Origin of the sequence: Flavobacterium procerum, from assembly GCF_042431625.1 — a bacterium.
Lineage (GTDB): Bacteria > Bacteroidota > Bacteroidia > Flavobacteriales > Flavobacteriaceae > Flavobacterium > Flavobacterium procerum.
On the sequence record NZ_JBHLYW010000007.1, the window covers coordinates 57,672 to 115,342 of the forward strand.

The following is a 57,671-nucleotide window of genomic DNA, read 5'->3' on the forward strand; positions in this document are numbered from 1 at the left end:
AAGAGGTAAAAGGTTCAACTTTTAGTGTTTTTAAGTCTACAAGTGCAAATTTTGTTGGAGCGTTGTACCAGTCTGCAGGTTTAGCTGGTGGCGTAAACGTATTGTCTAAATATTGAGCAAGAGCTTTATCTCCGTGAACATAAGCTACCACATTTACAGAATGAGCATTTAAAGCTGTTTTTAAATCTACAAAAAAGTTAGGATCGAATGTTCCGTCAGGATTTACTTTTAATAATCCGCTTGTGGTTGGATTGCCAGTTACTGTGCTGTAATCTAACGCGATAGCACTCTCACGAGACGGTCTGTAATACAATGAGCCATCAGTTCCTTTTGCAAACGTATGATACCCCATTGACATACGAGAATCTTTAACATAAGTAACTGCTTTTGATGCCAAATCAAAAACGGCTATCTCTGCATATTGTAGAAACCTATTATAATCAGTAGGAGTTGCAGCAATTGGTAAGATGATTTTTTTTGCAGAAGTAACATAACTCATATAAGTTGCTGTTTTAATACCGGTATCATTACTAAATGGCAAGGGAGTAACTGCAGGAATATATTCGATTTTTGTTTGCTTCAAAAAGATATATTATTTTCAATATCTTAAATTTTGCAATAAAATTATTAATTATATATTTGTTTTCAATCGATATTAAATCTCGAGAATTCTTCGTCGTAGTGATTGAATACTTGTATAGTGTGTCCCGAGCATATAAATATAAGATTCTATTGTAAACATTGAGAAAAGACATTTTTTTTGAATACTTTATGTAATTATGGAAATACAAAATACTGGTGCAAAACATATTTCAGCTTATAGAGAGCAAATGGGACTAGAATATGAAAAATTACATCCTGAAATACAAAAGAGATTTGACTTTTCAACAACAAACAATATTGCATTTATTGGAAAAGGGACAATGGAAAATATTTGGAATGGAAACAAATTGGCTGTATTTATTCTGAAACTCTTGTCAAAAACGAATATTCTATTTCCAAGAGCGGGGCAAAATATTGAATACGAAATTCACAATTACCCGTATCTGGATAAATTCAACAGAGAAGTACATTCTATGAACCGAGTGTTTTATTTCCCTGACGAAGAACAACGTTTTGATGGAACTGCAACTTATAGCCAAACAAAGAAACATATTGTAGAATATTTAGGACTTGACCACAGAATGGTTTTTGAAATGGGACTGACGGCAGAAAATGGAGCAATTAGGTTTACGTCCGGGAAACAGTTTGCTTTTGTTTGTGGTCTTAAGCTTCCTGTACCAAAATTAATAAGAGGGGATATTGAACTTTTAGAATGGTTTGACGATTCAGAACAGAAATTTTATTTGGACTTGAGCGTAAGAAGTAAACTGTTTGGACCTCTTTTTGGATTTACTGGCTGGTTTAATGCTGAATATATCGATTTCAGTGGACAGAAAATCCCAAATAAATTTAAACCAACTAGAGAGGAAAAAAGAGAATAATCAGTGCTAAAGGTTCTATCACATCTGCAAATGGTTCGGTGTATCTGTTAGTAACAATTACCTTTAGACCTTCAAAATGTATTGCATGAATAGCAAAGGTCATTTTTATCCCAAAGCTATTATTCTTCAGGCCGTTTATTTCAAACGGAGACTAACATTGAGTTACAGGAATGTTGAGAAAAAATCAGATGCTTTAGCCGGAACAAGTATGTTCAAATCAATTTATAAATTGGCTCCATAATTTTCGGTTTACTGATTTCTTTCGAATTTATATGGTAGATGAGGCAGAATCCATTGATTTAGAGTCTGAAATGATTAATTAATGAAAGAAATAGAATCACTTTTTTGAAAATTTAATTAGTGCATATTTAATTAGTTTTGGGATAGTGAAATAGGTTTTAGAATTAAGGTTTTCAAGTGATGAATTTGAAGAAATAATTTTATTTATTGATTGCAAGGTTTCTACTGTAAATCTCTAATCGCTTAATACTATAACATTTTTTTGATGGTTGTAATCATTTGAATTTCAAGATTTAAATCTATTTGATGCAGTGTTTTAATTGACCGCTATTATGATAAACTAGGTTGATTAAACCAGCAAACAGTGTCAATCCCAAAGGCTTAACACTGTTTGCTTCAATGATAAGAATCTGAATATTACAAATGGAAGTTATTTCATCAAACTGATGTTGGTCAAGCCACCATCAGAAAGAATTTCAGTGCCTACAATAAATGTAGAATCATCTGATGCCAGAAATACCGCTGCGTTACCAATATCAGATGGAAGACCTTGTCGTCCAACAGGCGTAATATCAATCCACATTTGTTTAACTTGTTCCAGGTGTTCCTGCGGGACTAACTTTCCAAAAACCGGAGTGTCAATAGAACCAGGAGAAAGTGCATTAACACGAATTTTTCTTGGCAGTAAATCAAGAGATAAACCTTTTGCCAGAGAAATTAGAGCCGCCTTTGCAGCCGAATAAATCGCCATTCCGGGTGCGGCACGATGTGCAGCACTAGATCCAATTAATATAATAGAGGCGCCGTCGTTTAAATACGGAAGTGATTTTTGCACCGTAAAATAGGCACTTTTTAAATTGAGGTCCATATATCTGTCGTAACTTTCTTCAGTTACATCGCTTATAGTTCCCATCGGAACTCCATCTACAATTCCACCGGCATTGACGGCCAGTACATCGATTTTTCCAAACTTCTCAAAAGTTTTTTTAAATACATTTTCGAGATCATTACTATTATTGACATCTCCCGGAATGGCAATAAAATTTCCGCCTAATTGAGTAATGGCGTTATCTAATGTTTCTTTATTTCTTCCTGTAATTGTACCTATGGCACCATGATTTCTAAATGCCTCTGCAATTCCAAAACCAATACCGCTGTTTCCTCCTGTAACAACTGTTACTTTATTTTCTAACTTATTCATCTTTTATGTTATAATGTGTTTAAAAATTATAAACCATAAATACCGCCCGAAACCGATATTTTTTCACCGTTAATCCATGCTCCATCTTCAGATGCCAGAAATACAGCTGTTTTTGCAATATCCTCAGGCTGTCCTGTTCGCCCAAGCGGTGTGCTGGCAACTAGTTTTGTTTCGGCATCACTGCCAATAAAACCTGCACTTCTGGAACCTTCCGTTTCAACTACTCCGGGTAAAATAGAATTGATGCGAATGTTTCTGCCACTAAATTCTTTTGATAAAGAAATGGTTATGGCATCTAAAGCCGCTTTCGTTGCAGAATAAACTGATCCGGTTGGCAACGGTGTTTTTGATACTTCAGAGCTGATGTTGATGATATTTCCGCCTGTATTTCCAAATAATTTTAATGCAGCCTGAATAGTCAGTAGAGAACCCAATACATTGATGTTAAATTGCTTGTGAAAAGATTCTTCAGATAATTCCTCGATTGAAGCATATTGGTAGATTCCCGCATTATTTACTAAAATATCTAAAGTGCCAAAAGCATTTTTTGTTTCCTCAAATAGAGCAATAACATCTGATGCTTTTGATACGTCTGCCTTTACCAAAATAGCTGTCCCCCCATTATCCGTTATAGATTTAACCACTCTTTCTGCGCCAGCTTTGTCTGATGCATAATTTACTACGACTTTAGCACCTTCTGCGGCAAAATATTGTGCAATAGAAGCTCCAATTCCTTTAGAAGCTCCTGTCACTACTGCCGTTTTGTTTTTTAATTTGTCCATGTTTTTGTTGTAAAATGTTAACCTGGCAAATGTATGGCGCTTTAATTAATTTTAGTAACTTTGTAACTAAAAGTAACCGTAACGTTGGATTAACGAAGTAACCTTGAAGTAACAAAGTAAACTATGAATTGTAATATGCTTGAAAAAGAACAGCACAAGAAAGAAATGATGGCTGTTCAGGATTCTATGGATGTGTTAAACGGAAAATGGAAAATATCGGTGATATCTTCTATCTGTTTTTATAATAAAAGGAGGTTTTCAGATATTTTAAATGATGTAGCCGGTATTTCCAATAAAATGCTTAGCAAGGAGCTAAAAGAGCTTGAAGTAAATAAACTAGTTAAAAGAACAGTAATTGATACATACCCTGTTACAATTGAGTATGAACTGACAGCACATGGCAAGACACTTCAAACAATAATTCAGAACTTGACCGAGTGGGGAATTGAGCATAGAAAAAAAATAATAGAAGAGTAGCTGATATTTATATATAAAAAAGGTTCTGTCGTATCTGTTTTAATGACTATTGTCTTTAGAGTTTCAAAATATATTAGATGAATACCAAAGTTGTCTCAAGATTATTATTCTTCAGGCGGTTTATTTCAAATTGAGATTTACATTGAGTTGCAGAGATGTTAGGGGATAATGAAAATGCGTGGAATAGCAATTGATCATGCCGCTATCCACTGCTAAGTGTATAAATTTGCACCTTTGATTGAGTATAAATCAAAAAGAGAAAGAAAAGCATAGGGGCCAGCTGGCGAATGGATGAAACCTATGTAAAAGGAAGAGGCATCTGGTGTTGCTTATATCGAGCTGTCGAATAATTCAATTTATTAGATTAGTAAATGTAGAATTATAACCTCATTTAAACAAGATGTAAACGTGCTTAACTCCTTTGATATCGGGACTTAAGGTGAAATTTTGTGGCACATTTTCGAAATTTCCGAGTGTGCCACGAATGTGCCACAAAGATTTTGTTCGATTTTATAAATATTGAAAAGCGGTAGAAAAGAAAAAACCCTGAAAATCGTTTGATTTGCAGGGTTTGCCGTGAATTTTAGCCTTTTTTGTAAACTTTGAAAAGTCTCTTTTTAAGCTCTCAGCGGAGGAAGAGGGATTCGAACCCCCGGACCTGTTACAGTCAACAGTTTTCAAGACTGCCGCATTCGACCGCTCTGCCATTCCTCCAGTATGTAGCAATAATTTTCTCATTGCGGGTGCAAAGATAAAATGTTTTTTCAATTCAAGAAATTTTTTTGATAGTTTTATAAAGGAAATAATTTTTTATTTACGTCTATTGCTTAGTGTGTCTTGTTAACTGATTGTATTACAATGTTTTGAATTTGAGTATTTGCTCCTGAAAAATGACATAATTTACTATTGCACTTATGTTTTGCAAAATCAAGGGAATAGAAATGCCGATATTTATTTTTTTGGGGTGTCATTTTGTATGACTAGTTAAATTGCGTCTGCACTGCAGACGCAATTCAAAAAGTTTTTAAATCTGGCGATTAATCCATAAAAACGTTATCTATGCATTCATGTTAAAAACCTTGTTAGCGAATCTTTCCTGAGGAGTAATTGTATGTTAAGCCAATAGTAGCGAGGTATCAAAAAAAAACTCTATTTAATCGATTTTTTGTACTGAAGTAGTCTGAGTCTCGTCGCTAAAGATTTGTCACTTATACTTACAACCTAAGAAAAATTTCTTTACTCAAAATTTCAAGCTCGAGAATCAGGGTCGTTAATTAAGCAGGATACGATTTTTCAGGATATTATCTGTTGATGCCTTCAAGCCTCATTATCTTCGGTCATGTCTATGGTTTTTGGATGCAGACTTACCAATTGTAAAACAATTGTAGTGATCACTACAAATAGTAGTATTACAAAAACGTTTCTCATTCCTCCATTATCTGCGGCCTTTCCCAAAAACTCTGTTATAATAGCTCCAGCCGAAATGCCAGCAAAATTCATAATTCCATATCCGGTGGCCCTGTAGCGGGGCGCAACAAATTGACAAAGAATAGGCATGTTGTTCGTGTCATAAATTCCAAATCCAAGTCCAAAAAGAATAGCGCCAAAAATAATAGATGTTAGGCCACAGCAGTAGCCAAATAAAAACAATGCCGGAATGGTAAGAAACAATCCGATGGCGCTGGTGTAAATTCTTCCTTTAAGATTTTTCATTACCCACTTGTCTGAAATGGCGCCTCCAATCAAAACACCAAAAAAAGAAGACATCGAAATGGTTACCGTTGCAATTGGTCCTGCGAGAGACATGTCTAAATGCAGAGTTTCAGTAAATAAAGTAGGTAGCCAGTTTTTTGCTGCCCAGCCCGGTAAACTTGGCGCTGCGAAATAAAAGAGTAGAATCCAAAAGGAGATATTACCGAATAATATTCCTAATCCTTTGAACATTTGCTTGAATTCAGGGATGAAAGATGATTTTTTTGTGGAATCAAAAATATAAGATTTTTTTTCCTGTAAAAAAAATATCAGTACTAAACTGTAAAGTACGCCGAGTAAACCTACGGAGTGAAAGCTGAAATGCCAGGAAAAATGCTTAGAAATAGTGGCTCCAAATCCGCCCAGTGCCTGTCCTAAATAAATTCCTGTGGTATGAATTGCAATAGCAAAAGAGCGTGTTTTTTCCTGATGGTAATCTGTAATTAATGATAATGCAGCCGGAATATAAAAAGCTTCACTAAAACCCATAACGCCGCGCAAAATGTAAATCTGATTGAAAGTTGTGGTATAGCCCATTGCCATAGTCACCCCTGACCAGATAAAAAGACTTCCTATGATGATTCTTTTTCGGTTAAACCGATCTGCTATAATTCCGGAAACAGGGCTCATAAGTGCATATATCCAAAGGAAAATGGCCATTAAGAGGCCGAAATTTTCGGCTTTAGCCAATTCAGGAATGTCATCCATCATCGCTGACTTCATAGTAGAGAGCATTTGTCGGTCTAAATAATTCAATAAAGCAACAAACCACAACAAGCCAACAATAATCCATGGATAGGATTTTTTTTCATTCAATTTTGCAATCATTCTTCGTTTTCAAAATAATGGCCGAATATACGAATTCAAACGCTATAGAAAAGAATTGTTTTTGCATCTGATCTTTTTTTCTCTTCAGATTATTTAATCTTTTTTGCCTAATACCCAACTTTTGAGCCTGATTCCATTTTTGTCTTTTCAAGTGATTTTTTGATAATATTTCAAAAATGAAAAAGCCTTTAAACACTAATGTTTAAAGGCTTTTGACTTTTAAAGTTTCTTCTGAAGCTTCTACTGGCGGAGAAAGAGGGATTCGAACCCCCGGACCTGTTACAGTCAACAGTTTTCAAGACTGCCGCATTCGACCGCTCTGCCATTTCTCCAGTATGTTGCTATCATTGCTGATTGCGGGTGCAAATATAAGACGGTTTTTCGGTTCTAAAAACTTTTTTTAGACTTTTTTTCGAAGTTTTTTAAAATAATTTTCAAGTGTCTAATAATCAGTATTTCCGAAAATGAGCTTTTTTGAAAAATTACTCTAAATCGTCTAAAATAGGTGTTGGTTTTTTGTTTTCATCAACTGCGACAAATGAAAAAGTGCCTGAAACTACTGTTTCACGAAGTTCTGAATACATTTGTTCCATAAAAATGTCAACATGTATTTTGCAACTTGTTCTTCCAACGCTGTCAACTTTTGCAACTAATTCAATCAAAGTTCCGGCTGGAATTGCTTTTTTAAAATCAATTTGACCTGTAGAGATTGTGACTACTTTTTTGCGGCTGAAGCGGGTTGCGCAAATAAATGCTACTTCATCCATCAAATGAAGTGCAGTACCGCCAAATAAAGTATCGTAATGATTGGTTGTACTCGGGAAAACGGCCTTAAAAATACGTGTCTCAGACTTAAGAATTCTTTCTTCTATTGTTCCCATATTAATAATTTACGTATTCTGTTATTTCAAGTCCATAACCAATCATTCCTACGCGTTTAGTCTGTTCAGTATTCGAAACAAGTCTAATTTTAGAAATATCAATATCGTGCAGAATTTGCGCTCCAATTCCGTAATCTTTGCTGTCAATAATAACTTTTGGCGCTTTTAAGGTTCCTTGTGCTTGCAATGTTTTAAGTTCAGAAATTCGGTTTAAAAGATTTACAGCTGTCATGTCTTGATTGATGAAGATAACCGCGCCTTTTCCGTTTTCGTTAATCACCTTAAACATATCATCTAACTGCTGTTCAGCATTATTGGTTAATGTGCCCAATAAATCGTTGTTAACCTGAGAAGAGTGAATTCTTGTCAAAATTGGTTCACCAAGATTCCATGTTCCTTTAGTTAAAGCAATATGAATTTGTTTGTTGGTAGTTTGTTCATAAGCTCTTAATCTGAAAGTTCCGAAACGAGTCTCAATATCAAAATCTTCTTTTTTGACGATAAGACTATCGTGTTGCATTCTGTATGCAACCAAATCTTCAATTGAAACTAATTTTAAGTCAAATTTTTTGGCTACTTCAATCAGTTGTGGCAAACGAGACATTGTTCCATCCTCATTTAGAATTTCGCAAATTACTCCGGCAGGTTTAAATCCGGCTAGTCTTGCAAAATCGATTGCAGCCTCAGTATGTCCAGTTCTTCTTAAAACACCTCCCTGTTTTGCAATTAAAGGAAAAATATGACCAGGACGAGCCAAATCGTGTGGTTTTGTATTTGGGTCAACTAATGATTCAACAGTTTTAGATCTGTCGGCGGCAGAAATACCTGTAGTAACACCATGGCCTTTTAAGTCAACAGAAACAGTAAAAGCGGTTTCCATATGATCTGTATTGTTGGTAACCATTGCTTTAAGGTCCAATTCTTTACAGCGACTTTCTGTAAGTGGTGTGCAAATTAGTCCTCGGCCATGTGTGGCCATAAAGTTGATCATTTCCGGTGTTACTTTTTCGGCTGCGGCCAAAAAATCACCTTCATTTTCACGGTCTTCATCATCGACTACAATGATTACTTTACCTTGACGAATATCTTCAATAGCTTCTTCAATGGTATTGAGTTGTATTTTTGTGGACATATTTATTGCTTTTTTTGAGCCGGCAAAAACCGCTCAGAAATTTTTTGAAATAGTTGTGAAATTGGAGTGGTAATCACATCAAAATTGATTAATCCATTATCGTTTGTTGCGCGATAGGTTAATAAAACAGCTAATGGAGACAAGATGAATGACGACATCCATGAACCCATAAACGGACTCATTCCGCCTTCCTGCGAAAGCCTTTTTCCAAATGTGTTGATGAAATGAAATGTAATAAAGATTAAAACAGCAAATACAATCGGAAGTCCGAGGCCTCCTTTTCTGATGATTGCTCCAAGTGGTGCTCCAATAAAGAACATTAAAAAGCAAGCAAAAGCAATTACGAATTTTTCGTACAATGCCGTCAAATGTTTATTGATTTCACGTTGCTTGTCCTTCAAGTCTTTTTGAGTCGTTTCAATGGAGTAGATGCTGCTTGTTACATTACTGGCCGCCATTCTCAAAATATCTGCTTTATCTTTATTGTTATAAAGCGAAAGAAGGTTGTTCGGCAATTGTTTTTTCTTGAGATCTTTTTTTACCGCAGGCACTGAAGTTTTGCGAATTCCTACACGTTGGTTGATGTTTTCAGAGAATGAGACAATTTCGTTGTCCAGATTTTTGTTTAAAGAATCTAATGTGTAACGTAACTCGTTTACATTCAGCATTCCGTTTGTGTTGTTGATGCTTTCTTTGCTATCGTCAACTTTGTTCAGCTCAGACAAATCAATATTGATGATGTGTTTTTTGAAAGCTCCTTTTATGAAAGGCAACTTAGCGCGATCTTCGTATTTTTTCGGAGTAACATCCTGATAATAGTAACCATCATTTAAAACCAATTGGAGAATACTGGATTTTTCGCTGCTGATTAGTTCACCGGTTTTGGCTTTTATCACGGTTTTGTTTTCACCTACATTATTGGCTTTTTCGTGAATGGTAACTCCAGCTAAATGATTTCCGTTTTCACCCGATTTTTTGTTGACCTTAATGTTGTAAGTGCCGACATCATTAAACTGACCTTCAGCAATAGCCATTGCGGGTTTGGCTTGAGCGATGTTTTTTCTAAAGTTGACAAACTTATATTCTGCATACGGAATTACATTATTGGCAAACCAAAACGCGACAATACTTAGTACGCAAATAAATATAATCAGTACGCGCATGGCTCTCTGGAGCGAAATACCAGATGATTTCATGGCAGCAAATTCGTAGTTCTCAGCTAGATTACCAAAAGTCATAATTGATGCTAATAATACCGATAACGGCAAAACTAGCGGAATGATTCTCGGCATCGAGAAAAGAAGGAATTTTACAACCAGTATCAAATCGAGATCTTTACCGGCAAGTTCCGAAATAAAGAGCCATACGGTCTGTAATATGAATATAAAAAATAGGATTACAAATACCGTGGTAAATGTAAATAGGAATGTTTTTAGTAAGTATTTGTCTAAAATTTTCAACCTGTAATTAATCTAATTTATTAATGTAGTATTTCGGGTATTTACTCGCTACAAATGTAAATTGATTTTTTGATAAAGGCTGATTGGTTTTAAAAGAATTAACGGTTAAAGTCGTTTTTGTTCCGTTTTTTCCGGTTTCAATCAAATTGTAAATGTGTTTCGTCTGAACGTCAATACCTAAAAGAATTTCTTTTCTTTGGTCTTTTCCGCTTGTAGGAACTAGTTTTATGTATTGAATTTTTCTTCCTTTCACATTCTGTACAATATCCATAGTGTATTTGTATCCTGAGTTAAAGAAAGTCAGCATTTTTGAAGGAGTGATGGCATTATCATCCTTTTCATTTATTTTAGTGATAGTCACTTCTTCGTCTTCAGGAACAATTGTATAGGTTTTCTGACCATCAAAAATTTTAGTAACGCCCATAAAGTTCAATACGTACTGATTGCCTTTCATGGTAACATTTCCTTTGCTGTCCTGATTGATGTTTTCTTTTGAATTGTTGAGCGAATATTTAAAATCGATAACAATGTTATCGTAGCTTTTTATTTTTGAAGTCACTTCGTTCAATAAATCTTTTGCTTTTTTATCCTGTGCTTGAATAGAAGTGAAGCTCAAAAGCATTATAACAGCTATTTGAAGACACTTTTTAGTCATGCTTGTGATAGAATTGTTGTTGATTTCTTGAAATTTTGCTTTCATGATTGAATTAATTTTGTTCATTATTAAAAAATTGATCAAGAGCACTTAAATCTAGGATGTTTACGCTACGTGCTTTACTGCCTTCAAACGGCCCAACTATTCCTGCTGCTTCCAGCTGATCAATCAAACGGCCAGCTCTGTTATAGCCTAATTTTAATTTTCGTTGCAATAAAGATGCAGAACCCTGTTGTGCATTGACAATAATCTCTGCAGCTTCTCTAAATAAAGTATCTCTCTCAGAAATATCTATATCAAGATTAATGCCACTTTCTTCTCCGACAAACTCTGGAAGTAAATATGCTGTGGCGTAAGCTTTTTGTGCACCAATAAAATCTGTGATTTTTTCGACTTCTGGTGTGTCAATGAAAGCACATTGAACGCGGATTACATCATTCCCATTTGTGTATAATAAATCTCCTCGACCAATTAATTGATCGGCACCTTGTGTGTCCAAAATGGTTCTTGAGTCGATTTTTGACGTTACTCTAAAAGCTATTCTGGCAGGGAAATTCGCTTTGATCAAACCTGTAATAACGTTTACAGAAGGTCTTTGTGTTGCAATAATCAAGTGAATACCAATGGCACGGGCCAATTGAGCCAAACGCGCAATCGGAACTTCGACTTCTTTTCCGGCAGTCATAATCAAGTCGGCGAACTCATCGACAACCAAAACGATATATGGCAAAAAGCGGTGTCCAGCTTCTGGATTTAATTTTCTCGATTTAAATTTATCATTGTATTCTTTGATGTTACGAACCATCGCATCTTTTAATAAAGAATAACGATTGTCCATTTCAGTACAAAGTGAATTTAAAGTATTGACTACTTTGGCATTATCTGTAATGATAGCATCTTCTGTGTCTGGAAGTTTGGCTAAATAATGTCTTTCGATTTTGTTGAAAAGCGTAAGCTCTACCTTTTTTGGGTCAACCAAAACAAATTTTACTTCTGCAGGATGTTTTTTGTATAAAAGCGAAGTCAAAACAGCATTCAATCCAACAGATTTTCCTTGTCCAGTTGCTCCGGCCATCAATAAGTGAGGCATTTTGGCTAAATCGACAACAAAAGTTTCGTTAGAAATGGTTTTTCCTAACGCAATTGGCAATTCCATTTCGGCTTCTTGGAACTTAGCTGCTCCAATAACGCTTTTCATAGAAACCATGGTCGGGTTTTTGTTCGGAACCTCAATACCGATAGTACCTTTTCCTGGAATCGGTGCAATAATACGAATTCCTAGTGCTGATAATGATAAAGCAATATCATCTTCTAAACTCTTAATTTTAGAAATTCTGATTCCTGCTTCTGGAACAATTTCGTATAAAGTTACAGAAGGACCAACAGTTGCTTTAATCTGCGCAATTTCGATTTTGTAGTTACGAAGCGTATCTACAATCCTGTTTTTGTTTTCTTCTAATTCTTCTTGATTTATTGTAATGCCGCCAGTTGAATATTCCTTCAATAAATCAATGGTTGGGAATTTGTAATTGGATAAATCCAAAGTTGGATCAAATAATCCGAAATCCGCAACTAGGCGAGAAGCTAGATTTTCTTCGATAATATCTTCTTCTTCTGCTTTTTCAATCACAAAAGCTTCGTCTGGAGAAACTAGTGGTAGTTCTTGTTTGGGAGTAATTGGCTTTAAAATCGGATTCAACTCTATTTCTGAAGAGTGAGAAATAGTAGGTTTCAAAGCTTCTTTGTTGATTTCAAACTGAGAATCTACAGTTTTGATATGAATGTTGTCTATTTCAGGATCGCTTTCGTCTTCAATAGCAAATTCTTCCAGATTGTAGGCGCTTTCAGGTTCCTTAGCAACAGGTTTTAAAGTTTCTAATTCTGATTTCAATTCTTTTTTAGTAGAATCAAAATACGACTGAATTTTCTCTGGGGATAAGTTTATCTTAAAAATCAGATAAACGATTAAGCCAAAAAGAAGCGCAAGCAATGTTCCAGTTTTTCCGATATAGTCTTGAAGGAATAAATTTAATTCGTAACCAATTGTACCTCCTAATTCGGGTGCAGAAGTGGCAAAAAAGCCAAAAAGTACAGAAACTACGATAATCGCAAAAATATCCCAAAACCAAGTGTTTTTTAGTTTTTTAGTTGAAAGTTCCAATGCGAGAAACATTCCTGTAAGGAAAAACAAACGCACGAATAAAAAAGAAGCAAGTCCAAAACCTCTGTAAACAATTAAATCGGCTAGATAAGCCCCGAATTTTCCGAGCCAGTTTTGTACAACTTCGCCACGATCGCCCAAATGATCTACCGCACTTTGGTCGGTCTGCCATTGGCCGTTTACATAAAAAGAAATAAATGCAGTTAATAATGCAATAGAAAAAAGCACCAAAAGACAACCCAAAACAAACTTTTGCTGTTTGGTTATCTTAAAGGATTTTTTGTTTTCTTCTTTTGATTCGTTTTTTTTGTCTAAAGTTTCTTTTTTGTTTGTTTTTGCCATTCTTGCGTTCCTGTTGCCTAAATAAATTTTGGGATATAAATAATCAAGCCTATTGCTATTGCAGTCATTGCAGCAAAAAATACTGCCCCTGCAGCAATATCTTTAATAAAACCGATTCGTTTGCTATAATCGGGATGAATAAAATCGGCAATTTTTTCAACTGCAGTATTTAATCCTTCAACACTCAAAACCAAACCGATTGCCAGAGTTTGGCAAAGCCATTCGGTTTGTGAAATATGAAAATAAAACCCAGCAATAATCATAATGATTCCCAATGAGAACTGCACCATGATGCTGTGTTCGGTTTTGATTAATTTCAGAGCGCCTTTAAAAGCGTAAGTCACGCTTTTTAAACGCCCTGAAACAAAAGTATTGTCTTTTTGAAACTCCATTAAGCGGAAATATTATAGTACTGCCAAAGCAGCTTCGTAATTTGGTTCGTTTGCGATTTCAGCAACTTGCTCTGTGTGAAGAATTTTTCCGTCAGCATCAACAACAATGATTGCTCTTGAGTGTAAACCTTTTAATGGTCCGTCAACGATTTCTAAACCGTTTGCTTTACCAAAAGTACCTTCTTGAAAATCTGATAAGTTTACTACATTTTCTAAACCTTCAGCACCACAAAAACGTTTTTGAGCAAATGGTAAATCTCTAGAAATACATAAAACAGTAGTGTTTTCTAATCCGCTTGCACTTGCATTGAAAGTTCTAACAGATGTTGCACAAGTTCCAGTATCAACACTTGGGAAGATATTTAAAACTAATTTTTTACCAGCAAAAGTGCTTAAAGATGCAACTGATAAATCGTTTTGAACTAGACTGAAGTCAGCTAATTGTGTTCCAACTGCTGGCAATTCGCCTGATGTATGAACTGGATTTCCTCCTAATGTGATAGATGCCATGATTTTTATTTAAAATTAATGAGGCTCAAAAGTAAGGATTAAAATTTGAATCTAAAAGTATTTGTTAACGGTTTAAGGAGAGATTAAGGATGGTAAATTTTTATTTTGCATTGTGCATATATTGGACGCGGATGACACGGATTCACTTCGTGAAGTCGCGGGTCTTAACGGATTTTTTTGTTTTTATGTTAGATGAAAAAATCCGTTTAAATCCGTGTTTTTGCGTTAGCAAATCTGTGTCATCCGCGTGCCATTTGTTACAAAAACAAAAAAAAAGCGTCTCCTAATAGAAACGCTTTCTCAAGTCTTGTTTTTTGTTTTTTTTCTTGAAAAGAGGCCGATTTATTTATCGATTGAACCTAAAACACGTTTCATAAACGTATTTAAAGCTTCTTTTTTATCTGTTCCTTGAGCAACTAATTTTTGCACTTCAAGGGCACCGTACATATTAGAAATCAATTCGCCGATTACATCTAATTCTTCATCTTTTAGAGAAGGAATTTCAGTCATCGCTTCTAGGACTTCAATCGTTTCGATGATATAATCCTGATCGTTTTCTTCGATGAATTGCGTTAAATGCTTAATTACTGGTAATTTCATTTTGTGGAGTTTTAGAATTTCAATTAAGCAATTGCGTTTATAAGATCGATTAAAACTTCTTGTTTGTTAGTTTGCGTTTCGCCAACTAATTGTCCGTTTACGAAAGTTGCGAATGTTGGTAAGTTGCTCACATTAGCTAATTTTCTTGATTCAGGAGAATTTTCTGCATCAACCAAAACAAAAGTGATAGCTTCATTTTCTGTTGCTAATTTTTTGAATTTTGGTTTCATAATACGGCAATTTCCACACCATGAAGCTGAATATTGTACTACTACTTTTTCGTTTTTAGCAACTAAATCTGCTAACGTATCTTCGTTTAAGTCGATTAACATAAGTTTATTTTTTAGACACTAAGTTGCTAAGGTTCTAAGATGCTAAGTTTGCTCTCGAACCGAATAACTTTGTGTGGATTTATTTGATTTTTTTTAAGTCGTTGAGATTCTAAGATCTAAGTTTAATCTTAGAATCTCTTGACCTTTATTGTAGAATTGTATCGAAGATTCAAAAGTTAAATTTAAAAAAACTTAGAAACTTAGAATCTTAGTATCTTAGCAGCTTAATTAGCGCTTAAGTATTCAGCAGTACTAACTCTGTCAGCAGACATAGCTTCTTTACCAGCTTCCCAGTTTGCTGGACAAACTTCACCTTTAGTTTGGATGTGAGTGTAAGCGTCAACCATTCTTAAGTATTCGTTTACGTTACGTCCTAATGGCATATCGTTAACACTTTCGTGGAAAATTTTTCCAGTTTCGTCAATTAAGTAAGTAGCTCTGTAAGTTACGTTTGAACCTTCGATGATAACTGAGTCAGTATCTTCGCTGTAGCTTGTAGATTCGATATCAAGAATGCCTAAAATGTTAGCTAAGTTACGGTTTGTATCTGCTAAGATTGGGTAAGTAACACCTTCGATTCCACCATTGTTTTTTGGAGTATTTAACCAAGCAAAGTGAACTTCGTTTGTGTCGCAAGAAGCACCAATTACGATAGTATTTCTTTTTTCGAATTCTGGTAATGCAGCTTGAAAGGCGTGTAATTCAGTTGGGCATACAAAAGTGAAATCTTTTGGGTACCAAAACAATAATACTTTTTTGTTGTTGTTTACTGCTTCTTCAAAAATGTTAATTTTTAAATTATCACCCATTTCTGAGATAGCATCTACTGCAATACTTGGGAATTTTTTTCCTACTAAAGACATATTTTTCGTTTTACGTTAAAAATTTATTTCTGATGCAAAAGTAGGGCATAAGCGCAGGTACTTACAATAAGATGTGATTATAAAAATTTATAAGTTGATAGTATTTGATTATATTTTGTTTTAACTTATTGGATATCAATATTTACCGGAAGAATGCCTTTTGAAGAAATTTTATCTAAAAATTGAATTCCCGCCGTTTTTTGAAATTCTTCAAAATCTTGATAGGCTTGAATTAATCCTGAGGCCTTTTTCAGATTTGGAATTAAAGGCAAAGAATACGGATTTCCGAAAACAAAAACAATGCATTTTTTGGTTTGAAGTAGATTAGAAAGTAATTCTAAAACTTCAATATCAATTTCGAAATTATTCATTGGTTTTGCTTTTGGAACAAATAATGAAATCAAAATCGTTTCAAATTTTTCTAATTCATTTTTGATGTATGAAATATTCGAAAGTTCTAAATTCTCAAAAGCAAATTCCGGCGAAGGAAGTTCTGTCTTTAATGTTTTGAAAAATGTGTTTTCAATATTTTTATATAAACTCAGCTTGGCTAATTTGTTGTTTTTCTGAGCTTCAAAAGCTAATTCTGAACTTGAATTATCGATAATTGTTGTAATCGCATTTTGAGCAATTTCAAGATTTAATTTTGATGTTTTTTCGAAATCTAATTCGCCCGAAGCATCAGTATTTCCAGAAAGGATTCCTGCTTTTTCTTTGGCTTTCATGATTCGGTTATAACTTTCGAAAATACGGTCTGGAGAAGCATTTTTATAGATTGCTTCAATTCCTTCGGGAACATTTTCGGCGAAGCATAAGACATCATTTCCTGCGTTAAAAGCTTCCCATTCTAATTGGCCTTTTGTTTCGTACAATTTAGAAACGCTGTGCATATTTAACGCATCAGAAATTACCAAACCGTTATAACCTAATTTATCACGCAAAAGATCTTGGATAACTGCTTTTGAAAGTGTTGCCGATGTATCTTTTCCATCATTTAAACTTGGAACAGCCAAATGTCCAATCATAATGGAATCGACATTATTTTCTATTCCTTTAATGAATGGATATAATTCGTTTTCCATCAATTCTTCTAAAGTCTCCTTTAAAACAGGCAAACCTAAATGGGAATCGACATTCGTATTTCCGTGTCCGGGAAAGTGTTTCAGACAACCTAAAACGCCAACTTCCGACATTCCTTTTAGATATTCAACAGCAAAATCTGCTACTTTTTGTTTGTTTTCACCAAAAGAGCGATAGCCAATAACAGGATTATTTGGATTGTTGTTGATGTCTGCCAAAGGCGATAAATTATACTGAATTCCAGCTGCTTTTAAATCTAGACCAATTTGTTTTCCAACTTCATAAACCAAATTAGATTTGTTTTCTGGCAAAGCGCCAAGCGTAATCGCATAAGGATATTGCGGTGTTTTTTCGATACGCATTGCTAAACCCCATTCAGCATCAATACTAATTAAAAGTGGGGTAGAAGCGGCTTTTTGATAACGAATAATTAGAGCTTTAATTTTTTCGTAACTGTCATCGTTGAAGACGATTTTCTGTTTGCTTTCGTAATTTGTTGCCGCGCTCGCACGACTGTGGAAAAACGTTAATCCGCCAATATTATGTGCTTTAATAAGGCGTTCCATTTCCTGAATGTTTTCTTCGGTATCATTGATAAAAACGGCAGGAAAAAAGAATTGCCCAATTCTTTGTCGTAAAGCTTCAGCTGTGATTTTCATTATTATAAAGTCTTTTTCATGCAGACACTATTATCCATTTCTTCATAAGGTGGATAATTCGGAATGATAGTATATTGTAATTTTTGGTATAAGTTAATAGCTTCTGGCTGATTTTTCCCGGTTTCCAGAATCGTATAAGTATAACCGACTTCTTTTGCCCAGATTTCGAGTGCTGCCAAAATTGCAGAAGCGATTCCTTTTTTGCGATGATCGGGATGAACGTACATTCGTTTGATTTCGGTTTTGTCGCTTTCTTTTTCGCGAAAAGCACCGCAACCAACCGGAATTCCATTTTCATAATAAACAATCGTGTGTTTTATCTTATCAATCTTATTGAATTGATTGTAAAACGCATGATCTTCACCGTCACGTATTGCTAAATCCTGATCTAATAAACGTACGAGATTTATAAAATCAATATCGTCTGAATTGGTTCTTTTTATGCTCATTTCGATTTTTTTACCATTAAGATATAAAGTTCATAAAGCTTGACTGAAATTACTTAATCTCTTAATGGTTAAAAAAAATTAAGCTTCCTTTAAATTCACTTACTTTAATTTTGACTTCTTTTGTTTCGCCAATTGTTTCTTAGTTTCAATGGCTTTTTCTAATCTATTTTTAAAACGGAAAAGCTTTGGAAGTCCTTCTAATCGGTCTTCAACCGTGATTTCTTCGTAAACCAAAATTGCTTTTTCTAAAACACGGATTTCATTGTCTAGATCATTTTGGTTTTTGTAGATTGTAGCTAAACGATCGTAAGGATGATTTCCTTTAAAGCCTTCCGATACATTTTCTTCATATAGTTCAATTGCTTTTTCTAAATCTCCGGTTTTTTCGAACTCAGATCCTTTTAGATTGCGCTCGGCCTGCAAATTTTCATTGATTTCCATAATGTAAGAGTTTGATTTGGGGTTAAACTTCTTCAGATTTTTTCCCAAAATCTTTCGGGAAAATTAAAAAACGTGATAAAATAAGACCAGGAATTGTGGCGATAAAAACCCAAATAAAGAAGTTTTGATAGCCCAAAAACTTTTGTATATAACCGCTTATCATTCCCGGAAGCATCATTCCTAATGCCATAAAACCGGTTGCCAGTGCATAGTGTGCTGTTTTGGATTCGCCTTCTGCAACATGAATCAAATACATCATAAATCCAGTAAATCCAAAACCGTAGCCAAATTGTTCAAGAATAACGGTAATGCAAGTATATAAATTTAAATCAGCATCAATAAGTAAAAAATATTTTTTAAAATAAAGATGAATCATAGCATCTGGCTGAAAATGAGCTAATCCAATAAAACCAAGAATTGGCAGGTGCATCGCCAAAAACATCGGCAACATCCATTTAGTAAGCCCATGCTTAGAAATTGCCATTCCTCCTAAAATTCCGCCAATTGTTAAAGCTAAAATTCCTAGGGTTCCGTAGATAATTCCGACAGCTTCTGTATCAAGACCCATCCCGCCCAATTCTTTTTTGTCAAGCAAAAACGGACTTAACATTTTGAGCAATTGCGATTCTCCTAATCTGAAAACCAGAATAAAAGCTAAAATTAATCCAATTTGTTTTTTCTTAAAGAAACTTGTAAATATCGTTGCAAAACTTTGATGATGAGCTTCTTTATTTCCTGCAAGATTTATTTCAGTTTTTGGTGTAAAAATGAAATTATAAAGCGTAATAAAAGTCATTAACAGGCCAACAATGATCATTGTGTATGACCATGCTTTGGTATTATCACCATATTTATGTTCTAAATATCCGGCAAAAAGTACAATCAGTCCGTTTCCGGCAAGCATCGAAAGTCGGTAGAAAGTACTTCTGATTCCGAGAAAATAAGATTGTTGTTCTTTTGGTAAAACCAATAAATAAAAACCATCACTAGCAATATCATTCGAAGCAGAGGCAAATGCCGCAACCCAAAATATAGCCAGCGTCATCATAAAAAAACCATTTGTCGGAATGGTGAATCCGACCAATAAAAATGCAATTGAAATGAGCAACTGCATTGATAAAAACCATTTTCTTTTGGTGCCAGTTAATTCAATAAACGGACTCCAAAGCGGTTTTATAACCCAAGGAAGGTATAACAAACTGGTGTAAACGCCAATATCTTCGTTTGAAATACCTAAATTTTTATACATAATTACCGAAACCGAAATAATTACGGCATAGGGTAATCCAGAAGCAAAATTAAGAAGCGGAATCCAAAACCAAGGTTTATTATCTGTTTTCATTTGGCTGGGTTGGGATATAATTTTTAAACGGTTTTTTTAAATCTATTATGGTTGGTGTGCTTTCGTTGGCATAATAATCAATAAAAGTTACTGCACAGGCTTTGTAAAGATTTAATTTTCCGGCAGCAATAGAAAAGGTAATCTTCCCGTCTATTTCTTTTATAGTTACTTTTTCAATAATTTTTGAAGGATCATTGGTGTTGATTTTCGAAATATGTTCACCTCCATAAACTATCATATAACGAACTCTTGTATTGAGCGGACTGTTGAACGTAAAATTGTAACTAATACTGTCTTTAGAATATTCTATAGCTTTTGGCGTATCGATAATGACATGTTTTAAATTCGGAACTGCAGCGGGAAGTGCAGGATATTTATATTGATTTTCTTCTAAAAGACGTACGATATCAAAGTTTTTGCCCATAAACCATTTTGAGCTGAAATAGGCGCTTCCGGTAACGTTTTTAAAACTTCTAGCAAAATCAATTTGATTCGGAATCTCGTAGACAAAATTCCAGCTTTTATCGGCATCACCTCTGATTTTATACGAAGCATGACCTATATAAATTGCCGTATTATTGGAGTTTTCAGACCACCATTTTACCAATTTTGAATAAGAAGCTCTTGGATTATTCATACTCCAATACAATTGAGGCAGAATATAATCAATCCATTTCTGATCCATCCATAAAACAGGATCAGCGTATAAATCGTCGTAATTCGATGTCGATTGCGTTTCAGAACCTCTTGGATCCTGAGATTTATTCCTCCAAACCCCAAACGGACTGATTCCGAATTGAACCCATGGCTTGCTTGACTTGATAGTTTTTGAAATAGTTTCAACAAAACTGCTCACATTTGCGCGGCGCCAGTCGGAAAGGCTTAAGCCGGCTCCATATTTTTTATAAGATGTAGAATCATTAAATACTTTACCAGGAACAGCATAAGGGTAAAAATAATCATCGAAATGAATCGCATCGATATCGTATCTATCTACTACTTCTTTCACCACTTTGGTTAAATGTGCTTGAACTTCGGGAAGGGCAGGGTCATAATAATATTTACCGCCATATTCAATCATCCATTCTGGATGTTTGAAAATATCATGATTCGGACTTAAAAGGTTTTTATTTAAATCGAAAGTAGCGCGGTACGGATTCAGCCAAGCATGAAATTCAAAACCTCTTTTGTGCGCCTCTTCAATCATCCAAGCTAGAGCATCGTAATATGGATTTGGAGCCTGACCTTCTTTGCCTGTTAAAAAGCGGGACCATGGAGCGAGTTGAGACGGATAAAAAGCATCGCCTACACTACGCACCTGCACGATAACGGCATTGTAATTTAGTTTTTTATAAGCTTCTAAAATTTCAAGATAATCAGCCTTTTCTTTTTCAACAGTGTCAGCAGGAGCTTTAGGCCAGTCGATGTTGACCACAGTTGCAATCCACACTCCTCTAAATTCATTTTTAGGATGCATTATTTTTTCCTGTGCGGAAGAAATCCATCCAAACAAAAATAAAAATAGAATAGAGTATAGTAAGTGCTGATTTTTATGCATTTTAATGTTCTTTTTAACAGGAATCAAAAATAGTTTGTTTTTGCCACGAATTACACGAATTGCACTAATTTTTGTTCGTAATCATTTTTTTAAGGAATAATTCGTGAAAATTAGTATAATTGGTGGCAGCTTTTTTAGCCACAGATTCTAAAGATTAAAATGATTAATCCTAAAAATCCTTTAATCTGTGGCAATAAAAATAGCAATTCGCGCCAATTATTGTAATTGGTGGCTATTCTGTTTAACCAGGAAATGAAATTTTCCCCATTGTAACCGATGGGATTCCTTTTTGGGAACCGAAATTGTAATTTCCTCCAGAGACAGTTTCATTGGCCAAAACGGCAAATAAAACAGCTTCTTTTGCATCGCCTGAAATTCCGAGAACGTCGCTTTTTTCAAACTTACAAGATAATAATTCCTGTAACCAGTTTACCAACAATGGATTTCGCGCGCCTCCGCCAGACATATACACTGTAAACTCTTCTATTGGCGTTTTAGTATTTTGTACGACAAACAAAACCGCTTCAGCAATTGTTTCGGCGCTTAAGCGTGTTAAAGTCGCCAGCAAATCTGATGCCGAAATATTTTCTAAGTTTAATTTTATCAAGGCATCATTCACAAAATTGAAGTTGAATAATTCTTGTCCGATCGTTTTTGGAAAGCTTTTCGCGAAAAAAGCATCATTTTTTAATTCATTTAAAAGTGACTGATTTACTGTGCCTTTTTGAGCTATTTCTGCGTCTTTGTCGAAACTTTTTTTAGGAAAAAAATGTTTGGTGAAAATATCAATCAGCGTATTGGCAGTTCCGGTATCGGTTACAAAAACTTCTTCGGCATTTTGAGAAGCAGGTAAATACGTAAAATTTGCTATTCCGCCCATGTTTAACATGATTCTGTTTTCGCCTTTTTTGCTGAATAACAAATAATCGCCGTAAACGGCCAAAGGCGCACCTTCGCCACCTGCAGCAACGTGTTTTTGCCTAAAATCGGATAAAGTGATGATTCCTGTTTTTACCGAAATATGATCGCCGTCACCAATTTGTAAAGTCGCATTTGGGAATTTTTCCTGCTGATGCAGAAACTTTGGCGCATGCAAAACCGTTTGTCCGTGAGAAGCGATTAAATCGACTTCGCTTGCGGGAATGTTCCATTTTGAAAGGCAATCATTGATCATTCCGGCATGTAAATTTGCAATCCATTCGTTTAGTAAAACCAAATGTTGAAAATCGATTGTTTTCTGAGCAAATATTTTTCTGATTTCTGTTTTAATTTCGTCGCTGTAATCGATGGTTTCAAATTGTTCGATTTTGACATTGGTATTACCGCCTTCGCCTGAAACTTCACAAAGCGCCAAATCGAGTCCATCAAGCGAAGTTCCGGACATTAAACCTAGTATTTTTCGGGTTTCTTTTTGAGCTATTTTGTAAAGGGCGGTTATGTTTTTCATTTATTTTGATGTTTTTATTTGTATAAACAGGTATAAATACCTAACTTAGTGAGTAGGTGTTTCTCGTATATTTGTGATTGAAAATTTTTATATAAAATTTATTAAATGGAATAAGCCTGTTTGAACTATGTATTAATTTTGAATTTGTAAAAATGTTAACAATTTACAAATTTTGTATACAATCAATTCTTTTTATCAATATATTTATCAAAAATAATCGGCAGAAGTGTGTTTGCTTATTAAAATATGCATTTCATCGGTGTTTTTTTATTTAATTCATTGTTTATAAGTTTGCTTTTGAATTATAAAGTAAATAACTAATTTTGCACCTTGAAAAACGTGATGCTACCGCTAAAAATAACTCCAGACCCGTTATTGAGTTCGACAGTTGAAATCAGATTCAAAAGTAACAAATCTCTAAATGAGATTTTTATTTCTCTATTTTCTGAATTTACAAAAGATTTTCCAAAATTTAAAAATACTGGATTCCCTGAAGGACTAAGGGAAAAGAATGTTGAATTAAAGTATATTCCAGAATATGTTTTTTCAAACAATGATTATTCAATAGCTTTTAATGAAAACTTTATTGCTTTTGAATGTGTTTCAGAATATAAACTTTGGAAAATATATAGTGTTTTTTTAAAAGACACAGTAAATAGAATTAAAAAACTTGGTTTAATTGATGAAATTGAAAGAATTGGCGTTAGATATGGTTCTCTATTTGAGAATATTTCAGATATTGATGAGATTTTAAAGAATAGTCCGAAGTTAACAAGTTCAGATTTTGGTGAAGAATTTTTAGTTTATATGACTAAGATTATTGATGGAAATACTGATATTATTTTAAGAATAAAAAAAGATTTTGAATTAATCGATGATGATATCAATAAAAAAGGACATCTCATTGATATTGATGTATCCACTTGTAAAGATTTTGATAATAAAAAAATATTTGAGTATATCGATCAATTACATGATTCTTTAAAGAAACTTTTTTTTGGATTATTAAAAGAAGATTTTATAAAAAGTTTGAATCCAGAATATTAATTAAATTTTATGATAGCGAACCTTGATTTGCCTACTAAAAATCGTACTTGGTCTTCTCGTGATCATGATATAGATAGGTCAATACTGTCTGAACCTGTTATGGATTTTATAGAACATTATAATGTACCTTCTATTCAAATTGTTCATACAAACAACTCGAAACTAGATAGTTTTGACGGTTCTTTATATTCAATTAACACAGGTGCTATTTATAGTTATCGTACCTCTAAATTTTTAAAAAAAATATTAGAAAGCCATTCCGCTTATTTAGAACTTAGTCAACAACTTGAAAAAATAATTGTCTCAAAACCAAGCTATATTGATAAGAATCTTTTTAAGATAAAGAAAATATTTGCTGAAAAATTAGAGAAGTATCATTGTAAAGATTTTTCTAAAGATGTTATTAGGGAAAGCTTTGAGAGTATATCAATGTATATTTCAACTTTAAAGTTTGTCGATATTCTTATATTTATTAATAATAGTAATAAAATTAAATTTTCAATTTCATTTTCACAAAATAGAGTTTTAGTGATTAATAAATCTTTTGAGCTTATAAATGATTTTAATGATGATAATTTAATTATATTTTCTCTTTTTATAGATGATGAATTAGTGGCTTCGGGCGTAAATGAAATTTCAAAGTTTATAGATGGATTTAAGAAATATTTGGATAGTTAAAAGCTTACATAAATTGATATATCCGAGACAAATATTACCTAAAAAATGCTATAAGCTATCTTTAGACTTTGATTTATTGAAATCTCAACAACAACTTTATTTAATAAGAAGATCAAATTTGCCTTATGAGGATACTTTTGAAAAGTTAGGGGATAAATATGAGATTAATGAAGATGCTTTAATAAATCACCCCAAAGATATTTTAGGATTATCAACTAATATTGCTGGGGGACTATTTAAAAGAAGGCATTTAAAATTTCGTTTGATTATGAATTCAAGTGGAAATGCAAAATGGACAAAAAAGAAAAGAGTATTTTTATATACTCATTTAAAATCAATTTCTATCAAAGATGGTTGTCCTATTTACATGAACGTAAATAAAATTCATAAGTTCCCGCATGATTATAAAAAGCCTCATACAAATGAATTAATAAATTTTCTAAAATCAATTGATACTAACCCGATAATTGAAAAAAATGAAGGTGGAGCAAAAATTCTTACAATGCCAGGAACATGTATAGTTAAGCATGATCCTTTAATTCTTAATTACTGGCATGCTGAATTTCAACTAATTGATGTGACAAATGAAAAAGAAATTACTAAATATGGAAGTAAGTGGTTAGAAACTTATTGCAATGATATAATTAATAATGCCATTTCCAGAAACTGTATGCCTTATCCAGCAAATCTAGATTATAAATTAGATAAGAGTTGTTATACTGATTAATTGCAAATCCGTGCTAACGTTACGTTATTGTGGGGGAAAATCAAATAAATTTAAATTCAATTTAGATTCGATGTAATTATGATTGAAAAAATCTTAGGAAACTACATTAGCTTTATCAGAAGTTTTGAGACTTTATTAAAAGATAAATACAAACAAGACATAAATCCATGTTCATTCTCTAGAACTTTTTTTGAGAGAATAGGATCAATTGATGGAATTGAATACTATTTTCACGGAAGTGGTTGCACCGCCCGAAGAGACGATGTTATTTATGCCTATGATATTTCATTAAACGAGATTCAGTTTTCGCAATGGGAACTTAATGAGCTTATTAGAACTCATCCAGAATACCAGAAACTAAATTATAGTGATGATTACATTGCGTATGAATTGTTCCAGCTTATCAATAAAGATGTTCTAAATTGGTTAATTTTAGAAGGAATAGATGGGAAATCTTTTGGGTGTGTTTTTAAAAGCTATAGAGTTATTCAGGAATCTTTTTTTGATTAGTCGCTAATTCCTTTTGTTTTCTTCAAAACATATTTTTCCTTTTTTCCATCATTATAATAAGCATCCATAAACGGACTCTCCCAAGTGTAATTATTGTTTTGTAAAGTTAAAATACCAAAATCTTTTGTTTTTTCTAAAGTCGGGCTTTCAGTATTTCTCAATGCTTTGCTAAAAGTTAATTTTAAAGTATTATCGTTTTCGACTGCAGAAAGTTTGTAGGAGTGAAACAATTGATATCCTTCGGCTTCATACATAATAGAATCTTTAGTAATGACTAGCGAAATATAATGCGCGTCTCTCCAGTCCTCACTGTCTTCGTTTAGCGCCAATGAATAAGTTCCGTACCATTTTTCTGAAATGGCTATTTTGTTATCAGCTTCTTTACAGCTTAAAAAAAGAACAAAGACAATAAGGATTATATTTTTCATTTTTAAAAGTTACAGTTTTAGCTATTTATTTCTTCTTGAATTTATATTCTTTATTGTCATTTTTTGAATTGAGTTCAACAAATTCGTATTCTTCAAAATCCTCAAAATGATCTTTAAAGAAATCAGAAGCTTTCTCGATTGACCAAGTTTTTGGATAATGAAAACCATCAAATTCGGTATTTTGGAGATGAGTGAAAAAGTCATAATTGAATCCGCTTTCTCCCGTATAGGTTAAAGCAATTTTTCCAGACCATTCGATATCAAATTTGTTTTTGCTGGTTTCTTTAATTTTTATTTTATGATTAGCAGAACGATCGTGTCCTATTAAATAAATTCCGAATGCGATTTTATCATAATCGAAATCAACACCACGCGGTAAAGTGTCGGCTAGTAAATTGTCTTTTATAAAGTCATTAAAAAAAGCTTTTCCCGATGTTTTATTGATTTTAATTCCGTAATCTCCCCAACGTGTTGAAGACAGTGTACATTCACCATAAGCACACCACATTCCTTTTGATTTCCATGTGCTTAGTAATGCATCTTCTTCATTAAATTCTCCATCATAATAAGAATCTGTTTGTAGATGAAAGTCAAACCACATAGATTCGTCTTCATCGATTCTTCCGCTCCATAAAAAATCTTCTAAAGCATGCCCTCTTGGATAAGGATTTCCAATAAAATAGATTCTGTTCGGTTCATTCATGTTTTACAGATTTGGGACTCAAATATAACTAATTTTAAATTCTAAATTTTTGCTTTATACATTTTGCATTCGACGATTGAGATTTAATCTTTACTGGCAAAAGAAATTCAATTTTTAAGCTTATTTAAACGAAATGTATTTCTTTTATATACATTTGCTTGAACCCAAGGATACCTTTTTGAATCATTAAAATTTAAACTAAATTGTTATGGAAGAAGAAAAGAAAGAGATGAATATCATTGTGATGTTTTATCTAGTTGTTTTAATCGGAATTAATTTATTCACAGCTCTTTCATCTTTAGAACTTTGGAAGCACGTTATTAAGTATGAAAATGCTTCTCCTGTTTGCGTTTACGGATTATTATTGACAAAGATTTTAAGCTGCGTTTTTATAGCATTATTTTTTAAATGGAGTATGTGGGGTTTTTATGGATTGTTGGCTATGGCGCTAATTCAATTTGTGTTATTGCTGATACTTAAAGCTTCTATGGTAACAGCATGTCTGCCTTTTGTTTATCTCGGAATTACTTATTTGGTATTGCATATCAGTGAAAACGGCGAAACTGCTTGGGATAATTTAGAATAAAGAATTCTTAGAAAATACTCAGAATCTTAGTATTCTTATTTCAACCCAAACTCATTTTCTTTCAATTTCTTCAAAACTGCAGCGATAATTTTAGATCGGCATTCTGAATTTTCAGTTGTTGATGCGGTTTTAACCCAATAACGAACATTGAGCTGAATAATACCTCCAGCGATAACGTCTGTAATGACAGCTGCGTTATCATGGTCTTTTTGGGTTACATCTTCGCTGCTTCCTAAAACCTCTTTGACCAATTCGATAGCACAGCTATAATCAGAACCGTATTCTAATCCGACGGTAAAAGTTTGGAGAAGAAACCCTTCGCTGTTGTAATTGATAAGTGTGTTTTTTATTAGAAGCGCGTTTGGAATATAAATAATTTTAGAATCGCTTTTTACTTCGGTATCGCGCAGATTCAGGTTGATGACTTCGCCTTTTACGCCGTTGCTTTCTATAATATCGCCAATAGAAAACGGTCTTTTGAAAGCAAGAAGGATTCCGGCAAGGAAATTTTCGCCAATATCTTTAAGCGCAAAACCGATAACAAAAGCTGAGATTCCTGCGCCAGCAAGCATACTTTGAGCAACGCCTTCTAAACCAATAATTCGGAACATAAATAAGATTCCGATAATAATCAAAACCGATTTAATTAAACGCGCAATAAAAATGGCAAGAAGGCGGTCATGCATTTTTGCTTTAAGTCGGTTTCCAGCAAAAATACCTACACGGCTTGCGATAAACCACGAGATAAGAATAACCAAAATAGCAAGAATAAATTTTGGTGTGAGATCGACAATGCTATTGTAATAGCTTTCTAGGTGATTAATGACATCCTGAAAGAAATTTTCCATACTACTAGGCGTAAAAAAGTAAAATTTTAAAATTACCTTTTTAGTACGCGGAATGTTTTACAGGATTCTATCAGAATTTTATAAAATATGATGAAAAAGTAAAATGTTTATTTATCTCTCTCCCTTAGTTTAGTTGTAGGGATTTCAAAATATTTATATAGTAAAATTGATAAGACAACCGTGAAGAACCAGTACAATATGTATTTGGTGACTAATGTAACATAAGAGTTGAGAAAATCTATTTGTAAATGTAAAATGATCCAATTTTTAACTAAAGTCAGATTTATGAGATACATCGAATATGAAATTAGAGAAAAATAAGTTACAACTTTATTAATCTTGCCTTTGCCGGTTTTTATTTCACTTAAAAAAGGTAAAAGAAATAATGTTCCAATAGAATTTAAAGAAAAGGAGAATACACATGCATATAAAGAATTTAAGTCTGCCTTAATAAAAAACTTAGTAGATAGTAATAGAATTAATCCTATTGCAAACAATGTTTTTTTGTTTTTTTTCCATGTATTGTTGTAGTAATAAGCAATATAAGCAGCTAATACTCCATACATAATACTATCAATTCTTGTAAAAACTTGTTTTCTGAAATTTATGTCCAAATCTCTGCTGTTTTCTAAAATTATTTGCAAACTTTTTGCATATCTAAAAAAAGTCGCAAATAAGATGATTAAAACGGCTGTAACTAAAATGGCTCTTTTTGTACTTAATTTGAATAATTTATCAATTAGTAATAAAAGTATTGGAACGATTAAGTAGAACCATTCTTCAATGCTTAAACTCCAAGCTTCAGGAAACCAATTAGGGTGAGGGTAAAACAAGTTTTGACTAAAAATGTAATATTCTAACGAATCTAATACTTGAAAATCCTTGGTAAAAGAGTAACTTAGAATAATTAGTAAGGATAAGACCAAAAAATAATTAGGAAGCGTTCTGTACCATCTTCTTTTCCAGAAATTAACAAGCAGTTCCTTAGAAAATGGCTTATTCTCAAGCTCTTTAATCAGAATGCCACCAATTAGATATCCGCTTAAAACAAAAAAGATACTGACACCGTCAAGTACAAAGTAATCAAGATATCTTGCTGTTGAACCAGAAAAGAATAGATTTCCGTGTCCAAAAACAACAAATAGTATAGCCGTGCATCTAAGGATATCAAGACCAAAAATTCTGTTAGTACCAATGTCAATTTTTAAAAAGCTAATCATTTTATTTAGTTGAGGCAGCCAAAAGTAATAATTTTCCAGAAATTTCCCTTTAAATGTTTTTGAATCTGGATAAAGCTGGATGTTCCGATTTTAAAAGTAAATTGGCATAATGTTATTTCATCATGTTTATTATTTTAACGATTATAAGATGTTTTCAATGTATAATTTATACATTGAAAAGACAGCTCCTAATTTTCTTAATTTAGAATAAAAACAAAGGAAATAAGAGTATTTTTGCATTAAAAATAAACATTAGTTTTAGGTTATAAATTCATCAGAATGTCAATAATTAAGGAGTTACAACAATTATCTGCATCATTAGAAGGTACGCTTTTATTCGATGATCTTCATAAAACGCTGTATGCTACAGATGCGTCGGTTTACCGAATAAAACCCAATGCTGTTGCATTGCCTAAAACAACTGAAGATATTACCAAACTCATAAAGTTTGCAGCGGAACATAATATGCCGATTACGCCAAGAACAGCGGGAACTTCGCTGGCAGGACAAGCAGTAGGAGACGGATTGGTGATTGATGTGTCAAAGCATTTTACTAAAATAATAGGCTACGATGCCGAAAAGAAAACCGTAACCGTTCAGCCAGGCGTAATTCGCGATGAACTGAATTTATTCTTAAAACCTCACGGCGTATTTTTTGCCCCAATTACTTCTACTTCAAACCGCGCGATGATTGGCGGAATGGTGGGCAATAACTCTTCTGGAACCACTTCGATTCGATATGGTGTTACGCGAGATAAAATTGCTGAGGTAAAAGCACTTTTAAGCGACGGTTCTGAAGTGGTTTTTAAAGACTTGACTTCGGCTGAATTTATCGAAAAAACAAAAGGTGATACTTTAGAAAATAAAATATACAAGACTATTTACGACGAACTTTCTGTAAAAGAAAATCAGGAAGAAATTATAAGAGAATTTCCAAAACCAGAAATTCACAGAAGAAATACGGGATATGCTGTTGATATTCTGCTAAAATCTGAATTATTTGGAGGAACAGAACCAACTATAAACTTAGGAAAACTGCTTTGTGGAAGCGAAGGAACGCTTGCTTTTACAACCGAAGTTACTTTAAAAGTGGATGATTTGCCACCGCCTCACAGTATTATGGTTGTGGGGCATTACAATACCATTCAGGAATCTTTGGAATCGGTTGTCGTGGCGATGAAACATCATTTGTACACCTGCGAAATGATTGATGATACGATTTTGGATTGTACCAAAACGAATCGTGAACACATTAAAAACCGTTTCTTTTTGGTTGGAGAACCCAAAGCGATTATGTTGTTTGAAGTCGCATCACATACTTTAGAAGACGCAGAAAGACAGGCCGATGCTTTGATTGCCGATTTAGAAAAAAATAATTTTGGTTACGCCCGAGTAAAAATCTACGGAAATGATATTGACAAAGCCAACGAACTGAGAAAAGCCGGTCTTGGACTTTTAGGAAGTATCGTAGGCGACGACAAAGCAGCCGATTCTATTGAAGATACAGCAGTAGAATTGAGTGATTTACCAGCTTATATTGCAGAGTTTTCGGCAATGATGTTACGTCACGGACAAGAAGCAATTTATTATGCGCACGCCGGCGCGGGTGAATTACACCTACGTCCGGTTTTGAATTTGAAGAAAACATCAGACTTAAAATTATTCAGAACTATTGCGACCGAAGTTGCGCATTTGGTCAAAAAATACAAAGGTTCGCTGAGCGGTGAACACGGCGACGGAATTGTGCGCGGCGAGTTTATTCCATTTATGATTGGGGAGAAAAATTATGAGCTGCTGAAAAGAATTAAACTGGCATTTGATCCCAATTCGGTTTTGAATATTGGAAAGATTGTCAATGCCTTGAAAATGGACGAAAATCATCGCGTGATTTCGGGAAGAGTAGAACCGGATATTAAAACATTTCAGGATTTCTCTGATAGCTTAGGGATTTTACGTGCAGCCGAAAAATGTAATGGTTCTGGCGACTGCCGAAAATTACCGTCAGGCGGAGGAGCAATGTGTCCGAGTTATCGTGCGACGCGAAATGAAAAAGAAACGACTCGCGCTAGAGCAAACGCTTTACGCGAATATTTGACTTATTCTGAAAAAGAAAACAAATTTGACCAAAAAGAATTATACGAAGTTTTTGAGTTATGCGTAAGTTGTAAAGCCTGTGCGAGCGAATGTCCGAGTAACGTAGACGTTGCAACTCTAAAAGCGGAATTTTTATACCAATACCAAAAAGCAAACGGATTTTCGACTCGAAATAAAATCTTTGCCAACAATGCCAAACTGAACAAAATGGGAAGTAAATTTCCGTCGATTACCAATTTTATTTCGAATCAGTCTTTGGTTAAAAAAACAATGGGAATTGCAGCAGAAAGACAAGTTCCATTATTGGCGAAAAAGACTTTTAGAAAATGGTTTTCCAATAATAAACCGATAACGACAGATTTTCCTAATGGAAGATTGTATTTGTTTGTAGACGAATTCACGAATTATTATGATGTCAATATCGGAATCGATGCTTTCGAATTATTGACGAAATTAGGCTATCAGGTTTTGGTTATCGATCATGAAGAAAGCGGCAGAACGTATCTTTCGAAAGGATTTTTGGAAGAAGCCAAAAAAATAGCCAATCATAATGTGGATGTTTTTAAAGATTTAGTTTTGTCAAATGCACCTTTAGTCGGAATTGAACCTTCGGCGATTTTGACTTTTAGAGATGAATATCTTCGTTTAGCAGATGATAAAGAAGCAGCAGAAAAGTTATCTCAAAATGCTTTTACAATCGAAGAATTTTTCAAAAAAGAAATCATAGATGGCAAAATTACGCCTGATTTATTCTCAGAAGAAACCAGAGAAATTAAAATTCATGGACATTGCCATCAGAAATCATTGAGTTCTGTTGAAGCGACTTTCGCTATGCTGAATTTACCTAAAAACAATACCGTTACAATTTACAATTCAGGTTGCTGCGGAATGGCAGGATCTTTTGGTTATGAAAAAGAACATTATCAAGTAAGTATGCAAATGGGAGAAGATACTCTATTCCCAAAAGTTAGAAACACTGCCGAAAATGTAAAAATAGCTGCGGCGGGAACAAGTTGTCGTCATCAAATTTATGATGGAACAAAACGTGAAGCACAACATCCAGTAAGTATTTTGAGAAGCTGTTTGTTGTAATTCCATTCAAAATATATTTCGAATCATTTAATTAAAATTAAAAATGAAGTTTTATTTCTATGTAATGCTGTTTGTTGCTTTTTCTGTTAAGTCACAAAATAAACTAGATTGCTCTAAATGTTCCTCTGAAATTATTGATGAAAGCAAATTAGAAAATGAAGATATTCGGTCTTTAAAATTATTGAAAAATGAGATTTATGCCAGAAAAGGATATGTTTTTTCAAGTCCAGAATATTCAGGTTTTTTTAAAAAGTATAGTTGGTATAAGCCTGTAAACGATAATAAAAGTATTGTTTTTTCTGATACGGAAATTAGAAATATCGCTATTCTTACTCAGAAAATAAGTGAAATATCAGAATATCTAAGCAACGAAAAGAATAGCAAGTATAAAACTTTATCTGAGGAAAAAATCAATCAAATTTTTACAAAAGAGAGAAGGAAAGAGCTTGGAATTAATTTTGTCATTTGGAAAGTTTATGATTACAAAGACAAAACAGGCAGTTATTATTTAGTTTTGACAGAAGATAAATACAAGGAAAACGTTAAAGGCAATAATTTTAATAATGCAGTAAAGGCATTCAATTTTAAGATTGAAAACAATCGTTGGACCAAAACTTTTGAAACCAACGATTTTAAGGAAAGTCATGAAGACAGTATCTGGTTTTGGTCAAGATACATTTATGTGGAAGATTTTGATCAAGACGGAATTATTGATCCAATTGTAATTTATGGCACCAGCGGACCTAATTTATATGATGATGGAAGAATTAAAATTCTGTTATACTATAAAGGTAAAAAAATAGGAATTAGAATTCAGAATGGAGTTCTTGATGATGAAAGAAATTTTACAGTAGATGCTAGTTTTTATGCGTTGCCAAAGAAAATCCAAGATAAAATTATAGAGCAAATGAATTTGATGGTCGAAAATAATCATTCGATTTTACCTCACGGATGGCAAAAAAAGATGGCAAAAAAAATGACTTTTATTCAAGAATAATTTCATAAAAAAAACTGCTCAATCTGCTCAATATGAGGGAGAAAAATATAGTCACAGATTAGAGAATTACAAAGATTTTTTCATTTAGTGTTTGAAAAAATCTTTGTAATTCTCTAATCTATTTTGAAGAATAAAATTCGAGCAATTCGTGGCAAATAAAAAAACTATTTCAGACTTACTTTCTTCCCAGTTTCTGCAGCTTTATAGATTGCATTGATAATTCTAACATCTTTAATGCCTTCTTCTCCTGTAATATGATTTGGAAGTTTTTGGTTTGCTAGAATCACTTTGCAAATTTCATCCATTTGCGTTTGCTGTTGGTTTATTACTGGGAAATTAAATGGTTTTCCATCCGACCTTTTCCCTACAAAAGGACCATAGCTTACAGCTGGGCTCATTTCAAAGAAGCCTTCATCAGCAGCAGCGTAAAATCGGTCAATACCAAAACCATACGAACTACTGCAATTCGCAACGGCACCGCTTGGGAATTCCATTTGCCATGTAATATTTTCTTCAACCTCAGAAAATCTGTTTTTGTTGTTTACATTTCCAAATTGTGCAGTAACCGCAATTGGTTCTTCGCCTAAAACGTAACGCGAAATCTGAATGCAATACACTCCCAAATTGATTAACGGACCGCCGCCTGCCCATTTTTTTGTCAGTCTCCACTCATTGCGGACGTTTAAATCTACAGGTTTGTTAATGTCGCGAATATCGTATGTACTATAACCTAGACCAGTTTCGATGTAACGTACTTGTCCTAAAACTTTTTCTTGGCCCAATCGTTTTACTTCTAAATGATTGGGCTCATAATGCAAACGATATCCCATGGCTAATTGCACATTATTTTCATTGCAGACCTTAATCATTTCTTCGCAATCTTCAACCGTAATTGCCATCGGTTTTTCGACAATAACATGTTTTCCTGCCTTTGCGGCACGAACAGTAAACTCTTTATGAAGTGCATTTGGAGTTACAACATAGACTAAGTCAATATCTTTGTTTTTTGCTATTGCATCAAAATTTTCATAATTGTAAATATTTTTTTCGGGAATGTTGTATTTTTTCTTCCATGTTGTGGCTTTTGATGGCGTTCCGGTTACGATTCCTGTAAGCTGACAATATTCAGAAACCTGAAGTCCTTCTGCTAGAAGTGAAGCATAGTTTCCTAAACCACATAAAGCAATATTTAATTTTTTTCCCGTGTAAGGTTTGTGTGTTTTTTCTGTTTCGGTTAAAAAAGAAGGAAGCGTCGTCATAACAACCGAAGCGCCAACACCAAGCCCAAATTTATTTACAAAAGAACGTCTTGTGATTTTTTCCATAAAATGATTCTTTAAAATAAAATACTTCTTAATTAGTAAGCTCATTTTGAGAAATGTTACATTTGTGATTGAAGAAAAGGGTTTCACGCAGATTACGCAGATTTTAGCAGATTTAATTTTAAAAAAATGAATCTAATCTGCTGATATCTGCTTAAATCATTTTTTAATCTGCGTGAAATAAAAAAGTAAGTTGCTCACCTATAGCTATCGAGAGAGTAGAGAAATTTGCGCCTTTGAGTCTTAGTGGCAGAAAAATAATTCGTGGCAGAAAAAAAACACTACTTAAAACAAAATCGTTTTATATATTTGATTTAACGATTAAATTTGCATTATTTGCAAAATAAAACCAGAACGACTGAATTAAATTAATTTATAACAGTAAAATATATATGGCATTTTCAAGTTTATTCCGAAAAAAAACAGTGCAAGATATTCTTAAACAGGTTGCACAGAACGAAACAGACGGTCATAATGCTTTAGGGAAACATTTAACAACTAGAGATTTAACGGCTTTCGGAATTGCGGCAATCGTAGGTGCAGGTATTTTCAGTACCATCGGAAAAGCCAGTGCAGACGGAGGACCGGCAGTAATATTTTTGTTCCTTTTTACTGCTTTGGCTTGTAGTTTTGCTGCTTTTGCTTACGCTGAATTTGCTTCGATGGTTCCGGTTTCAGGAAGCGCTTATACGTATTCGTATGTTGCTTTTGGTGAATTAATTGCCTGGATTATCGGATGGGCTTTAATCATGGAATATGCCGTCGGAAATATAACAGTCGCCATATCGTGGAGCGATTACTTTACCGGACTTCTTAAAAGTGGCGGAATCAATCTCCCACAATGGATTCAGATGGATTACCTAACGGCTTCAAACGGATTTAAAGACGCTGAAGCTTTAATGCGAGGAGGGAAATCATTCGGAAATTTAAGTACGGCTTTACAAGATGCACACACTGCATGGACAACTGCGCCAACATTTGGTTCTTTTCATTTTGTAACCGATTTACCAGCCTTATTTATCATTATTTTGATTACAGCTTTGGTTTACAGAGGAATGAAAGAATCTCGTAATGCAAGCAACTTAATGGTAGTTGTAAAACTTTGTGTGGTTCTTTTGGTAATTGCAGTTGGGATTTTTTATGTAGATACTGCCAATTGGGATCCGTTTGCGCCAAATGGCGTTAGTGGAGTTTTAAAAGGAGTTTCAGCCGTTTTCTTTGCCTATATTGGTTTTGATGCGATTTCGACAACAGCCGAAGAATGTAAAAATCCGCAACGCGATTTACCACGAGGCATGATGTGGGCAATTATTATTTGTACTATTTTATACATCGCTATCGCTTTAGTTTTAACTGGAATGGTAAAATACCACGAATTGAATGTTGGAGATCCTCTTGCATTTGTTTTCGATAAATTAGATTTAAAATGGATGTCGGGAATTATCGCTGTAAGTGCAGTTGTGGCAATGGCGAGCGTTTTATTGGTTTTCCAAATGGGACAGCCTCGTATCTGGATGAGTATGAGTCGTGACGGATTACTGCCAAAGAAATTCTCTACCGTTCACCCAAAATTCAAAACACCATCTTTTGCGACTGTTGTAACAGGATTTGTAGTAGCAGTTCCAGCATTATTCTTAAACTTGACGATGGTAACCGATTTATGCAGTATCGGAACTTTATTTGCCTTTGTATTGGTTTGTGCAGGAGTTTTGGTTTTACAAAACAAACCAGAAATTCCAAGAGGAAAATTCAAGACACCTTATGTCAATTCAAAATTTATTCTACCCGTTTTGCTTATTGTGGGATTGTATTATGCTTTTGCTTTCAACAACAAAGCGACAATGGCATTCATCAATAACGAAGCGCAAACTTTTGATGCTACGTCTATTGTAACTTCTTTAGACAAAGAAGATTCTGAAAAAGTTTTCAATTATTTAGAAAGCATCGAAGTAAATAATAAAACTGCCGAAACATCTGATTTAGAGCATTTATTAGGGCAATATCAAGATGACGAAGCTAAATATGCCGAAGTTGTAAAAGGATTGCCAATCAATGATTCATTAAAATACGAATCAGGTTTCCAGTTGTTCAAACACAAAATTCCGATGTGGATTTTTCTATTTGTTTTAGTTGGATTAACTATTTGGGCATTTAGAAAAAATCTTTCTTTAATTCCGCTTTTAGGATTAATTTGCTGTCTGTATATGATGGCCGAATTAAGTGTGTGGAACTGGGTTTATTTTACTATTTGGCTACTAATCGGACTTCTGATTTATTTTGGCTACAGCCGAAAAAATAGTAAACTGAACTTTGTAGAAAAGTAATAGGTTAAGAGCTATAAGTTAAACGAAAGCCGTTTTGAGGATTCTCAGAACGGTTTTTTTATTGATAAAAATGGTTTTCACTCAATTATAAATTGATTTATGCTTATACGGATGATGATTGAAAATTAAAAAATATAATTGATCTGCTCTAATTTGCTTAAATCTGCGCGAAATAAAAAATTTTCACTTAACTTATTTAAAGCCAATATGTTTTAGAATATTTTCATTTTTTATAGAAATATTCTTATGTTTTAAAACCTCTTTTCCTTAAGTTTGTTTTCGGTTAAAAATTAAATTTAATATATAATACATGGGTTTTCTTGATAAAATATTGGGCAAAAAAGAAGCTACAATACAATCGAATAACGATTTCTGGAATTGGTTTTTAAAGCACGAAAAAGAATTCTTCAAAATCGTTAAAAGCGCACAAAACATCCACGAAGGTTTTTTTGATAAATTGGCTCCAAAACTTGACGAAATCCATGACGGGATTTATTTTGTGACAGGAATGTTTAATGAAAATACTGTCGAATTAATTCTAACTCCAGACGGAGCAATCAGAAATATTTATGCTATTGAAGAATTGGTAAATGCAGCTCCTTCTATGGAAGGCTGGAAAATTACAGCTTTAAAACCTTCATCAGATATCCAGAATATTGGTGTTGATTACGAAGGATTTAAATTCAATAAAGATAATTTGAAATTTTATCCGAACATTCACGATGGATATCCTGATGAAATTGATTTAACAGTGGTATATGATGATTTTGTAGAAGAAAAGAGATCAATTTTGACTAATGGTGTTTATATTTTCTTGGATAATTATTTAGGCGAATTACACTCGGTAACTTTGATTGACAACATGAAGATTGTTGGGTCAAATGGTATTTCAGAAGAATTAATTCCGATTGAAAAATTAAAGGATTATTTAATTTGGAGAGAAAAAGAATTTGTCGAGAAGTACGATGGCACGCGACACAACACTGAAAACGATAATTATTCGAGCTTTGAGGCAACTACAAAAGATGGCGGACTTGTAATCGCAATTATAAATAGTGATGTTTTGCGATGGGATAAAAAAGCATCTCATCCATGGGTTTTTATCATTACCATTCCGTTTGATGGAAGCAACAATAACGGAATGCCAGATAAGGAAACTTATCAGTTGCTAAATGATATTGAAGATGAAATCGTACCAAATCTTAAGGATGTAGAAGGTTATTTGAATATCGGAAGAGAAACATCAACCAATAAAAGAGAAATCTTTTTTGCCTGTAAAGACTTCAGAAAACCGACAAAAGTGGCAGATGAAATTGTAAAAAAATACAATGGAACTTTCGATATAAGCTACGAAATCTACAAAGACAAATATTGGCGAACTTTTAGAGCATATGAACCAAGATAATTTTTTATTTCATGCAGATTTGGTAGATAAAACAGATTTTAATTTAAGCTAAATCTGTTTTATCTGCTTAAATCTTTAAAAATCTGCATGAAACAAAAACTTAGAGCCTTGGCGTCTTTGTGGCAAAACTACAAAACACCGAGATCAACCATGCAAGATTTCATCATTTCATAAGTACGCTGAATATCATTATCCAAACCAATCGAAAAACGAATCAAACCATCCGTTAATCCCATTTCTTTTTGTTCTTCTAGCGGAATCTCACTAGAAGTCGAAGTTCCTGGCGCACTGAACAACGTTTTATAAAAACCTAAACTTACTGCGAGATAGCCTAGATTTCGTTTCTGCATCAATTCCATTAATTCGTTTGCTTTTTCCAGAGTCCCGACATCGATTGTTAGCATACCTCCAAAACCGTATTCCGGATTGATCATTGTTTTGTACAATTCGTGACTCGGATGGCTTTTCAATCCCGGATAAACCGTTTTTAAGCCGTCTTTTTCAAACTGATCAGCTAGAAAATGTGCATTGTGACTGTGCTGTTTAATTCGGATATGAAGCGTTCTTAGGTTTTTCATCACGCTCGCAGAACGCAGACTGTCCATTGTTGGCCCCAAAAGCATGCTGGCGCCTGAATTTACATTTTTAAGCGAATTGATAAATTCTTTAGAAGCGCAAGTAACGCCGCCAACCGTATCACTGCTTCCGTTGATGTATTTCGTCAAACTATGAATCACAATATCAGCACCCAATTTTGCTGGAGAAACCGACAAAGGCGAAAACGTATTGTCTACAACCAATTTCAAATTGTATTTTTTAGCAATTGCCGACAAACCGCGAATATCAGCCACTTCCAATAACGGATTACTTACCGTTTCGCAATACAAAACTTTCGTTTTAGAAGTGATTGCAGCTTCGACTACATCGAGTTTAGTAATGTCGACGAAAGTCGTTTCAATTCCGAATCTTGGAGTGAAGTTTTTCAGAAAAGCATACGTTCCGCCATAAATCGTTCGGCTCGAAACAATATGATCGCCCGCACCGCACAATTGCAATAGAGTAGGCGTAATCGCTCCCATTCCAGAAGCCGAAACATTAGCCGTTTCGGTTCCTTCCATCGCCGCCAAAGCCTGATCTAGATACAAATTACTTGGGGAAGAATGGCGCGAATACAAATAACAGCCTTCCATATTGCCTTCGAAAGTATCAAACATGGTTTTTGCTGAAAGAAAAGTATAAGTCGAAGAATCAGAAATAGAAGGATTTACACCGCCAAATTCCCCAAAGTATTGCAAATCCTGAATATTATCTGCTGGGTTGAAGTTTTTCATAAGTTTATTCTTTATGGTTGATAGTTTTTAGTTTGTTGAAATTGATTTTTTGAAATTTTTAGAAGCCATTTCCAGCTTTCCGCTTTAAGTCCTCATAAAAAAGTCAAAGTTTCTAATGTTCTAAAAAGAGCTTCCGTTGGTCGCTTTTTTAGAACAAGAAACTTATGCCTTTTTTACTCCGGGCTTTCCGCTTTAATCTGGGCTAGGGCACTCGTTTTCAAAAGAAATTTTATTCAAAGTAAGAGTGAATTAGAAAAATAATCAATTAGTAGTTTGTAAATTAGATTTTAAAACTATAAAAATGTATTTATTCTGATTTTTAATCTAAATTTGATTTATAGAACATGATTTAATAGATTTTCATTCTTTTCCTGTAAACAATAAACGATCAACCAAAAACAATAAACAGAAATGACTTTAGACGAAATAGACAAAAAACTCTTAGTTCTGCTCCAAACCGACAGTAAAAAGACGAATAAAGAATTGTCTTTAAAACTCAATCTTTCGGTAACGGCAGTTTACGAACGAATTAAAAAATTAGAAAGAGAAGGCATAATAAAAAACTATGCAGCTTTAGTCGATAAATCTAAAATCGAAAAAGGATTCGTGGTTTTCTGTCATTTAAAACTCATTCAGCACACAAAAGAGTTCCTAACCAAATTCGAAAGTGAAGTCATCAAGCTCAACGAAGTTTTAGAATGCCATCATGTAAGCGGTGATTACGATTACATCTTGAAAGTATTAGTAAAAGATATGGAAGCTTATCGTGAGTTTTTAGTAACCAAACTCACTTCATTGCAACATATCGGCAGTACACAAAGCATGTTTATGATTAGTGAAGTGAAGAATTCTACAGTGATTTCTTTTTAAAGATGCTGAGGTTTTATATTTTTTTCTTTGAGACTTTGCGTCTTTGTGGCAAAAAAGTTTTAACAATCAATGATTTCAGAAGAGAGACAACCTATTTTTCTTCGCCGAAAAAATTATCCCAAAGCAGTTTCTGTTTTTTATTATCGTCATCATAGGGTTCTTTAAATTTTAATTTTAGTCCTTCAATCTCATTGGTATGATTTTCATAATATTCAAAAGTCAATTTACTTTCATAGCTGACTGGTACATCGTGTGCCAGAATAATTTGTTTAATTGGGACTAATTTCTCTTGTCTCCACTCATAAAGTGTTTTTGAGTTGTCCATATACCAGCTCCCTTCATAGGTTTCTTCAATTTGTTTTTTATCTTTTTTAACGATATAGTCAGTCGAAAACGAGCCGGCATAATTTATAGTATTTGTCTTCTTAGAGAAATAATAAACTTCTTGCCACGTATTGCCATTCATATTTGGCGAAGTCGAAGTAATTATTTCGTTTCTGTTGTCGCCATCAAGGTCATCAAAATTTATTCTATAGATAAAAATATTTGTTTTTTCGCTCCCAATTCTTTTCCAATTTCCGCTTTCCAAGAGATAGAAATTGATAATAGTATCTTTAATGTTTATTTCTGTTGCAATTATTTTCTTTTTATCAATGAATTTGCCAATTAAAATTTGTCTAAAAACCTTATCGTCTTCAATTGAATCTTCACCATAAAAATAATTGGTTGTGTCTGTTTGGGCCAATTGTAATACACTCTCCAAGAATTTGTCAAGGATTTGTTTGGTTGTTTTTGAGCTGTCATTCGTTTCTTTTAAGAAAACAGCATTAGGAATTACAGTAACATTTTTATGTTTCGTATGGTTACAAGCGCTGAAAGTTAAAAATAGTGCTATTATTAATAGGTATCGTTGCATTTTTTTTTGGCTGTGTTAGTTCTGGCGCTTGGCTTGTTGCGAAGTTCAGGATCTATTATTTTCTATTGAATATAAAATTTCTTTCGAAACGAAAATGTGATTTCTAAAATTTACAATCCTGCCAAATAGAAGTTGCACATTTATCCTAATTATGTATAAAGCTATAAATACAATGGTACGTCTTTAAATTTTTGTTTTAACCTTTTTTTTACTTGACTGTTGAGTTTGTTGTTTTTAAAATGAATGTCACCTAACGATTTCATAGTAAAAAATGAATCCGGTAAAGATTCCAGGTTGTTGTTGTCCATGGCAAACCCATGCAAATTGGTTAGTTTTCCAAAATTATCAGGCAACCTATTTATTTTGTTGTCGCTAAGTCCAAAATAGGTCAAGCTACTTAATTCAACTAAACTGTCAGGAAGTGCCGAAATCTGATTTTTATCAAAATAGAGCCAACTTAATTTTTTTAAGTTTCCGATAGAAGAAGGTAATTCAGAAACTTTATTGTAAGAGAAACTGAAATAAACAAGACCAGAACAATTTCCTATTGTTTCTGGTAAAGTGCTTAATTCGTTGCTGGAGATTTCCAAACGATATAAATTCTTAAGGTCTCCAATAGAGTTTGGCAACTCTTTTATTTTGTTGTTTGCGCAATCAAAAACTACTAGATTACTTAGGTCTCCTATGTCTTTTGGAAGTTCAGTAATTTTATTCATTCCTAAATCTAAATGTGTTAAGTTTTTCAATTTAGAAAGTGACGGAGGAATGCTTCTTAATTCATTTGATACTAAGCTTAATTCAATTAGGTTGTCGTATTCTGAAATCCATTCAGGTATTTCTTTAATGTCATTGAATGATAATTTTAAGGACTTAAGATTAGTGAATAATTTAATATCCGAAGGTATTTCGGTTAAAGACTGGGAAGACAAGTCTAAAACAAAAACTTCTTTAGGGTTTCTTATAGCCTCAGAAATGTTTTTATAAACTTTATACTTTCGAAGGTTTTTGGGTGGAACGGACATTGTAATAGCATTGTCAGCATGTGAGAAACCTTCACTTTCATTTACGATTGTTAATGCAAAAGTGTCAATTTTTGTTTCATTTTTTATGGTTTTTGATTGCCCAAAACAAAATTGTGAAGATATAGTTATCGCGAAAAATAATATTATAAATTTCATTTTTTATGAGTTTTTTCTGTTAAATATAAAATTTCTTGCGAAACTTAAACGTGATTTTAGTACAAAATTTGAAAACTGTTAAGCATAGTTTTTTTCTTTATTTCTTCTTTCTAGCTCTGCTTCTAATATCTTTTAATTGTTCGGTATATAGCTTTAAGCAATAGTTGTTGTTATTTAATTTGATATATCCCTTTTTCTGAGTTCCAAACTAATTTTTTGTGATTTTCATTCCAAAAATTCAACCACCAATTAGCATTTTTAGAATCATCAGTTTTTTCGTCTCCAAACAACATTGCTAAATATGCAAATGTATAAGTGTCAGGATTGCAATAACTTGCAGAAGAACCTTTGTCCTTTGGCATTTCATCTAATTTGTAAACATTTTTTAGACACTTTTTAGTTATGGCTTCCTTTGTAGGATTAGCTTGTAATGAAATTATTAGCGCATTAACGGCATTTAAACTACTAATTTCTGGAATTTTAGAATTTGTATATTCAAAAGGTTTGAATTCTTCAACATTCTTATTTGATAAATAGTTTAACCAATTATTTTTAAGATTTTTAAGTTCTTTTTCAGTTGAATTTATTGTTACATATCCAAAATTCTTTTTCGTTAAATTTTGCAGAATTTGATTTGCTCTTCCCGAAACGGTGAATAGATCGTTATCCATAACTAGCCCTTTACCTTCAAAAATTATATCTTTATTTATGATTCTATCCCAAATAATTAAACGACTTGTACCTTCAAGTTTTGTTTCCGTTTTGTTGGTTAATTGATTGGCCAAAGAATTCAAATAATCTTTGTCTTTTGCATAATTATTTAGTGAAGCATTTAAAGTCAAGAAAACCGCGCTCCAACTTTTATCATCCAAGTTTTTAGTTAAAAGTTCGGCAGATGTAAGTTTTTGAGCTTCATCATACATTTCTCGGGTGTAATTTTCAATATTCTGTTGACTCCAAGAGGCCAATAATTTTTGAGAATATGAAAAATTAAAAGTAATTATGAATAATGCTATTAAGATCTGTTTATTCATTTCGGTTGGTTTGGTTTTAGTGAAATATTCTGGTGCTACAGCGAGTTTGGTACTAAATTAAGCCAAATGCCCAGCTTGCTCGTAGCTTGTGTTGTAGCAAGCTAGGGTTCATATTTAAGATTCAAGTCCTTTATATTATTTCTTACTTTTTGCAAAAAAATAATACCGGGGTCTTCTTTCCCAGTAAAATAAGCAGGATTTGTCTCTTTCCATAATTTCGTTTTTCTAAATTTTCCATACTCATTATGTCCAATTACATATTCAATATTGAACTTGGCTTTCAAATGTCTAATCAATTTAGAATTAGATACGATTTGTGCTTCAGTCAAAGGTTCTGTTTTGCTTCCTATGTTTTCAATGCCAATTGAACAATAATTAAGCCCAATGGTATGTCTTGCAAAAAGGGTATCGTCTATTAATTGGTAAATTTTTCCGTCCCTGTCAATTAAGTAATGAGCTGAAACATTGAGTTGGCTTTGATTTTTATTGTAATTTCTTGATTCTTCAATTTTTGTATTATTAAAATAATTGAAGTTGCTTTTAAGTGTTCCTCCTGCAGTGTAATGTAAGACAATAATTTTAGGAGAAATCGTTGGAATTGTTTGTATCAGTCCGTGTCTGTCTTTTAAATATTCCAAACTTAATTTTATTCTTTCTTCATTGTATGTAATTGGTTTCTTGATAATGTCAATACTATTTTTGTCTTGACCTCTACCATTTATAATAAAAAACAACCCACAAAGAAGCATGATAAATTTCTTATTCATAGCTTTGAATAAATTTAATGTTTTTCTTTTCCAAAGCTGTTAGCATAGATTCTATATTGTTGTATCTGGGAGTATACCAATTCTGCTGATTAAAATAATTTTTCATATCATCAGTTTTGAAAATATAGTTGTGTCTAGCATATATTTCATTACGCATAACTTTTAAGTCCCAACTAGTTAGTCCTTCAATATCAGAAACTCTCAATTGACGTTTTGAACCTTCAGGATAAATACCTGGTACATTGCGAGATTGTGTTTGAGGAAGTGGGGCGTGTTTCTGTGCATTTACAAAGTTTGGTGTTCCAAATGCTAGCATCATGATTAAAATAATCTTGTTCATTTTTATTTATTTAAATTTTATACCTACAATTAACGGTTTTCGGCTATACCTTTTATAAATTATCTATTTGTTTGTGTTCTGTATAGCTTGTCTACAACGTTGCGATACTTATAGCGGTTTTGGGACTAAACTAAGCTTATTTTTTGATTTGCCGCCCAAGCAAAACAGATTGTCACAAACATGCTTTTTAGAAGTAATGCATTACAAAAATAAGGTTATTTCTCACATAGCAAAGAGATCGATGGTTTTTATAATGAATAATCAGAGTTCTTTGAATAAATTAGGAGAGCAATCAATACAGGATTTTGCAATCTTTTAGTAAAGGAGAAAAATTCATAACTTAGAAAAATAAAAATCTTAACAAACCTTCGACTAAATATTCGCTACTTGCAGTAAAACTCCCACCCAAATTTCACACAAAAAACATTGAAATTTAAACTTTAAAAAGAACTTTATTCCTTAAATTTGTGACGCTAAAAATAAAATAGACAAACTATGAGTTCATTTGACGTAGTCATTATAGGTTCAGGTCCTGGCGGATATGTATCAGCAATTCGTTGCGCACAATTAGGTTTTAAAACTGCAATTGTAGAAAAATATAATTCATTAGGCGGAACTTGCCTTAACGTAGGTTGTATTCCTTCAAAAGCATTATTATCTTCTTCACATCATTATTCAGAAATTGCTCATTTTGCAGACCACGGAATCGAAGTTTCTGGTGATGTAAAAATCAATTTAGAGAAAATGATTGCGCGCAAACAAGCCGTTGTGGATCAAACCGTAGGTGGAATCAACTACTTAATGGATAAAAATAAAATTACTGTTTTCAATGGTTTAGGTTCATTCGTAGACGCAACGCACATTGCGGTTGCAAAAGCTGATGGCACATCAGAAACTATCGAAGCAAAATATACTGTAATTGCTACAGGATCAAAACCATCTTCTTTACCGTTCATCAAAATAGATAAAGAAAGAATCATTACTTCTACTGAAGCTTTAGCTTTAAAAGAAGTTCCAAAGCACTTAGTTATCATCGGTGGAGGAGTTATCGGAATCGAGCTTGGACAAGTTTACCTTCGTTTAGGAGCTCAGGTTTCTGTAGTGGAATTCATGGATAGAATCATTCCAGGAATGGACGGTTCTCTTTCTAAAGAATTAACTAAAGTTTTGAAAAAACAAGGAATGAAATTCTACGTTTCTCACAAAGTAAAATCAGTTGAAAGAAACGGCGATGCTGTTACAGTTCAGGCTGAAAATGCAAAAGGAGAAACAATCACTCTTGAAGGAGATTATTCATTAGTTTCTGTTGGTCGTCGTCCGTACACAGACGGATTAAATGCTGACAAAGCTGGAGTAAAAATCTCAGACAGAGGACAAGTGGAAGTAAACGACCATTTACAAACTAGTACGCCAAATATCTATGCGATTGGAGACGTTGTTCGTGGAGCAATGTTAGCACACAAAGCAGAGGAAGAAGGAGTAATGGTTGCTGAAATTTTAGCAGGTCAAAAACCACATATCGATTATAACTTAATTCCTGGTGTAGTTTATACTTGGCCAGAAGTTGCTGCAGTTGGACAAACTGAAGAGCAATTGAAAGCGGCTGGAGTGAAATACAAATCAGGAAGTTTCCCATTCAAAGCTTTAGGACGTGCAAGAGCAAGTGCTGACTTAGACGGATTCGTAAAAATCTTGGCTGATGAGAAAACAGATGAGGTTTTAGGAGTTCATATGATTGGTGCTCGTACAGCAGATTTAATTGCTGAAGCAGTTACGGCAATGGAATTTAAAGCTTCTGCTGAAGATATTTCAAGAATGAGCCATGCGCATCCAACTTTCGCGGAAGCGGTAAAAGAAGCAGCATTGGCAGCTACTGAAAATAGAGCTTTACACGTATAAAGTAAAATAAAAAATAATCATCTAAAATCCGTCAGAATTGTATTTTGACGGATTTTTTATTTGATGAAAATTATTCTATTCAAAAAATATAATTTTCAATAAAAAAATTGTAAATTAGATGTATGTTTCTGATGTTATCTTTGTGAATATTAAAGAGATAACGTCATGGTAAATAAATATGTAGCTCCAGTTTTACTGGGGGCAGGAATTACACTAATGTTGTATTCCTGCAAATCGAAGATTCCGGAAAAAGCAGTTCCTGTTAGAAATTTTGAAAGCACAAAATACTTAGGACGATGGTATGAAATCGCAAGACTTGATTATAAATGGGAAAGAGATTTGGACAACGTAACTGCTGAATATTCCTTATACGAAGACGGAACTATAAAAGTTGATAATAAGGGCTATAATGTCAAAAAAGACAAGTGGGAAGAGAGCATCGGGAAAGCCAAATTCGTCAAAAAAGACGATATCGGTATGCTTAAGGTCTCATTTTTTGGTCCTTTTTATTCTGGTTACAATGTTGTAGCCTTAGATCAAAATTATAAATATGCTTTGGTCGCTGGTGAAAATTTGAAATACTTGTGGATTCTTTCAAGGCAAACTCAGATTCCGGAAAGCGTTAAAACAGAATTCCTGAAAAAAGCTCAGGAAATTGGTTATAAAACATCCGAACTTGTCTGGGTAAGACACGACAAAAGCTAGTAAAAAAATAACCCGGTAGATTTTATCTGCCGGGTTTTCTATTTAATGTCCTTACTGGATCAAGGGGTGAAAACGGTTTTGTAATTATCCCAATATCTGTAAATCAAGAATAAATTGCCCACAAAAAGCAGACCTGCAATAGGAAGACCTTCTGGAGCCAAGAAATAATTAATAAACAGGATATTTACTGTAATTGGTAAAATTAAAATGTTTGCCAAAGTGACAAAGCGCCCTGTAACAAATGCAACTCCGCAAAGCAATTCTACTGTTTTTGCTAACGGAAGCAAATAAGTGGAAGCGACTAATCCCATATTAAATGCCTTAAAATTACCAGTTGTTTCTGGTTCTGGAGCTAATTTAAAGAAAAAGGATATAGAGGCAAAAAGTAACAATAAACCAATCAAAACGCGGACAATAATAGTAGCAATTTTCATAATACTTAGAATTAAAAGAGGTTAAAAATGATATAGTTAATGTGTTGAAAACGCAAAATCAATATTCTTCAAATAAAATGAAAATCTTTTTTAAGACTTATTTTATTGAGAATTTAACAATCAATAATATTCTATTTTGGGATTAGTTTAATGCTCTATCAAATATAATGAATTTTTTGTTACTATTTTGCTGTTTATTAGCACTTTTCTTATTTCTTGATGTATTTTTTATAAAGGAAAAATCCGCCCGCAGCCAATAAAATGAAAGGCCATATATTAATAAAGAAAACCAGAATTGCCTGCAATATATACCAGCCACTTTTTAGAGCATCTATAATCTGGATTCCTAAATTTGGCTTGTAAGCATCGCTTTCTTTTTCGCTTACAGCCATTTCTTGTTTTATCGTTTCGTTTTGATACAGTTGAAGCGTTACCGTGCTGAAATTAACCTGATCCTGCAAGGATAAATTTTCAACTGTTCTGTTGTCGTGTTCTTCTTTTTGGTTTGCTAATGTGTTTTCGGCATCAATAACGTCATTTATCTTTTTGCCTTTAGAATCAATAGCGGTTTGTACTCTTTTTTGCGTAACGGCACTTCTTTGCTGCGAAAGCTGGTTCGAAAGCATTTTTAGCGAAACATCATCTGCTTTGATAATACGATAATTCAGAAAATCAATCTGTTTGGCTATTGTTTTGATGATGGTGTCCAGCTGTGTATTTGGAACACGGATGATGATATTGTTTTCTACATAATATTTAGTGGTTTCCAGCGTGCTGTCTTGGCTGACTTTTGTTTTTATCTGATTGAGTATAGTGCTTTGCAGGTTGGTGTATGTTACAAAACCTCCAAATTTTTGAACTGCATTTTCTATAGCATAAGTAGACTTGACAACGTTTTTAACCTTAAACTTAATATCTGCCGTTCTGATGAATTTCTGCTTGCTGTCTTTCGGGACAACAGCTGCCGAAGATGAAATTGCAGTACTGTCTGTCATCATTTTGGCATCGGTGGAAGAGTCTTCTGAAGCGTAATCTGCTTTTTTGCAGGAAAATAGTAATGTAATTGTGGCAAAGGCGGTCAAACCTAATTTTGCAGTTGTTTTCATAAAGGTTAAATATTTGATTTTTTAATAAAGCATTTACACGATGCAAATGCATTTGGTGTTAAATATTCGCGAATTTGTACAAATTCGTTATACTAAAAAGCGTGCCAATATTTTTGTAAGATTCTTTTATTGAAGGATTTTTTTTGTCGTAATTTTGGAGTTTTAAATTTTTCGTTTTTGAGAGTTTCCATTCATAAAAATATTTCAGATCCAAAACGCTTTAAAGAACAGCTTTTGAGTTGGTCACAGCAGTTTCGTGAAGTTGTTTTTTTAGACAGCAATTCCTATCCAGATCTGTATTCTTCGTTTGATTTTGTTCTTGCTGCAGATGCTTTTACTTCGCTGCAGACTGATTATTTCAATGCTTTTGAAGACTTAAAACAATACCAGCAGAATACCAAAGACTGGCTTTTTGGATATCTTTCCTATGATTTGAAAAATGATATCGAGAATTTAGAATCTAATAATTTTGATGGATTGAACTTTCCCGATTTGTTTTTTTTTCAACCCAAGAAATTATTTTTATTGAAAGGAAATCAGCTTGAAATTTGCTATTTGTTGTTTTGTGATGATGAAGTGGAAGATGATTTTAATGAAATAAATCAAATCGAAGCGACTTCTTTTGAAACGTTAAATAAAATTGAAGTAAAACAGCGAATTTCGAAGGAATTATACGTAGAAAAAGTCAATAGAATGCTTACGCATATTCATCAGGGCGATATGTACGAGGCAAATTTCTGTATGGAGTTTTATGCAGAAAAAGCGATGATTAATCCGTTGGAGAAATTTCAGAAACTCAATGAAATTTCGCAGGCACCTTTCTCAGTTTTTTTTAAAAACAATAAAAACTACCTGCTTTCGGCTTCGCCAGAGCGCTATTTAAAGAAGAACGGCCAAACAATTATTTCGCAACCTATTAAAGGAACTTCAAAACGTTTTCCAGATTCAGAAGAAGATGAAAAGTCAAAGCAGTTTTTAAAATCTGATGCGAAAGAACGAGCAGAAAACATAATGATAACCGATTTGGTTCGAAATGATTTATCGCATACAGCAAAAAAAGGATCGGTAAAGGTTGAAGAACTTTGCAAAATCTATTCTTTTCTTCAGGTGCATCAAATGATTTCGACGGTAACTTCACAATTAGATTCTCAATTTTCAGTAGTAGATGTTTTAAAGACAACTTTTCCGATGGGAAGTATGACCGGAGCGCCAAAAATTTCGGTAATGAAAATCATCGAAAATCTCGAAGAAACCAAAAGAGGATTGTATAGCGGTGCCGTTGGCTATTTTTCTCCCGACGGAGATTTTGATTTTAATGTCGTAATCAGGAGTATTTTATATAATCAAGAAAAACAATACGTTTCGTTTTCTGTCGGAAGCGCCATAACATCGCTTTCTATTCCTGAAAATGAATACGAAGAATGTCTTTTGAAAGCCAAAGCAATGCATGAAGTTTTGAGATAATTTTTTTACCACAGATTAAAAAGATTTGCACAGATTTTTTTAATCATTTAATCTGTGGCTATATTTTTTTATCTACAAATTCTAGGAAAAAAATTAGTGGAAATTTGTGTAATTCGTGGCAGGAAAAAAACGTACTTAACATTTCGTTTAAGAATAGATCAAATTTAATTTTTTACTTTTATCAGATGTTTTCAAAATTTCAAAATCATATCGTATCTCGATTTCCATTTTTGGCAGAAAAAAAACTTTTTCTTGCTGTAAGCGGAGGATTAGACAGTATGGTTTTACTGCATTTGCTTCATAAACTTCCTTATCAAATAGCAGTTTTGCATTGTAATTTTCAGTTGCGCAGTCTGGAAAGTTTTGGCGATCAGGAATTCATTCAAAATTATTGTATTCAAAATAATATCCCAATTTTTACCACTCAATTCGATACCGAAGCTTTTGCTCAAGATTATAAACTCTCCATTCAGGTTGCTGCAAGAGAACTTCGATACAGCTGGTTTTATGAACTTTTAGAAGAAAAAAACTTTGATTATCTCTTGACAGCACATCATGCAGATGACAATCTTGAAACTTTTATCATCAATCTTTCGCGTGGAAGCGGATTAGAAGGATTAATCGGCATTCCAGAACAAAATGATAAAATCATTCGGCCACTATTGCCTTTTTCAAGAGAAGAAATTCTAAAATTTGCTGAAGAAAATAAGATAGAATGGCGGGAAGACAGCAGTAATGCTTCGACAAAATACCTTAGAAATAAAATACGCCATGATTTGGTTCCGGTTTTAAAGGAAATCAATGTTAATTTTCTCGACACGCTCCAGAAAACGCAATCGTACCTGCGTGAAACAAAAGAAATGGTCGAAGATGCTTCAATTATGATTTATCAGCAGGTGGCCAAAGAAGTGGGAGAGGATATTCATTTTGATTTAAATAAACTGAAAAAACTTCCTAATTACAAATCCTATTTATATCAATGGCTGAACGAATTTGGGTTTTCTGCTTGGAATGATATTTATGATTTGGTTGAAAGCCAGTCTGGAAAACAGGTTTTTGCCCATGAATTTAGACTTTTAAAGAATAGAGAAACGCTGATTTTGAGTCCAATTTCTGAAATATCAGAAAAAGATGAATTTGAAATTCATGAAAACGATACAGAAGTTAATTTTCCCTTAAAAATGACTCTTTGTAACGTAGGTCACACAACATTCGGATCAAATAGAACTATATTTGTTGACGCCGAAAAAATCCAGTTTCCATTGGTGCTTCGTAAATGGAAAGAAGGAGATGTTTTTTGTCCTTTTGGAATGAGTGGAAAGTCTAAGAAAGTAAGCAAGCTTTTTAAAGATGAAAAGCTGTCGTTGCTGGAAAAAGAAAAAACATGGATTTTATGTTCTGACAACCAGATAATATGGGTTGTTGGAATCAGACAGGATGAACGTTTTAAAATAAATAATACCACAAACAAAATATTAAAAATAGAATTGCAATAATGAACTTTACTCTTAATAAGCAGACCGTTATTCCAAGAAATAAAGGGATTAAATTCCTTTTATCTTTACTGATTTTCTTTTTTGCTTTTGCTGATGCGAATGCACAAATGATTGAACCGGTAAAGTGGACTTCTAAAATTGAAAAAAAATCTGAAAATAAAGCCGTTCTTATTTTTGACGCTGTAATCGAAAAAGATTGGCACATGTACTCGCAGTTTACACCAGATGGCGGACCGCTTGCGCTTGAAATTTCATTCAAAAATCAAAAAGGAAATTACGAGCTTGTCGGAAAAGCAAAAGAAAGTAAAACCAAAACAGCTTTTAATGATGTTTTTGGCGTAAACGAAACTTTTTTTGAAGGAAAAGCTCATATTGAGCAAGAAATAACGATTATAAACCCAAATTTAAAAACAGTAGAAGCTGAGTTTGATTATCAGGTTTGTAAAGAAGTTTGCATCAATTCTAATAAAAAATTCTCAATAGCCGTTCCTGCAGTTTTCAAAAAAGAAGATATTCCAGTAGTTTCAGAAGCAAAATTAGACGAGACAAAAGTAGTTGGACTGGCTGTTGATACTGTGAGTAAGACTGCAGTATCTGAAAAGACTGAAGTGCAAAAAGCAGATAATGATGTGGCAAAAGTAAAAGGCGATTTAGAACAATCGTCTTCTTCAAGAAGTTTATGGTCTATCTTTTTCTTTGCTTTTTTAGGAGGTTTTGCTGCATTATTCACGCCTTGCGTATTCCCAATGATTCCAATGACCGTGAGCTTTTTTACAAAACAAAGCAAAAGCAGAGCAAAAGGAATCAGAAATGCTGTTATTTACGGATTATCAATCATTGGAATTTATGTTTCACTTGGATTTTTGGTTTCATTTATTTTTGGTGCAGACGCTTTAAATTCATTAGCAACAAACGTATATTTTAACCTCGGGTTCTTTGTCCTACTGATTGTTTTCGCAACATCATTTTTGGGAGGTTTCGAAATTATGCTTCCAAATTCATGGGCAAACAAAGTAGATCAGCAGGCAGACAAAGGCGGTATAATCGGAATTTTGTTTATGGCACTTGCTTTGGCAATTGTATCTTTCTCATGTACTGGACCAATTGTAGGACCGCTTTTGGTTGAAGCGGCAACAAACGGGATTTCGGGTCCGATTGTCGGCATGTTGGGCTTTTCATCTGCGCTTGCATTGCCATTCATGCTCTTTGCAATGTTTCCGGGTTGGTTGAATTCACTTCCAAAATCAGGCGGGTGGCTTAATACCGTAAAAGTATTTTTAGGATTTTTAGAATTGGCTTTTGCCTTTAAGTTTTTATCAAATGCCGATTTAGTACTGCAATTGCATTTCTTAGAAAGAGAAGTTTTCTTGGTAATTTGGATTGCTATTTTCGCTGCTCTTGCCTTGTATTTATTCGGGAAAATCACATTGCCACATGATAGTCCGACAAATCATATTTCAGTTGGAAGATTGTATTTAGGTTTGATAACTCTTGCCTTTACCATTTATTTGATTCCAGGCCTTTGGGGAGCGCCATTAAAATTAATCAGCGCTTTTCCGCCGCCTCAACAATATAGTGAGAGTCCGTTTGGAATAGGAGGGTCAGGTCATGGAGCCGTTACCGCTGAATCTGCTAAAAATCTTCCTGAAGGGGCAGAATTAGGTCCTCACGGAATTGTGGTTTTTCATGATTATGAAGATGGTGTAGCTTATGCCAAAAAAGTCAAAAAACCGATTATGCTTGATTTTACAGGTTATGCCTGCGTAAACTGCCGAAAAATGGAAAGTAATGTTTGGTCTGAAGCTGCTGTATTGCCAATTCTGAAAAATGATGTAGTTTTGATTTCGCTTTACGTTGATGATAAACGCGAATTGCCAAAAGAAAAGCAGTTTGTTACCGAAGCTGGCGAAAAAATAGAAACTACTGGCGATAAATGGACAGATTTTATGATTTCGAAATATAAAACCAATACACAGCCTTTGTATGTGATTACAGATGCAGAAGGCAACAATTTAAATTCTTCTAAACCAACAATCAGCTACGTAGGAACTGATGAATATTTGAAGTGGTTAAAAGAAGGAATTTCTAATTTTAAATAGATTTTTGAATAAAGAATAAAGAATAAAGAATTTTGAGCTTTAAAGCTGTATTCTAACAAATTAATTTTTCTTTGGGGGTTGAAATTAATTCAAGCAAAAAGGCTGTATCTATTTTTGAGACAGCCTTTTTTATGTAATTATCTTGTTTGTTTTTGATGAAAGCTATTTAAATCGATTTGTCATCATTCCGTAGAATGTTTATAGATGAAAATGATGAAACAAAAAGAGTTGGTATAGATTTTTAGGATATCCTTTTTGCGGTATTTAATGAAAAGAATCTACCTCGATTTGTCATTCCGTAGGAATGTTTCATCGGTAATTAAAAAAAGCGCTCTAAGTGATTAGAGCGCTTTTTTATCAATATGAAAGTGAAAATTAATATCTTACAAGAATTCTCCGTGTTGAGAGATGTCTAATCCTAAATCTTCTTTTTCTTCAGTAACTCTTAGAGGAGTGATTTTGTTTACGATAAAGAATAAAGCATAAGAAGCAACAAAAGCAAAGATTGACACCACAACCAAAGCAGTTAATTGGTTGATGAATAATGTTGGAGTTCCGAAGATTAAACCTTGGTTATCACCAACAGCTGGGTTGATTGCTTTTGAAGCGAAAACACCAGTTAAAAGCATACCTACCATACCACCAACACCGTGACAAGCAAATACATCTAAAGCATCATCAATTTTTCCTTTAGGGAATTTGCTTACTACTAGGTTACTCACAATTGCAGAGAATAAACCGATGAAGATAGCGTGAGAGATGCTTACGAAACCAGCAGCAGGAGTAATAGCTACAAGACCTACAACCGCTCCGATACAAGCTCCAAGAGCAGATAATTTGTGTCCTAAAATTTTATCAAGGAATACCCAAGCCATTGCAGCAGCTGCGGCAGCAACAGTAGTTGTTCCTAAAGCTTGAGCAGCAAGACCGTTAGCTCCTAATGCAGAACCTGCGTTAAAACCAAACCATCCGAACCAAAGTAAACCTGTTCCTAATAATACATAAGTAATTCTAGCTGGGTTAACTTTTTGAACTTTTCTTTTTCCTAAGAAGATTGCTCCAGCCAATGCAGCCCATCCAGCGCTCATGTGTACTACAGTTCCACCAGCGAAGTCAAGAACTCCCATTTTAAAGAAAACTCCATCAGGATGCCAAGTCATGTGTGCAAGAGGAGTGTATATGAATAAGATAAATAAAACCATGAATAACAAATAAGCCCAGAAACGTACACGTTCTGCAAAAGCACCTGTAATTAATGCAGGAGTAATGATAGCGAATTTTGCCTGAAATAATGCGAATAATATAAAAGGAATTGTTGGTGCAAGGCTCCAAGCTGTATTAGTTCCAACTCCTTCGAAGAATAAATTATAAGATGGATTTCCGATAATCCCTCCAATAGTTGGTCCGAAAGCCAATCCAAAAGCAACAACAGTCCATAAAATAGTAACAATTACCATTGCCATAAAACTTTGAAGCATAGTACTAATTACGTTTTTCTTACCTACCATACCTCCATAGAAAAATCCTAGTCCCGGAGTCATTAACAATACAAATGCAGTTGCAACGATCATCCAGGCAGTATCTCCTGTATCAAACTTTACAGCTTCTGCCGGAATTGGGTTGTCTGCAATGATAAAGTTCGAAATAAAGGTTAGTACCAAAATAGTGATAAGAATCACACTTAAAATAATTTTTCGCATAGTTATTTAGTTTTAAAATTTTTCATAAAAGTATAAAATGATTTGATACCCCAATAAAAAATAGGGTCTTGTGTTTAATTTTTGTTAATTTTTCATTTTAACCCCCTCTAATTTTATTCTATATGTTAAAACAATGTAAAAATTTATGATTTGGTAATCTATTTTGTCTTGGATTTGTTATTTGTGAAGTTTTTTGTTCGAAATTGGACCTTAAAAACTTGCTTTTTGGTCAAAATGTTGCGGTATTGTCCTTAATTTTCTAAAAATGATGGTTTTTTGAACAAAAAAAGACATCAAACGCTTTACATTTGATGTCTTTTTAAGAAAGTAGTTTTAAGAATTACTTCTGGTTGTATTTTGCTTTAAATTTAGTATTCAGTTTATTCTGAAAAGTATCTAAATTAATATTTCTTCCTTGAATGAATGCCATTGTCAGTTTATTGGTTCTCATATCAAGTGCATCTCCTTCAGAGATAAATAGTGTCGCGTCTTTGCCAGTTTCCAATGTACCACAAAGATTGTCAATGCCTAAAAGACGGGCAGTGTTAGAAGTAATCAACTGAACCGCTTTTTCTTTATCCATTCCAAATGCGGCGCAAGTTCCAGCTAAAAACGGAAGATTTCTAACGCTCATACGTTCGTGGTCACCGCTATTTTCCAGTCCAACAATGATTCCTTTGTCCGTTAGGATTTTTGCCATTTTGTACGGAAGATTTACGTCCTGATCATCACTGGTCGGCATATCGTGAACACGTCTAAGCAAAACACCTACATTATATTTCAATAAAACCTCCGAAGCTTTGTGTGCTTCAAATCCACCAACAATAACAATTTTTTTGATTGAATTTTTAGAAGCCATTTCTACGGCATCTACAATTTGTTTTTCTTCTTCAGCATGAATGTAAAGAATCTGTGTTCCGTCAAACAAACCTTTTGCAGCTTCTAAAACGATGTTTCTTTCTTTTGGAGTATCCTGATTGTATGCTTTTGCATTTACAAAGAAAGTATTAACTTCTTCAGCTTGTTTTGGATAGTCTTTATTGGGCTCAATCACACCCGGTTCGAACCATGTTCCCGATCTTTTGAAACTGGAAGGGAAATTCAAATGAATTCCGTCATTTTCTTTCAAAATAGCATCGCTCCAGCTCCATGCATCTAGTTGCACAACAGATGAAGTTCCTGAAATTCTGCCTCCTCTAGGAGTAACCTGTGCTACTAAAACGCCATTTGGACGAACTGTTTCTACTACTTTAGATTCTGAGTTGTAAGCAATAATGCTTCGT

At 33.7% G+C, this 57,671-nt stretch carries 53 protein-coding genes and 2 tRNA genes (2 of these 55 cut by a window edge); 18 read left to right on the top strand and 37 right to left on the bottom strand.

The genetic code is table 11. The annotated features are described in order from the left end of the window. Positions 1–583 carry the 5' portion of a DUF4374 domain-containing protein gene (locus ACFFLS_RS05725; protein ID WP_379685584.1) on the bottom strand. It extends 176 nt beyond the left edge of the window, so the window shows 583 of its 759 coding nt (coding positions 1–583); its start codon is at positions 581–583; its stop codon lies beyond the left edge, outside the window. A gap of 196 nt (positions 584–779) precedes the next feature. Between ACFFLS_RS05725 and ACFFLS_RS05730 the strand changes: the two genes are divergently transcribed. Further along, positions 780–1,484: a DUF4166 domain-containing protein gene (locus ACFFLS_RS05730; RefSeq protein WP_379685585.1), complete on the top strand. Its 705-nt coding sequence runs from the start codon at positions 780–782 to the stop codon at positions 1,482–1,484. An 85-nt stretch (positions 1,485–1,569) separates the two neighbouring features. Beyond that, positions 1,570–1,725, top strand: coding sequence for a hypothetical protein (locus ACFFLS_RS05735; protein WP_379685587.1), 156 nt, complete (start codon positions 1,570–1,572; stop codon positions 1,723–1,725). A 429-nt stretch (positions 1,726–2,154) separates the two neighbouring features. On the opposite strand, the gene ACFFLS_RS05740 is transcribed toward ACFFLS_RS05735, so the two are convergent. Further along, on the bottom strand, positions 2,155–2,925 hold the full coding sequence (locus ACFFLS_RS05740) for an SDR family oxidoreductase (protein WP_379685588.1): 771 nt from the start codon (positions 2,923–2,925) through the stop codon (positions 2,155–2,157). 26 nt (positions 2,926–2,951) lie between these two features. Beyond that, positions 2,952–3,707, bottom strand: coding sequence for an SDR family NAD(P)-dependent oxidoreductase (locus tag ACFFLS_RS05745; RefSeq protein WP_379685590.1), 756 nt, complete (start codon positions 3,705–3,707; stop codon positions 2,952–2,954). A 135-nt stretch (positions 3,708–3,842) separates the two neighbouring features. On the opposite strand from ACFFLS_RS05745, the gene ACFFLS_RS05750 reads away from it, so the two are divergent. Continuing rightward, the gene (locus tag ACFFLS_RS05750) at positions 3,843–4,184 is read left to right on the top strand and encodes a winged helix-turn-helix transcriptional regulator (protein WP_379685592.1); all 342 of its coding nucleotides are present in this window, start codon (positions 3,843–3,845) and stop codon (positions 4,182–4,184) included. 629 nt (positions 4,185–4,813) lie between these two features. Here ACFFLS_RS05750 and ACFFLS_RS05755 read toward each other — a convergent pair. From ACFFLS_RS05755 to ACFFLS_RS05845, 19 genes are all read right to left on the bottom strand, one after another. Further along, positions 4,814–4,898, bottom strand: a tRNA-Ser gene (locus tag ACFFLS_RS05755). A gap of 603 nt (positions 4,899–5,501) precedes the next feature. After that, a complete protein-coding gene (locus tag ACFFLS_RS05760; protein WP_379685593.1) occupies positions 5,502–6,764 on the bottom strand; it encodes an MFS transporter in 1,263 nt (420 codons plus the stop codon). A gap of 244 nt (positions 6,765–7,008) precedes the next feature. Next, positions 7,009–7,096, bottom strand: a tRNA-Ser gene (locus tag ACFFLS_RS05765). Positions 7,097–7,246: 150 nt separating this feature from the next. Then, complete coding sequence (locus ACFFLS_RS05770) at positions 7,247–7,645, bottom strand: acyl-CoA thioesterase (protein ID WP_379685594.1); 399 nt, start codon at positions 7,643–7,645, stop codon at positions 7,247–7,249. Between the two features lies 1 nt (position 7,646). Continuing rightward, complete coding sequence (ribB, locus tag ACFFLS_RS05775; protein ID WP_379685595.1) at positions 7,647–8,777, bottom strand: 3,4-dihydroxy-2-butanone-4-phosphate synthase; 1,131 nt, start codon at positions 8,775–8,777, stop codon at positions 7,647–7,649. Positions 8,778–8,779: 2 nt separating this feature from the next. Then, positions 8,780–10,237, bottom strand: a complete 1,458-nt coding sequence (locus tag ACFFLS_RS05780) for an LptF/LptG family permease (RefSeq protein ID WP_379685596.1) — start codon at positions 10,235–10,237, stop codon at positions 8,780–8,782. Between the two features lie 7 nt (positions 10,238–10,244). Further along, entirely contained in the window at positions 10,245–10,892 is a 648-nt protein-coding gene (gene lolA1 / locus ACFFLS_RS05785) for an outer membrane lipoprotein periplasmic chaperone LolA1 (protein ID WP_512699772.1), read from the bottom strand. Between the two features lie 52 nt (positions 10,893–10,944). Then, a complete protein-coding gene (locus ACFFLS_RS05790; protein ID WP_379685598.1) occupies positions 10,945–13,395 on the bottom strand; it encodes a DNA translocase FtsK in 2,451 nt (816 codons plus the stop codon). A 17-nt stretch (positions 13,396–13,412) separates the two neighbouring features. Further along, on the bottom strand, positions 13,413–13,787 hold the full coding sequence (locus ACFFLS_RS05795; protein WP_379685599.1) for a diacylglycerol kinase: 375 nt from the start codon (positions 13,785–13,787) through the stop codon (positions 13,413–13,415). A 12-nt stretch (positions 13,788–13,799) separates the two neighbouring features. Then, on the bottom strand, positions 13,800–14,297 hold the full coding sequence (gene tpx / locus ACFFLS_RS05800; RefSeq protein ID WP_379685600.1) for a thiol peroxidase: 498 nt from the start codon (positions 14,295–14,297) through the stop codon (positions 13,800–13,802). A gap of 342 nt (positions 14,298–14,639) precedes the next feature. Next, positions 14,640–14,897: a DUF6952 family protein gene (locus tag ACFFLS_RS05805; RefSeq protein WP_008462029.1), complete on the bottom strand. Its 258-nt coding sequence runs from the start codon at positions 14,895–14,897 to the stop codon at positions 14,640–14,642. 23 nt (positions 14,898–14,920) lie between these two features. Beyond that, positions 14,921–15,229, bottom strand: coding sequence for a thioredoxin family protein (locus tag ACFFLS_RS05810; RefSeq protein WP_379685601.1), 309 nt, complete (start codon positions 15,227–15,229; stop codon positions 14,921–14,923). Between the two features lie 224 nt (positions 15,230–15,453). Continuing rightward, complete coding sequence (locus tag ACFFLS_RS05815) at positions 15,454–16,092, bottom strand: peroxiredoxin (RefSeq protein WP_053471125.1); 639 nt, start codon at positions 16,090–16,092, stop codon at positions 15,454–15,456. Between the two features lie 125 nt (positions 16,093–16,217). Then, positions 16,218–17,831, bottom strand: a complete 1,614-nt coding sequence (locus ACFFLS_RS05820) for a glycoside hydrolase family 3 protein (protein ID WP_379685602.1) — start codon at positions 17,829–17,831, stop codon at positions 16,218–16,220. Positions 17,832–17,833: 2 nt separating this feature from the next. Continuing rightward, positions 17,834–18,280, bottom strand: a complete 447-nt coding sequence (locus ACFFLS_RS05825; RefSeq protein WP_379685603.1) for a GNAT family N-acetyltransferase — start codon at positions 18,278–18,280, stop codon at positions 17,834–17,836. 99 nt (positions 18,281–18,379) lie between these two features. Next, positions 18,380–18,721 carry a tetratricopeptide repeat protein gene (locus ACFFLS_RS05830; RefSeq protein ID WP_379685604.1) on the bottom strand — a complete coding sequence of 114 codons (342 nt, stop codon included), beginning with the start codon at positions 18,719–18,721 and terminating at the stop codon, positions 18,380–18,382. A 22-nt stretch (positions 18,722–18,743) separates the two neighbouring features. Continuing rightward, positions 18,744–20,063, bottom strand: coding sequence for an MFS transporter (locus tag ACFFLS_RS05835; RefSeq protein ID WP_379685605.1), 1,320 nt, complete (start codon positions 20,061–20,063; stop codon positions 18,744–18,746). Then, positions 20,050–21,621, bottom strand: coding sequence for a glycoside hydrolase family 10-like protein (locus tag ACFFLS_RS05840; RefSeq protein WP_379685606.1), 1,572 nt, complete (start codon positions 21,619–21,621; stop codon positions 20,050–20,052). The genes ACFFLS_RS05835 and ACFFLS_RS05840 overlap by 14 nt, the downstream gene beginning before the upstream one ends. Before the next feature lie 241 nt (positions 21,622–21,862). After that, positions 21,863–23,068 (bottom strand): anhydro-N-acetylmuramic acid kinase, encoded by a 1,206-nt coding sequence (locus ACFFLS_RS05845; RefSeq protein ID WP_379685607.1) that lies wholly within the window; start codon positions 23,066–23,068, stop codon positions 21,863–21,865. A gap of 342 nt (positions 23,069–23,410) precedes the next feature. Between ACFFLS_RS05845 and ACFFLS_RS05850 the strand changes: the two genes are divergently transcribed. The 4 genes from ACFFLS_RS05850 (at position 23,411) to ACFFLS_RS05865 (ending at position 26,030) form a co-directional block, all read left to right on the top strand. After that, on the top strand, positions 23,411–24,115 hold the full coding sequence (locus tag ACFFLS_RS05850; protein WP_379686375.1) for a TIGR04255 family protein: 705 nt from the start codon (positions 23,411–23,413) through the stop codon (positions 24,113–24,115). A gap of 9 nt (positions 24,116–24,124) precedes the next feature. Further along, positions 24,125–24,793 carry a hypothetical protein gene (locus ACFFLS_RS05855; RefSeq protein ID WP_379685608.1) on the top strand — a complete coding sequence of 223 codons (669 nt, stop codon included), beginning with the start codon at positions 24,125–24,127 and terminating at the stop codon, positions 24,791–24,793. Then, positions 24,765–25,520 carry a hypothetical protein gene (locus ACFFLS_RS05860; RefSeq protein WP_379685609.1) on the top strand — a complete coding sequence of 252 codons (756 nt, stop codon included), beginning with the start codon at positions 24,765–24,767 and terminating at the stop codon, positions 25,518–25,520. The genes ACFFLS_RS05855 and ACFFLS_RS05860 overlap by 29 nt, the downstream gene beginning before the upstream one ends. 78 nt (positions 25,521–25,598) lie before the next feature. Next, positions 25,599–26,030, top strand: a complete 432-nt coding sequence (locus ACFFLS_RS05865) for a DUF6896 domain-containing protein (RefSeq protein WP_379685610.1) — start codon at positions 25,599–25,601, stop codon at positions 26,028–26,030. Here ACFFLS_RS05865 and ACFFLS_RS05870 read toward each other — a convergent pair. Then, positions 26,027–26,458 carry a hypothetical protein gene (locus tag ACFFLS_RS05870; RefSeq protein ID WP_379685611.1) on the bottom strand — a complete coding sequence of 144 codons (432 nt, stop codon included), beginning with the start codon at positions 26,456–26,458 and terminating at the stop codon, positions 26,027–26,029. The two genes, ACFFLS_RS05865 and ACFFLS_RS05870, sit on opposite strands and share 4 nt — an antisense overlap. A 25-nt stretch (positions 26,459–26,483) precedes the next feature. Next, positions 26,484–27,161: a hypothetical protein gene (locus tag ACFFLS_RS05875; RefSeq protein WP_379685612.1), complete on the bottom strand. Its 678-nt coding sequence runs from the start codon at positions 27,159–27,161 to the stop codon at positions 26,484–26,486. 208 nt (positions 27,162–27,369) lie between these two features. On the opposite strand from ACFFLS_RS05875, the gene ACFFLS_RS05880 reads away from it, so the two are divergent. Further along, a complete protein-coding gene (locus ACFFLS_RS05880; RefSeq protein WP_379685613.1) occupies positions 27,370–27,747 on the top strand; it encodes a hypothetical protein in 378 nt (125 codons plus the stop codon). Between the two features lie 35 nt (positions 27,748–27,782). Here the strand turns inward: ACFFLS_RS05880 and ACFFLS_RS05885 are convergent, their stop codons facing one another. Continuing rightward, positions 27,783–28,595: a mechanosensitive ion channel family protein gene (locus ACFFLS_RS05885; RefSeq protein ID WP_379685614.1), complete on the bottom strand. Its 813-nt coding sequence runs from the start codon at positions 28,593–28,595 to the stop codon at positions 27,783–27,785. 107 nt (positions 28,596–28,702) lie between these two features. Next, positions 28,703–29,815, bottom strand: coding sequence for an acyltransferase family protein (locus tag ACFFLS_RS05890; RefSeq protein ID WP_379685615.1), 1,113 nt, complete (start codon positions 29,813–29,815; stop codon positions 28,703–28,705). 279 nt (positions 29,816–30,094) lie between these two features. Between ACFFLS_RS05890 and ACFFLS_RS05895 the strand changes: the two genes are divergently transcribed. Together ACFFLS_RS05895 and ACFFLS_RS05900 are read left to right on the top strand one after the other, a co-directional pair. Continuing rightward, complete coding sequence (locus tag ACFFLS_RS05895; protein ID WP_379689239.1) at positions 30,095–33,001, top strand: FAD-binding and (Fe-S)-binding domain-containing protein; 2,907 nt, start codon at positions 30,095–30,097, stop codon at positions 32,999–33,001. 43 nt (positions 33,002–33,044) lie between these two features. After that, the gene (locus tag ACFFLS_RS05900) at positions 33,045–33,998 is read left to right on the top strand and encodes a YARHG domain-containing protein (protein ID WP_379685616.1); all 954 of its coding nucleotides are present in this window, start codon (positions 33,045–33,047) and stop codon (positions 33,996–33,998) included. 164 nt (positions 33,999–34,162) lie between these two features. Here the strand turns inward: ACFFLS_RS05900 and ACFFLS_RS05905 are convergent, their stop codons facing one another. Further along, the gene (locus tag ACFFLS_RS05905; RefSeq protein WP_379689242.1) at positions 34,163–35,323 is read right to left on the bottom strand and encodes a Gfo/Idh/MocA family protein; all 1,161 of its coding nucleotides are present in this window, start codon (positions 35,321–35,323) and stop codon (positions 34,163–34,165) included. Positions 35,324–35,712: 389 nt separating this feature from the next. Here ACFFLS_RS05905 and ACFFLS_RS05910 point away from each other — a divergent pair, with 389 nt between their 5' ends. Both ACFFLS_RS05910 and ACFFLS_RS05915 read left to right on the top strand, forming a co-directional pair. After that, positions 35,713–37,644 (top strand): amino acid permease, encoded by a 1,932-nt coding sequence (locus tag ACFFLS_RS05910; protein ID WP_379685619.1) that lies wholly within the window; start codon positions 35,713–35,715, stop codon positions 37,642–37,644. 310 nt (positions 37,645–37,954) lie between these two features. Then, the gene (locus ACFFLS_RS05915; RefSeq protein ID WP_379685620.1) at positions 37,955–39,049 is read left to right on the top strand and encodes a DUF695 domain-containing protein; all 1,095 of its coding nucleotides are present in this window, start codon (positions 37,955–37,957) and stop codon (positions 39,047–39,049) included. A gap of 128 nt (positions 39,050–39,177) precedes the next feature. Here the strand turns inward: ACFFLS_RS05915 and ACFFLS_RS05920 are convergent, their stop codons facing one another. Beyond that, on the bottom strand, positions 39,178–40,380 hold the full coding sequence (locus ACFFLS_RS05920; protein ID WP_379685621.1) for an aminotransferase class I/II-fold pyridoxal phosphate-dependent enzyme: 1,203 nt from the start codon (positions 40,378–40,380) through the stop codon (positions 39,178–39,180). Between the two features lie 411 nt (positions 40,381–40,791). On the opposite strand from ACFFLS_RS05920, the gene ACFFLS_RS05925 reads away from it, so the two are divergent. Beyond that, the gene (locus tag ACFFLS_RS05925; protein WP_053471104.1) at positions 40,792–41,250 is read left to right on the top strand and encodes an Lrp/AsnC family transcriptional regulator; all 459 of its coding nucleotides are present in this window, start codon (positions 40,792–40,794) and stop codon (positions 41,248–41,250) included. A gap of 91 nt (positions 41,251–41,341) precedes the next feature. Here the strand turns inward: ACFFLS_RS05925 and ACFFLS_RS05930 are convergent, their stop codons facing one another. The 5 genes from ACFFLS_RS05930 to ACFFLS_RS05950 all read right to left on the bottom strand — a co-directional run bounded on the left by ACFFLS_RS05930 (position 41,342) and on the right by ACFFLS_RS05950 (position 45,485). Next, complete coding sequence (locus tag ACFFLS_RS05930; RefSeq protein ID WP_379685622.1) at positions 41,342–42,166, bottom strand: hypothetical protein; 825 nt, start codon at positions 42,164–42,166, stop codon at positions 41,342–41,344. 161 nt (positions 42,167–42,327) lie between these two features. After that, complete coding sequence (locus tag ACFFLS_RS05935; RefSeq protein WP_379685623.1) at positions 42,328–43,344, bottom strand: leucine-rich repeat domain-containing protein; 1,017 nt, start codon at positions 43,342–43,344, stop codon at positions 42,328–42,330. 170 nt (positions 43,345–43,514) lie between these two features. Continuing rightward, positions 43,515–44,267 (bottom strand): hypothetical protein, encoded by a 753-nt coding sequence (locus ACFFLS_RS05940; RefSeq protein WP_379685624.1) that lies wholly within the window; start codon positions 44,265–44,267, stop codon positions 43,515–43,517. A gap of 212 nt (positions 44,268–44,479) precedes the next feature. Then, entirely contained in the window at positions 44,480–45,145 is a 666-nt protein-coding gene (locus ACFFLS_RS05945; protein WP_379685625.1) for an N-acetylmuramoyl-L-alanine amidase, read from the bottom strand. Further along, positions 45,138–45,485: a YARHG domain-containing protein gene (locus ACFFLS_RS05950; RefSeq protein ID WP_379689244.1), complete on the bottom strand. Its 348-nt coding sequence runs from the start codon at positions 45,483–45,485 to the stop codon at positions 45,138–45,140. The genes ACFFLS_RS05945 and ACFFLS_RS05950 overlap by 8 nt, the downstream gene beginning before the upstream one ends. Positions 45,486–45,980: 495 nt before the next feature. Between ACFFLS_RS05950 and lpdA the strand changes: the two genes are divergently transcribed. Further along, complete coding sequence (gene lpdA / locus ACFFLS_RS05955; RefSeq protein ID WP_379685627.1) at positions 45,981–47,384, top strand: dihydrolipoyl dehydrogenase; 1,404 nt, start codon at positions 45,981–45,983, stop codon at positions 47,382–47,384. 165 nt (positions 47,385–47,549) lie between these two features. Then, a complete protein-coding gene (locus ACFFLS_RS05960; RefSeq protein ID WP_379685628.1) occupies positions 47,550–48,089 on the top strand; it encodes a lipocalin family protein in 540 nt (179 codons plus the stop codon). 59 nt (positions 48,090–48,148) lie between these two features. On the opposite strand, the gene ACFFLS_RS05965 is transcribed toward ACFFLS_RS05960, so the two are convergent. After that, positions 48,149–48,523, bottom strand: coding sequence for a DoxX family membrane protein (locus ACFFLS_RS05965; RefSeq protein ID WP_379685629.1), 375 nt, complete (start codon positions 48,521–48,523; stop codon positions 48,149–48,151). A gap of 209 nt (positions 48,524–48,732) precedes the next feature. After that, a complete protein-coding gene (locus ACFFLS_RS05970; protein WP_379685630.1) occupies positions 48,733–49,629 on the bottom strand; it encodes a DUF4349 domain-containing protein in 897 nt (298 codons plus the stop codon). A gap of 177 nt (positions 49,630–49,806) precedes the next feature. Here ACFFLS_RS05970 and ACFFLS_RS05975 point away from each other — a divergent pair, with 177 nt between their 5' ends. The 3 genes from ACFFLS_RS05975 to ACFFLS_RS05985 all read left to right on the top strand — a co-directional run bounded on the left by ACFFLS_RS05975 (position 49,807) and on the right by ACFFLS_RS05985 (position 54,688). Continuing rightward, a complete protein-coding gene (locus tag ACFFLS_RS05975) occupies positions 49,807–51,093 on the top strand; it encodes an anthranilate synthase component I family protein (protein ID WP_379685631.1) in 1,287 nt (428 codons plus the stop codon). A gap of 185 nt (positions 51,094–51,278) precedes the next feature. Then, positions 51,279–52,589 carry a tRNA lysidine(34) synthetase TilS gene (tilS, locus tag ACFFLS_RS05980; RefSeq protein WP_379685632.1) on the top strand — a complete coding sequence of 437 codons (1,311 nt, stop codon included), beginning with the start codon at positions 51,279–51,281 and terminating at the stop codon, positions 52,587–52,589. Further along, the gene (locus tag ACFFLS_RS05985; protein WP_379685633.1) at positions 52,589–54,688 is read left to right on the top strand and encodes a protein-disulfide reductase DsbD family protein; all 2,100 of its coding nucleotides are present in this window, start codon (positions 52,589–52,591) and stop codon (positions 54,686–54,688) included. Before tilS ends, ACFFLS_RS05985 begins: the two co-directional genes overlap by 1 nt. 383 nt (positions 54,689–55,071) lie before the next feature. Here the strand turns inward: ACFFLS_RS05985 and ACFFLS_RS05990 are convergent, their stop codons facing one another. Together ACFFLS_RS05990 and ACFFLS_RS05995 are read right to left on the bottom strand one after the other, a co-directional pair. After that, positions 55,072–56,388: an ammonium transporter gene (locus tag ACFFLS_RS05990; RefSeq protein ID WP_379685634.1), complete on the bottom strand. Its 1,317-nt coding sequence runs from the start codon at positions 56,386–56,388 to the stop codon at positions 55,072–55,074. A gap of 340 nt (positions 56,389–56,728) precedes the next feature. Next, on the bottom strand, positions 56,729–57,671 hold the 3' portion of the coding sequence (locus tag ACFFLS_RS05995) for an amidohydrolase family protein (protein ID WP_379685635.1). The gene runs 365 nt beyond the window's last position; 943 of the gene's 1,308 nt are visible here — the last part of the coding sequence; its start codon lies off the right edge, out of view; its stop codon occupies positions 56,729–56,731.

Bases quoted from the DNA above. Each gene is read 5' to 3' on its own strand.
- ACFFLS_RS05770 (WP_379685594.1), bottom strand. From the start codon at position 7,645: ATGGGAACAATAGAAGAAAGAATTCTTAAGTCTGAGACACGTATTTTT.
- ACFFLS_RS05740 (WP_379685588.1), bottom strand. From the start codon at position 2,925: ATGAATAAGTTAGAAAATAAAGTAACAGTTGTTACAGGAGGAAACAGC.
- ACFFLS_RS05795 (WP_379685599.1), bottom strand. From the start codon at position 13,787: ATGGAGTTTCAAAAAGACAATACTTTTGTTTCAGGGCGTTTAAAAAGC.
- ACFFLS_RS05880 (WP_379685613.1), top strand. From the start codon at position 27,370: ATGGAAGAAGAAAAGAAAGAGATGAATATCATTGTGATGTTTTATCTA.
- ACFFLS_RS05895 (WP_379689239.1), top strand. From the start codon at position 30,095: ATGTCAATAATTAAGGAGTTACAACAATTATCTGCATCATTAGAAGGT.
- ACFFLS_RS05905 (WP_379689242.1), bottom strand. From the start codon at position 35,323: ATGGAAAAAATCACAAGACGTTCTTTTGTAAATAAATTTGGGCTTGGT.
- ACFFLS_RS05845 (WP_379685607.1), bottom strand. From the start codon at position 23,068: ATGAAAAACATAACCGCCCTTTACAAAATAGCTCAAAAAGAAACCCGA.
- ACFFLS_RS05960 (WP_379685628.1), top strand. From the start codon at position 47,550: ATGGTAAATAAATATGTAGCTCCAGTTTTACTGGGGGCAGGAATTACA.
- ACFFLS_RS05815 (WP_053471125.1), bottom strand. From the start codon at position 16,092: ATGTCTTTAGTAGGAAAAAAATTCCCAAGTATTGCAGTAGATGCTATC.
- tpx (WP_379685600.1), bottom strand. From the start codon at position 14,297: ATGGCATCTATCACATTAGGAGGAAATCCAGTTCATACATCAGGCGAA.
- ACFFLS_RS05855 (WP_379685608.1), top strand. From the start codon at position 24,125: ATGATAGCGAACCTTGATTTGCCTACTAAAAATCGTACTTGGTCTTCT.
- ACFFLS_RS05760 (WP_379685593.1), bottom strand. From the start codon at position 6,764: ATGATTGCAAAATTGAATGAAAAAAAATCCTATCCATGGATTATTGTT.
- ACFFLS_RS05920 (WP_379685621.1), bottom strand. From the start codon at position 40,380: ATGAAAAACTTCAACCCAGCAGATAATATTCAGGATTTGCAATACTTT.
- ACFFLS_RS05870 (WP_379685611.1), bottom strand. From the start codon at position 26,458: ATGAAAAATATAATCCTTATTGTCTTTGTTCTTTTTTTAAGCTGTAAA.
- ACFFLS_RS05825 (WP_379685603.1), bottom strand. From the start codon at position 18,280: ATGAGCATAAAAAGAACCAATTCAGACGATATTGATTTTATAAATCTC.
- ACFFLS_RS05990 (WP_379685634.1), bottom strand. From the start codon at position 56,388: ATGCGAAAAATTATTTTAAGTGTGATTCTTATCACTATTTTGGTACTA.
- ACFFLS_RS05820 (WP_379685602.1), bottom strand. From the start codon at position 17,831: ATGAAAATCACAGCTGAAGCTTTACGACAAAGAATTGGGCAATTCTTT.
- ACFFLS_RS05830 (WP_379685604.1), bottom strand. From the start codon at position 18,721: ATGGAAATCAATGAAAATTTGCAGGCCGAGCGCAATCTAAAAGGATCT.
- ACFFLS_RS05890 (WP_379685615.1), bottom strand. From the start codon at position 29,815: ATGATTAGCTTTTTAAAAATTGACATTGGTACTAACAGAATTTTTGGT.
- ACFFLS_RS05945 (WP_379685625.1), bottom strand. From the start codon at position 45,145: ATGAATAAGAAATTTATCATGCTTCTTTGTGGGTTGTTTTTTATTATA.
- lpdA (WP_379685627.1), top strand. From the start codon at position 45,981: ATGAGTTCATTTGACGTAGTCATTATAGGTTCAGGTCCTGGCGGATAT.
- ACFFLS_RS05965 (WP_379685629.1), bottom strand. From the start codon at position 48,523: ATGAAAATTGCTACTATTATTGTCCGCGTTTTGATTGGTTTATTGTTA.
- ACFFLS_RS05850 (WP_379686375.1), top strand. From the start codon at position 23,411: ATGCTACCGCTAAAAATAACTCCAGACCCGTTATTGAGTTCGACAGTT.
- ACFFLS_RS05840 (WP_379685606.1), bottom strand. From the start codon at position 21,621: ATGCATAAAAATCAGCACTTACTATACTCTATTCTATTTTTATTTTTG.
- ACFFLS_RS05950 (WP_379689244.1), bottom strand. From the start codon at position 45,485: ATGAACAAGATTATTTTAATCATGATGCTAGCATTTGGAACACCAAAC.
- ACFFLS_RS05835 (WP_379685605.1), bottom strand. From the start codon at position 20,063: ATGAAAACAGATAATAAACCTTGGTTTTGGATTCCGCTTCTTAATTTT.
- ACFFLS_RS05810 (WP_379685601.1), bottom strand. From the start codon at position 15,229: ATGTTAATCGACTTAAACGAAGATACGTTAGCAGATTTAGTTGCTAAA.
- ribB (WP_379685595.1), bottom strand. From the start codon at position 8,777: ATGTCCACAAAAATACAACTCAATACCATTGAAGAAGCTATTGAAGAT.
- ACFFLS_RS05865 (WP_379685610.1), top strand. From the start codon at position 25,599: ATGATTGAAAAAATCTTAGGAAACTACATTAGCTTTATCAGAAGTTTT.
- ACFFLS_RS05730 (WP_379685585.1), top strand. From the start codon at position 780: ATGGAAATACAAAATACTGGTGCAAAACATATTTCAGCTTATAGAGAG.
- ACFFLS_RS05900 (WP_379685616.1), top strand. From the start codon at position 33,045: ATGAAGTTTTATTTCTATGTAATGCTGTTTGTTGCTTTTTCTGTTAAG.
- ACFFLS_RS05735 (WP_379685587.1), top strand. From the start codon at position 1,570: ATGAATAGCAAAGGTCATTTTTATCCCAAAGCTATTATTCTTCAGGCC.
- ACFFLS_RS05935 (WP_379685623.1), bottom strand. From the start codon at position 43,344: ATGAAATTTATAATATTATTTTTCGCGATAACTATATCTTCACAATTT.
- ACFFLS_RS05875 (WP_379685612.1), bottom strand. From the start codon at position 27,161: ATGAATGAACCGAACAGAATCTATTTTATTGGAAATCCTTATCCAAGA.
- ACFFLS_RS05915 (WP_379685620.1), top strand. From the start codon at position 37,955: ATGGGTTTTCTTGATAAAATATTGGGCAAAAAAGAAGCTACAATACAA.
- ACFFLS_RS05925 (WP_053471104.1), top strand. From the start codon at position 40,792: ATGACTTTAGACGAAATAGACAAAAAACTCTTAGTTCTGCTCCAAACC.
- ACFFLS_RS05940 (WP_379685624.1), bottom strand. From the start codon at position 44,267: ATGTATGATGAAGCTCAAAAACTTACATCTGCCGAACTTTTAACTAAA.
- ACFFLS_RS05930 (WP_379685622.1), bottom strand. From the start codon at position 42,166: ATGCAACGATACCTATTAATAATAGCACTATTTTTAACTTTCAGCGCT.
- ACFFLS_RS05970 (WP_379685630.1), bottom strand. From the start codon at position 49,629: ATGAAAACAACTGCAAAATTAGGTTTGACCGCCTTTGCCACAATTACA.
- ACFFLS_RS05985 (WP_379685633.1), top strand. From the start codon at position 52,589: ATGAACTTTACTCTTAATAAGCAGACCGTTATTCCAAGAAATAAAGGG.
- ACFFLS_RS05910 (WP_379685619.1), top strand. From the start codon at position 35,713: ATGGCATTTTCAAGTTTATTCCGAAAAAAAACAGTGCAAGATATTCTT.
- ACFFLS_RS05805 (WP_008462029.1), bottom strand. From the start codon at position 14,897: ATGAAATTACCAGTAATTAAGCATTTAACGCAATTCATCGAAGAAAAC.
- lolA1 (WP_512699772.1), bottom strand. From the start codon at position 10,892: ATGACTAAAAAGTGTCTTCAAATAGCTGTTATAATGCTTTTGAGCTTC.
- tilS (WP_379685632.1), top strand. From the start codon at position 51,279: ATGTTTTCAAAATTTCAAAATCATATCGTATCTCGATTTCCATTTTTG.
- ACFFLS_RS05745 (WP_379685590.1), bottom strand. From the start codon at position 3,707: ATGGACAAATTAAAAAACAAAACGGCAGTAGTGACAGGAGCTTCTAAA.
- ACFFLS_RS05885 (WP_379685614.1), bottom strand. From the start codon at position 28,595: ATGGAAAATTTCTTTCAGGATGTCATTAATCACCTAGAAAGCTATTAC.
- ACFFLS_RS05860 (WP_379685609.1), top strand. From the start codon at position 24,765: ATGGATTTAAGAAATATTTGGATAGTTAAAAGCTTACATAAATTGATA.
- ACFFLS_RS05750 (WP_379685592.1), top strand. From the start codon at position 3,843: ATGCTTGAAAAAGAACAGCACAAGAAAGAAATGATGGCTGTTCAGGAT.
- ACFFLS_RS05790 (WP_379685598.1), bottom strand. From the start codon at position 13,395: ATGGCAAAAACAAACAAAAAAGAAACTTTAGACAAAAAAAACGAATCA.